Consider the following 55,414-nt stretch of genomic DNA (forward strand, 5'->3'; position numbering starts at 1 on the left):
GTTGATAGGCCGGATATGGAAGCACGGTAACGTGTGGAGTTGACCGGTACTAATAGGCCGAGGGCTTGTCCTCAGTTGCTCGCGTCCACTGTGTTGGTTCTGAAACCACGAACAACCCCATGTGCCACACATGGTGCGGTTGAGTGTTTCATAGTGTTTCGGTGGTCATAGCGTAGGGGAAACGCCCGGTTACATTCCGAACCCGGAAGCTAAGCCTTACAGCGCCGATGGTACTGCAGGGGGGACCCTGTGGGAGAGTAGGACGCCGCCGAACTCCTTTTGAGCTCCGGCTCTCGGGCATACAGCCCGAGGGCCGGAGCTTTTTCGCGTTGATGTAAAGTCATGGAGCATCGTTGACACGCATTCCCACAGGAGGCTCCCGGGTGGAGGTCCAGGAGACACGCGTCCAGACGGACCGTGTCCTCACCATCCCCAACATCCTCAGCATGGCGCGGCTCCTTGGTGTGCCGCTCTTCCTGTGGCTCATTCTCAGGCCCGAGTTCGGCGGCCCGAACAGTGACGGCTGGGCGCTGCTGGTCCTGGCGCTGAGCGGCATCAGCGACTACCTGGACGGGAAGCTGGCCCGACGGTGGAACCAGATCAGCAACCTGGGCCGGCTTCTCGACCCCGCGGCGGACCGGCTCTACATTCTGTCGACCCTGGTCGGTCTCACCTGGCGCGAAATTCTGCCGCTCTGGCTCACCGCCGTACTCCTCGCCCGCGAGCTGGTCCTGCTGGTGATGGTGGGCATCCTCCGGCGCCACGGCTATCCGCCGCCGCAGGTGAACTTCCTGGGCAAGGCCGCCACCTTCAACCTGATGTATGCGTTCCCGTTGCTCCTGCTCAGTGACGGATCCGGCTGGATCGCGTCACTCGCTGCCATTTTCGGATGGGCGTTCGCCGGATGGGGTACAACCCTGTATTGGTGGGCAGGAGTTCTCTACGTGATACAAGTCCGCCGTCTGGTTCGTGCGGACGCCATGGCCGATTGAACTCGCTGATTCGTACGCGCACGGCTGCGCCACGCCTCGCAGGGTAATGCCGCGGGGGGCAATCTCTGCGGGTGACGTCGGCCAGACCGTCGTCTCTTCGAGGAGGACGCTTCCGACATGAAGGCCGTCGTGATGGCCGGAGGCGAAGGCACACGCCTTCGCCCCATGACCTCAAGCATGCCCAAGCCGCTCCTGCCGGTCGCCAACCGGCCGATCATGGAGCACGTGTTGCGGCTGCTCAAGAGGCATGGGCTCAACGAAACCGTGGTGACTGTCCAGTTCCTCGCGTCCCTCGTCAAAAACTACTTCGGTGACGGCGAAGAGCTCGGCATGGAGCTCACCTACGCCAACGAGGAGAAGCCACTCGGCACCGCCGGAAGCGTCAAGAACGCCGAGGAGGCACTGAAGGACGACGCCTTTCTCGTCATTTCCGGTGATGCGCTGACCGACTTCGATCTCACCGAGCTCATCAATTTCCACAAGGAAAAGGGTGCGTTGGTCACGGTCTGTCTGACCCGTGTTCCCAACCCGCTTGAATTCGGTATCACCATCGTCGACGAGGAAGGCAAGGTCGAACGCTTCCTGGAGAAGCCGACCTGGGGTCAGGTCTTCTCCGACACGGTGAACACCGGTATCTACGTCATGGAGCCCGAGGTCTTCGACTACGTCGAGGCCGACGTGTCCGTCGACTGGTCCGGCGACGTCTTCCCGCAGCTGATGAAGGAAGGCAAGCCCGTCTACGGCTACATCGCCGAGGGCTACTGGGAGGACGTCGGCACCCACGAGAGCTATGTGAAGGCCCAGGCCGACGTGCTGGAGGGCAAGGTCGACGTCGACATCGACGGCTTCGAGATCTCGCCCGGCGTGTGGGTGGCCGAGGGAGCCGAGGTGCACCCCGACGCCGACCTGCGCGGGCCCCTGTACATCGGTGACTACGCCAAGGTCGAAGCCGGCGCCGAGATCCGCGAGCACACCGTCGTGGGCTCCAACGTCGTCGTCAAGAGCGGCGCGTTCCTGCACAAGGCCGTCGTCCACGACAACGTGTACGTGGGACCGCACAGCAACCTGCGCGGCTGCGTGGTCGGCAAGAACACCGACATCATGCGCGCGGCCCGCATCGAGGACGGCGCCGTCATCGGCGACGAGTGCCTCATCGGCGAGGAATCGATCGTCCAGGGCAATGTGCGGGTCTACCCGTTCAAGACCATCGAGGCCGGCGCGTTCGTCAACACGTCCGTCATCTGGGAGTCCCGAGGACAGGCGCACCTCTTCGGCGCCCGCGGGGTCTCCGGCATCCTCAACGTCGAGATCACCCCCGAACTGGCCGTGCGGCTCGCCGGGGCCTACGCCACGACCCTCAAGAAGGGGTCCACGGTCACCACGGCCCGCGACCACTCCCGCGGTGCCCGTGCGCTGAAGCGTGCGGTGATCTCCGCGCTGCAGGCGAGCGCCATCGACGTACGGGACCTGGAGAACGTGCCGTTGCCCGTGGCACGGCAGCAGACCGCGCGGGGCAGCGCCGGCGGCATCATGATCCGGACCACGCCCGGCGTGCCGGACTCCGTCGACATCATGTTCTTCGACGGGCAGGGCGCCGACCTGTCCCAGGGCAGTCAGCGCAAGCTGGACCGGGTGTTCGCCCGCCAGGAGTACCGGCGCGCCTTCCCCGGCGAGATCGGGGACCTGCACTTCCCCGCCAGCGTCTTCGACTCGTACACCGGGTCGCTGCTGCGCAACGTCGACATCACCGGCATCGCCGAGTCCGGGCTCAAGGTGGTCGTCGACGCGTCCAACGGCAGCTCCGGCCTCGTGCTGCCGAGCCTGCTCGGGAAGCTGGGCGTGGATTCCCTGACGATCAACCCCGGTCTCGACGAGTCCCGGCCGACCGAGTCCGCCGACATGCGGCGCTCCGGCCTGGTGCGGCTCGGGGAGATCGTGGCGTCGTCCCGGGCCGCGTTCGGCGTGCGGTTCGACCCGGTCGGTGAGCGGCTGTCCCTGGTCGACGAGAAGGGACGCATCATCGAGGACGACCGCGCCCTGCTCGTCATGCTCGACCTCATCGCGGCCGAGCGCCGCAGCGGCCGGGTCGCGCTGCCGGTGACGACCACCAGGATCGCCGAGCAGGTCGCCGCGTACCACGGCACGCAGGTCGAGTGGACGACGACCTCCCCCGACGACCTCACCCGCGTCGGCCGCGAGGAAGGGACGATCTTCGGCGGCGACGGCAAGGGCGGCTTCATCGTCCCGGAGTTCAGCAGTGTCTACGACGGCACGGCCGCCTTCGTCCGGCTCATCGGCCTGGTCGCCCGCACCCAGTTGACGCTCAGCCAGATCGACGCCCGGATCCCGCGGGCGCACGTCATCCGGCGGGACCTCGCCACGCCGTGGGCCGTCAAGGGGCTGGTCATGCGGCGCGTCGTCGAGGAGGCCGGGGACCGCTCCGTCGACACCACCGACGGGGTGCGCGTCGTGGAGGCCGACGGCCGCTGGGTGATGGTGCTGCCCGACCCGGCCGAGGCGGTCACCCACCTGTGGGCGGAAGGCCCCGACGACGCCTCCGCCCAGGCGCTGCTCGACGAATGGTCCGCCGTCGTGGACAGCGCCGGACGCTAGGCGAAGCGGGCCCCCGCCGGGCCCGGCGTCACCGGGCGCCGGCCGGCCGGGGCGGACAACCGGCGGGATGCGTGCGTGCCGGACAAGCCTCCTCAAGGGGGCCTGTCCGGCACCCGGCCAGGGCCGTTCGGAAGTACCGGTCGCGACGTGCGACGATGTCCCGCATGCCGCAGCAACCCCCCGTTCGGAGCACACCGACGCGGCCGCCACGCCCGGACGCGTCCATGTCGTTGCTCACCAACGTCATGGACCACAGCCTCGACGACGGATACGCCGAGGCCGCGGCGCGCAAGAAGGCCGACGGTGAAGGCGGCCTGCCGAAGACCCTCAGGGCGAAGCTGGGGCTCGCCGTGGGACTCGTGCTCGCGGCGCTGGTCGTGACCGTGGGGGCGGCGCAGGCCCGGGTCTCGGCCCCCGTCGTGGCCAAGGAACGCGAGGAACTGATCGACCGGATCGCCGCCGAGACCGACGCCGCCGACGCGCTCGAGGACCGGGTCGACGAACTGCGCGCGGACGTGGACGCCCGTCGGCAGGAAGCGCTCCGGGACAGCGGCGGCGACCGCTCCCACCTGGTGGGCCTCCTCGCCGGCTCCGTCCCGGTGCACGGCCCCGGTGTCCGGCTCGTCGTGAACGACGCCAAGGACGCCGGCACGGGCGGCGACGGTGACCCGCGGGGGGCCTCGGGTTTCTCCGACACCGGCCGGGTCCGCGACCGAGACATGCAGCGCGTGATCAACGGACTGTGGGAGTCCGGCGCCGAGGCGATCTCCATCAACGGCCAGCGGCTGACCGCCCTGTCGGCGATCCGGGCCGCCGGAGACGCGATACTGGTCGACAACAAGCCGCTGGTGCCGCCGTACACGGTGCTCGCGGTGGGGGACGGACCGGCGCTGAGCGACCGGTTCCAGAACAGCGCCGACGGGCTGTATCTGCACGCCCTGCAGGAGAACTACGGCATCCGGACCGCCCTCTCCACGGCGGATGACCTCCGGCTGCCCGCAGCACCGAGAGTGATCGTACGAACGGCACAGCCGATAACCGGGAAGGGCACATCGTGATCGCCGTACTGGGCCTCGTCGTGGGAGTCGTGGCCGGCCTGTTGGTCCGGCCCGAGGTCCCGGCGGTCGTCGAACCGTATCTGCCGATCGCCGTGGTGGCGGCGCTCGACGCCGTCTTCGGCGGACTGCGGGCCATGCTCGACGGCATCTTCGACGACAAGGTCTTCGTGGTGTCGTTCCTGTCCAACGTGGTCGTCGCCGCGCTGATCGTCTTCCTCGGCGACAAGCTGGGCGTGGGCGCCCAGCTCTCCACCGGAGTCGTGGTCGTCCTCGGCATCCGCATCTTCTCCAACGCCGCCGCGATCCGCCGGCACGTCTTCCGGGCGTGAGGCCGATGAACGAGCGCGAGCGGGACCACGAGAACGACGACCGGAACGACGGCCGCACCGAGCCCCGCGAACAGCCGGACGGCGCTTCGGCGCGCCCCGGCCAGGGGCCCGCCCCCGCCGACCGGCCCGCCGCGCCCGAGACGCCCGGCGGGGAACGGGCGGCCACCTCGACCGACGGTGGACGCGAGGAGCCCGCCGCCGAGCGGACGACCAGCCTCCGCAAGGAGTTGCCGGAGGAAGTGCCGGGGAGCGCGTCCGGAGCCGGCCAGGACGCCGACGCGGCGCCGGCGGCGCCGGGCCTGACCGGGCGGCAGCGGCTGGTCAAGGGACTGTGGCCGCCGCGGCTGACCCGGGCGCAGCTGATCGTCGCCCTGCTGCTGTTCGGCCTCGGCTTCGGCCTGGCCGTCCAGGTCGCCTCCAACAGCGACGGCGACAGCGCACTGCGCGGCGCGCGCCAGGAGGACCTCGTGCGCATCCTCGATGAACTCGACGACCGCACACAGCGTCTTGAGGACGAGAAGGCGGGGCTGGAGGAGCAGCGCGACGAGTTGGAGAACAGTTCCGACCAGGCCGAGGAGGCCCGTCGGCAGACGGCCGAGAAGGAACGGCAACTCGGCATCCTGGCGGGCACCGTGGCCGCCCAGGGCCCCGGCATCACGATGACCGTCGAGGACACGAAGGGGGCGGTCGAGGCGGACATGCTGCTCGACGCCATCCAGGAGCTGCGCGCCGCGGGCGCGGAGGCGATCCAGGTGAACGGCATGCGGGTGGTGGCCAAGACCTATCTGACGGAATCCGGCAACGGGGTCGCGGTGGACGGGAACAAGATCACCGCACCCTATCGTTTCAAGGTCATCGGCAAGCCGCAGGACCTCGAGCCGGCCCTCAACATTCCTGGAGGCGTGGTGCAGACTCTCGAGAAGGAACAGGCCACCGTGACCGTGGAGAGGTCGACCAAGATCGTCGTGGATGCCTTGCGGGCGGCGAAGCGGCCTGACTACGCTCGGTCGTCCTCCCGGTGAAGCGGGGGTGCATGCGGCCCGTCCGGCGAGGGCATGAGGTTGCGGGGGGTCGGCGCACCGATTGGGCGGTGCGTGGTGGAAACTGTCTGGTGGATACGGACGTTGTGAGGATGTCCGGGTCGGCCAGTGTGTTCAGTCAGGGTTCGTCCTGCCCCACGGGCGGGTCTGTTTCGGTCAAGGGGAATCGCCCGTGAAGTTGTTTGCGAAGTTGTTCGGCAAGAGCGCGCGAGAGGACAACGCCAACGCGACCTCTCGCCATCGCGCGCAGCCTGACGAGGAGGGCCGCCGTCCGCTGTTCCGGGACCAGGTGGGTGCTCCGGGCGAGGACGTCGGGGGAGGTCAGGGCGCGCCGTCGGTTGACCCTGCGCAGCAGGGCGGCATAGGTTTCGGACAACCGTCAACCTCAGGTACGGGTGGAGACTTTTCCCGCCCGTACGCGTCCGAAGCCCCCGGTGGGCAGCCGCGGCAGGAGGATCCGTCCATGTCGGCCCTGGTGTGTACGAGGTGCGGTAACCGCAATGCGGAGAACAGCCGCTTCTGTTCCAACTGCGGCGCGCCGCTGAGGCCCGGGGTCACGCCCGAGCGCCCGTCCGAGACGACGTCCACGATCTCGATCTCGGGTCTGGAGGCGTACGACGCGGAGGCGACCGGGCAGACGCAGATGCCGATGCTGTCGCCCGAGGCGCAGGCGGCGGTCGACGCGCTGCCGGCGGGCTCGGCGCTGCTGGTGGTGCGCCGCGGTCCGAATTCCGGCAGCCGCTTCCTGCTCGACGGCGACCTGACGACGGCCGGGCGTCATCCGCAGAGCGACATCTTCCTCGACGACGTGACGGTCTCCCGGCGCCATGTGGAGTTCCGCCGGGGCCAGGACGGTTCGTTCACGGTGGCCGACGTCGGCAGCCTCAACGGCACGTACGTCAACCGCGAGCGGATCGACCAGGTCGCCCTGTCCAACGGGGACGAAGTGCAGATCGGCAAGTACCGGCTGGTCTTCTACGCGAACCAGCGGGGCTACTGAGTCCCCGGGCCGCGGCCCGGGGACCGAGGGAAGGTCCATGCCTCACTCACCGAGCGGCGGTGCCGGACACGGCGCCGCCGCCGCGGACACCGGACTGATGAGCATCGGCGCGGTGCTGAACGTGCTGCGCGAGGAGTTCCCCGAGGTCACCATCTCCAAGATCCGCTTCCTGGAGGCGGAGGGGCTGATCGAGCCGCAGCGCACCCCGTCGGGGTACCGCAAGTTCAGCGCGGGTGACGTCGAGCGCCTGGGCCATGTGCTGCGCATGCAGCGCGACCACTACCTGCCGCTGAAGGTGATCCGGGAGCATCTGGATGCGGTGGAGGCGGGCAGGGCCGCCCCGCTGCCGGTCCTGGGCCGGCCGCGGGACGGGGAGAGCGCCGAGCCGGCGGTGGCCGACGCGCCGACGGCGGCCCGGATCGGCCGGGCACAGCTGCTGGCGGCGGCGGGGGTCGACGAGCGGCAGTTCGCGGAGTGGGAGTCGTACGGGCTCCTCAGCCCCGTGGAGGAGGGCGTCTACGACGCGGAGGCGGTCACCGTCGCCGGGCTGATCTGCGAGCTGGGCCGGTTCGGGATCGAGCCACGCCATCTGAGGGCGATGAAGGCGGCCGCCGACCGGGAGGCCGGGCTGGTGGACCAGGTCGTCGCCCCGCTCCGGCGCCACCGCAATCCGCAGACCAGGGCGCATGCCGAGGCCCGCACGAAGGAACTGGCGGGGCTCACGGTGAAGCTGCACGCCGCGCTGGTCCATCTGGCGCTCGGGGTGCGTGTCCCTTAGGCTGCGCCGCTCGCGGGGCCGGATCGCTCACCCGTTCCCGGCCCGACTACCCAAACATCCCGGGCACGGCCTAGGGTTGCTGTGTGAACGAGCTCGATGTCGTAGGTGTCCGGGTCGAAATGCCCTCCAACCAACCGATCGTGCTGCTGCGTGAAGTGGGAGGGGACCGTTACCTCCCCATCTGGATCGGACCGGGGGAGGCGACGGCCATCGCCTTTGCCCAGCAGGGCATGGCTCCCGCGCGGCCGCTGACCCACGACCTGTTCAAGGACGTGCTGGAGGCCGTCGGACAGGAGCTCACGGAAGTGCGCATCACCGATCTGCGGGAAGGTGTCTTCTACGCCGAGCTGGTCTTCGCCAGTGGTGTGGAGGTCAGCGCCCGGCCGTCCGACGCGATAGCGCTGGCCCTGCGCACGGGGACGCCGATCTACGGCAGTGACACGGTGCTCGACGACGCGGGTATCGCCATCCCGGACGAGCAGGAGGACGAGGTGGAGAAGTTCCGCGAGTTCCTCGACCAGATCTCGCCGGAGGACTTCGGCACCAGCAGTCAGTGAGGCCCCCGCCGGGTGCCAGGTGCCGCTCGGGAGCGTCACACGCCTCGTGCGGAAAGCATTCGGCTAGCCTTTCCCCGCGACGGGGCACGGGAAACCACTCTTAGGGTGATTATCACTCGGCGTGCCGAGTGTGGCGATCGTTGACGCACCCTTGGTGACTGCCTACCGTCGAGGAGGCAGGTCAAGGACGGAGGTCGGCGTGAGAAGCAGCGGCGACGGTACGGCTGGGGGTGCCCCCGAACTGGGGGCGAGCGGCCCGTACCCTCCCATGAGCTCTCGGCTCCGCTCGGGCGGGGTGTACCCCCCTCACGGCAGTGCGGCCGATCACGCTCGACATCTGACGGCCGCCGCGACGGGCAGCGGAGGGGCGACGTCCATGGCGTCCGACCAGATCGGCTACCGGGGTCCCACCGCCTGCGCGGCGGCGGGGATCACCTATCGCCAGCTGGACTACTGGGCCCGCACGGGGCTGGTGGAACCGAGTGTGCGGCCCGCCCACGGGTCGGGCAGCCAGCGGCTGTACAGCTTCCGCGACGTCGTCGTGCTGAAGATCGTGAAGCGCTTCCTCGACACCGGTGTGTCCCTGCAGAACATCCGCACCGCCGTCCAGCACCTGCGTGAGCGAGGCTTCAGCGACCTGGAACGCATGACGCTGATGAGCGACGGAGCCACGGTCTACGAGTGCACCTCGCCCGACGAGGTCCACGCGCTGCTCCAGGGCGGCCAGGGCATCTTCGGCATCGCCGTCGGCGTGGTCTGGCGGGACGTCGAGGGCGCGCTGTCCCAGCTGCACGGCGAGCGCGTCGACACCGGGGAGACGCTGGTCGGGCACAACCCCACCGACGAGCTGGCCCGGCGGCGCAACCGGGCCGTCTGAGACCGGTACGGGAGCCGACGCCGCGGGGCCGGTGCCCGCTCCGGTCCGGTCGCCCGGCGGGGCGGGTCCGGGCAGGTCGCTGTCAGTGGCGTAGGGCAGCATCGAAGGCGTGAGATCCGCGCCCACCATCCTGCATCTCGACATGGATGCCTTCTACGCCTCGGTGGAGCAGGCGTCCAAGCCGAGCCTGCGCGGGAAGGCCGTCGTGGTGGGCGGGCTCGGGCCGCGCGGGGTGGTCGCCACCGCCTCCTACGAGGCCCGGGTGTTCGGCGTGCATTCCGCGATGCCCATGGCCCAGGCCCGCCGGCTCGCCCCGCACGCCGCCTACCTCGTGCCGCGCTTCGCCTTCTACCGATCGCTCAGCGAGCAGGTGATGGGCCTGCTCAAAGCGCTGTCCCCGCTCGTGGAGCCGCTGAGCCTCGACGAGGCGTTCGTGGACCTGGAGGCCGCCGGGGCCGCGTGGGACGAACCGTCGGCGCGCCGCGTCGGTGCCCGGCTGCGCGCGGACATCCGGGAGGTCACCGGGCTCACCGGGTCGGTGGGGCTGGCGGCCTCCAAGATGCTCGCCAAGATCGCCTCCGAGCGGGCCAAGCCGGACGGCCTGGTGGTCATCGAACCGGGCACCGAGCGGGCCCTGCTGGGTCCCCTGTCGGTGCGCACCCTGCCCGGCGTCGGCCCGGCCACCGGTGACCACCTGCGGCGCGCCGGCATCCACACGGTCCAGGAACTCGCCGAGGCGGGCGAGGACGAGCTGGTCCGGCTGGTGGGCAAGGCACACGGTCACGCCCTGTACGCCATGGCGCTGGCGCACGACGACCGGCCCGTGGTGGCCGAGCGCGAGGCGAAGTCGGTGTCGGTGGAGGACACCTACGACGTCGACATCCACGACCGCGTCCGGGTCGGGACGGAGGTGCGGCGGCTCGCCGACCGGTGCGTGCGCAGGCTGCGGAGCGCGGGCCTGTCGGGGCGCACCATCGTGCTGAAGGTGCGGCGCTACGACTTCTCCACGCTCACCCGCTCCGAGACCCTCCGCGGGCCCACGGACGACCCGGCGGTGGTGCGGGAGGCCGCAGCCCGGCTGCTGGACTCCGTCGACACCACGGGCGGCGTGCGGCTGCTCGGCGTCGGCGTCACGGGGCTGGCCGCTTACACGCAGGAGGACCTGTTCGCTCAGGCTGCCGGGGAGCGGGAGGAGCCGTCGCCCGAGGAGCCCGGCACGACGCCCGCCCCCGAGGACCGGCACCCGCCGGAGCGGCGCTGGCCCGCCGGACACGACGTGTGGCACACGGAGTTCGGGCACGGGTGGGTGCAGGGGAGCGGGCTGGGCCGGGTCACGGTGCGTTTCGAGACGCCCGGTTCGCAGCCGGGCCGGGTGCGGACCTTCCGCACCGACGACCCGGGTCTCCGGCCGGCGGACCCGCTCCCGCTGGTGCGGAGAGAGGACGACGGGGACGACGGGACCCCACCGGCCGCGGACGGCACCGGCTGAGAGCGCCACGGTGCCGTCAGGCCGGGACCGGGGTCAGGCCGGTTCGTCCTGGCCCGCCAGCTTGCCGAAGTCCCGGTCCGGCAGGGCCGGGGGAGCGGCGACGTCGAGGCCGTAGTGGTGGTAGAGCTGGAGTTCCTGCTCGGGAGACAGGTGCCGGCCGACGCCGAAGTCGGGGGCGTCCTTGATCAGGGCGCGCTCGAAGGGGACGTGGAGGGCGCCGTCCACGAGTTCGCTGGGCTCCAGGGGGACGAAGGCGTCGCGGCCGAACAGGCCGGTGCGTATCGCCGCCCACTCGGGGACACCCGTGGCGTCGTCGAGATACACCTCGTCGATGGTTCCGATCCGGTGTCCGTCGCGGTCGAACGCCTTGCGGCCGATCAGGTGGCGCGGGTCGATGTCGGTTCGCACGGGCCCTCCACTGGTCGCACTCATCCGTAAGCACTACACAACGGCACAATCGGTCCAGCGGCCACTCGAAGGCCCGTGCGGTGTCCCCGCTGGTACGCTGGCTTTCGGCTGCTGACCCCGTGCGGGAGAGTCCTCCGGGCACCATCGGAGGCGCCGAAGGAGCAAATCCTCCCCGGAATCTCTCAGGCCCACGTACCGCACGGGTGAGGTCACTCTGGAAAGCAGGGCGGGTGTCGACGGCTTCCGCTCTCACCGACGGTGAAAGCCGGGGCGTCTTCGGACGATCCGGTGAAGCTCTCAGGTCGAGATGACAGAGGGGGAGGCCGTCCGGGTACCCGTGCCGTGGTGCCCCACGAAGGTCGTCAGACCAGGAGGCCTCCGCAATGACCGCCCATCGCACTCCGCTGTCAGAGCTCGAGCAGGGGACACCCTTCGAGCAGCGCCACATCGGACCTGACCACGAGGCGCGCGCCAAGATGCTCGCCCAGGTCGGTTACGGCTCCCTCGACGAGCTCACGTCCGCCGCCGTCCCGGATGTCATCAAGAACACCGACGCGCTCGACCTGCCGGACGCCCGCAGTGAGGCCGAGGTGCTCGCCGAACTGCGCTCCCTGGCCGGACGCAACCAGGTGCTCGACTCCATGATCGGGCTCGGCTACTACGGGACGTTCACCCCGCCCGTCATCCTGCGCAACGTCCTGGAGAACCCCGCCTGGTACACGGCGTACACGCCCTACCAGCCGGAGATCTCCCAGGGCCGCCTCGAAGCGCTGCTGAACTTCCAGACCACCGTCGCCGAGCTGACCGGGCTGCCGACCGCCGGCGCCTCGCTGCTCGACGAGGGCACCGCCGCGGCCGAGGCGATGGCCCTGTCGCGGCGCATGGGCAAGAACAAGAAGGGCTTGTTCCTGGTCGACGCGGACGCGCTGCCGCAGACCGTCGCCGTGATCCGGACCCGCGCCGAACCGGCCGGTGTCGAGGTCGTCGTCGCCGACCTGAGCGACGGCATCCCCGCCGAGATCGCCGAGCGCGAGATCAACGGCGTGCTGCTCCAGTACCCGGGCGCCTCCGGTGCCGTCCGCGACCTCAAGCCGGTCATCGACCGGGCACACGAGCTCGGCGCCCTGGTCACGGTGGCCGCCGACCTCCTCGCGCTGACCCTGCTGACGTCGCCCGGAGAGCTCGGCGCGGACATCGCGGTCGGCACCACCCAGCGCTTCGGCGTGCCGATGGGCTTCGGCGGGCCGCACGCCGGCTACATGGCCGTCCAGGAGAAGATGGCCCGCAGCCTGCCCGGACGCCTCGTCGGCGTCTCCGTCGACGTCGACGGCAACCAGGCCTACCGGCTCGCGCTGCAGACCCGTGAGCAGCACATCCGCCGCGAGAAGGCCACCAGCAACATCTGCACGGCCCAGGTGCTGCTCGCCGTCATGGCCGGCATGTACGCCGTCTACCACGGTCCGGAGGGCCTGCGCACCATCGCGCGGCGCACCCACCGGTACGCCGTGATCCTCGCCGAGGGCCTGCGGGCCGGCGGGGTCGAGATCGTGCACGACTCCTACTTCGACACCGTGACCGCGCGGGTCCCCGGCCGGGCCGGCGAGGTCGTCGCCGCCGGCCGGGACAACGGCGTCAACCTGCGGCTCGTCGACGCCGACCACGTCTCGGCCGCCTGCGACGAGACCACCACCCGGGCGCAGCTGACGGCCGTGTGGCGGGCCTTCGGCGTCGACGGCGACGTCGAGGCGCTGGATGCCGCCGCGCGGGACACGCTGCCGGACGCGCTGCTGCGCTCCGACGAGTTCCTGACCCACCCGGTCTTCCACCAGCACCGCTCCGAGACGGCCATGCTGCGCTACCTGCGCCGGCTCGCCGACCGCGACTACGCGCTGGACCGCGGCATGATCCCGCTGGGCTCCTGCACCATGAAGCTCAACGCGACCACCGAGATGGAGCCGATCACCTGGCCCGAGTTCGGCGGGCTGCACCCCTTCGCGCCCGCCGAGCAGGCCGCCGGATACCTCACGCTCATCCGTGAGCTGGAGGACCGGCTCGCCGAGGTCACCGGCTACGACAAGGTGTCCCTCCAGCCCAACGCCGGTTCCCAGGGCGAGCTGGCCGGACTCCTCGCGGTGCGCGGCTACCACCGCGCCAACGGCGACGAGCAGCGCACGGTCTGCCTCATCCCGTCCTCCGCGCACGGCACCAACGCGGCCAGCGCGGTCATGGCAGGCATGAAGGTCGTCGTCGTCAGGACCGCCGACGACGGCGAGGTCGACGTCGAGGACCTGCGCGCCAAGATCGAGCAGTACCGCGACCAGCTCGCCGTGCTGATGATCACCTACCCGTCGACGCACGGCGTGTTCGAGGAGCACGTCGCCGACATCTGCGCCGCGGTGCACGAGGCCGGCGGCCAGGTCTACGTGGACGGCGCCAACCTCAACGCCCTGGTCGGTCTGGCCAAGCCGGGCCACTTCGGCGGCGACGTCTCCCATCTGAACCTGCACAAGACGTTCTGCATCCCGCACGGCGGCGGTGGCCCCGGCGTCGGCCCGGTCGGCGTCCGCGCCCACCTGGCCCCCTACCTGCCGAACCACCCGCTGCAGCCCGAAGCGGGGCCGGAGACCGGGGTCGGCCCGATCTCGGCGGCGCCCTGGGGCTCGGCGGGCATCCTGCCCATCTCCTGGGCGTACGTCCGGCTCATGGGCGGCGAGGGCCTGAAGCGGGCCACGCAGGTGGCGGTCCTCAGCGCCAACTACATCGCCAAGCGCCTGGAACCGCACTACCCGGTGCTCTACACCGGTCCCGGCGGGCTGGTGGCGCACGAATGCATCATCGACCTGCGCCCGCTGACCAAGGCGACCGGCGTCAGCGTCGACGACGTGGCCAAGCGGCTGATCGACTACGGCTTCCACGCGCCGACGATGTCCTTCCCGGTGGCCGGGACGCTGATGATCGAGCCGACCGAGTCCGAGGACTTGGCCGAACTGGACCGGTTCTGCGAGACGATGATCGCCATCCGTGCGGAGATCGAGAAGGTCGGGTCGGGCGAGTGGCCCGCCGAGGACAACCCGCTGCGCAACGCCCCGCACACCGCCGCCGCGCTCGGCGGGGAGTGGGACCACGCGTACAGCCGCGAGGAGGCGGTCTTCCCGGTCGGCGTCAGCGCCGCGGACAAGTACTGGCCGCCGGTGCGGCGCATCGACCAGGCCTTCGGCGACCGCAACCTGGTGTGCTCCTGCCCGCCGCTGGACGCGTACGAGGACTGACGTCCTTCGGGGAGCACCGTCCCGTGGGCCCGGCGTGGCACGGGGGACGATGGTGTCGGGGCAGGTGAGCGCCCGGCCGGGGAATGCCCGGCCGGGCGCTCACGCGTCTGCGGGCCTCAGGGGGTAAGGAGGCTGTCAGGCGGTGCCGAGGGTGCCGATGGACGGTTCCAGCAGGTCGAAGGCGCGGGCCGCCTCCGGCGCGACCGTCGCCTCGATCTCCTGGGCGGGCAGCCCGGCGAGGGTGAGCTGCTGGATGCGCCGGAACAGCAGACGGTGAACCGTGCCCAGGAGACCGGCGGCCGTGCGGATCATGATGTCGTCGGCCGGCAGCTGCTCGGCCGCCGCGAGTGCCTCGGCCAGTGCCTCCTCCCGGCGGTCGTGCAGGCCGCGCAGACAGGCGGTGAGGGTGGCGCTGTCGGCCACCATCCGCGCGAACTCCGGGCCGGTGAAGCCGCTCACCGGATCATGGGCGGCGAGCGCCTCGGTGAACGCGCGGCGCAGCGCGCCCAGGGCGGACTCGCCGGGCCTGCGCGCGGCCACCGACGAGGCCAGGGCTGCGACGAAGGCGTCCTGGTGGTCGAGCGCCAGGTCCTCCTTGCGGGCGAAGTAGTTGGTGACCGTCTTCTTCGACACCCGCGCGGCGTCGGCGATCTCCGCGATCGTCGTGGCGTCGAAGCCCTGCCGGAGGAAGAGACGGGTGGCCTGATCGGAGATGTGCTGACGCGTCTCCTGCTTCTTGACTTCGCGCAGGCCGCCCCCGGACCCTGCCGACGCGCTGTCGTGGTGACTGCTCATGGATGAATCTTACCCCCGTAGTATTTTTTTGTTGACACTCCTCATCGGTCGAGTATAATTTTACGACCGACGTAAGAGCGACCAGTCCTACGGGGGACCCCATGACCGACCCTTCCGTCCTGCACCCGCTGCCGGAACACGAGCGCGTCGTGTTCCTCAGGCCGCTGATCACCTCACCGTCGATCGAGGTCGGCGAGTTCACCTACTACGACGACCCCGATGCGGCGACCGAGTTCGAGCGGCGCAACGTCCTCTACGCCTACGGTCCGGAGAAGCTGGTCATCGGCCGGTTCTGCGCCGTGGCGTCCGGCACCCGCTTCCTGATGGCCGGGGCGGAGCACCCGACGATGGGGGTGTCCACCTTCCCGTTCACCATGTTCGGCGGGGAGTGGACCGACCGGACCCTCGATCTGGTCACCTCCATGCCCAGCCGCGGTGACACGGTCGTCGGCAACGACGTCTGGTTCGGCTACGGCGCCACCGTCATGCCGGGCGTGCGCATCGGCGACGGCGCCATCATCGCCGCCGGAGCCGTCGTCACGGCCGACGTGCCGCCGTACACCGTGGTCGGCGGCAACCCGGCCCGCCCGATCCGGCAGCGGTACAGCGACGCGGACGTGGCCCTCCTGCTGGAAGCGGCCTGGTGGGACTGGCCCGTCGACGTGGTCACCCGCCATGTGCGCACGATCATGGCCGGCACACCGGCGGAGATCAGCGCGATCGCCGCCCGCGAGACCGGCGGCCGCGGCCACGCCCCCGGCACGTCATGACCACCCCGGCGAACGCCACCACCGCCCCTCCCCGCCCGGAACTCCCCGCAAGGAGCATGCATTGACCGACACCCCGACCACCGCCGCCGGCCCGCTCGCCCCGCTGCCGCCGCTGTCCGCCCAGGCCGACCGCCTGATCGAACTCGGCCTGCACACGCACGGGGGCCTGCCGGCGGAAGAGGTCCGCTCCTTCGCCGAACGGCACTCATCGGCGGGCCGGGACACCCTGCTGGCCCTTCACCCCGACCGTGCCCCCGCCTCGGTCCTCGCACCGTCGCTGCGCCACGCCGGCAAGCCCGGCTTCGTCGTCACGGACATGCAGGACGTCGACCGTTTCACGCCCCAGGGCATCGATCTGCCCGACGCCCCCCTCTACACGGTCACCGGCATCGACCGGGGTGATCACCTGGCCAACTGGAGCCCGGAGGAGGCCCTGCCCGCGCTCACCGGGGACGGCCGCACCCCGCTGCTGCTCAGCGAGGGCATCCACTGGGTGCTCCAGCAGCCCGAGGCCCTGGAACGCAACCGGTGCTTCATGACGATCGGCTCCCGGCTGCGCAAGCCGAACGGGACGTTCGACGCCCGCACGCCCGCCCTCTGGATCAGCAACGGCACCGGCCGCGACGGCCGGGACCGGCGCGACGCCCCCAAGGTCGGCTGGTGCTGGTGGGGCAACCGGCACACCTGGCTCGGCTTTGCCTCGACGACGGGCCGCGCGATGTGACGGCCCGCCCCCGCACCTGCGGGGCAGGGGGCTACGCCGGGTAGGCGTGGGTCTGGGCCGCCTTGACGGCCGCCCAGACCGGGGCGCCCGGGCGCAGGTCGAGCTCGGCGGCGGCCACCGTGGTGAGGTCGGCGGCCAGGGACAGCTCACCGGTCAGTTCGGCACGGATCTGGTCTCCGTGGGTCTCCAGGCCGGCCACCTCGCAGCGCCACAGGTTCCGGGCACTGGTACCCCCCGGCCGCGCCCCGTACAGCGTGACCGCGCCGGGCGGGAACGCCACGAAGGCCGGCCCGGTCAGGTGCTCGCTGGTGGTGATGGCGGGCCCCCCGGGGATCCGGACGGTGTGGCCGTCTGCCCGGCCGCGGTAGAGATTCAGGCCGACCAGCTGGGCGATGTACTCGGTGCGCGGGTGGCGGGCGATGTCCGTGGGCGTGCCCTCCTGGACGGTGCGTCCCTCCTCCACGACGACGAGCCGGTCGGCCAGCACCATCGCGTCCAGCGGATCGTGTGTGACCAGCACGGCGACGGCCTCGAAGGCGGCCAGGTGCCGCCGCAGCTCCGCCCGGACCTCGAGCCGCGTGCGGGCGTCCAACGCGGCCAGCGGCTCGTCCAGGAGCAGCAGCCGGGGGCGGGTGGCGAGGGCGCGGGCCAGGGCCACGCGCTGGGCCTGGCCGCCGGAGAGCCGGCGGGGCTTGGCGTCCGCGTGGGATGCCAGCCCCATGCGGTCCAGCCACTCCGCGGCCACCGCCCGGGCCTCCGCCTTGCCGGCGCCCCGGCAGCGCGGCCCGAAGGCCACGTTGTCGAGGGCGGTCAGGTGCGGGAAGAGCAGGTAGTCCTGGAACACCACGCCGACCGGGCGGTCCTCGGGCGGCGCGTCGTGCAGCTCCCGTCCGTCCAGCAGCAGGTGACCGTCCGTGAGGGGGGCCAGGCCCGCGAGGGCGCGCAACGCGGTGGACTTGCCCGCACCGTTCGGCCCGAGCAGCGCGATCACGTCCCCGGGCGCGGCGCGCAACGGCACGTCCAGCCGGAAGGAACCCCGGTCCACGACCAGCCGGGCGTCGAGTCCGTCGACGGGGGCACGGCCGGCCGGGGGGTGTGCCCCGGCGGGGGCGGTCTCGGCGCTGGGCGTCCCGGACCGCTCCGGCATCTTCGCGGGCACCATGTCAGACCGCCCTCATCCACCGGTCGCGCAGCGCGGCCAGCACGGCGACGGACACGGCCAGCAGGACCAGGCTCAGGGCGATCGCCGCCGCCGGGTCGTTCTGCAGGGCGAGGTACACGGCGAGCGGCATGGTCTGGGTGCGGCCGGGGAAGTTCCCGGCGAAGGTGATCGTGGCACCGAACTCCCCGAGGGCCCTCGCCCAGGCCAGCACGGCACCGGCCGCGATGCCGGGGAGGATCAGCGGCAGCGTGACCCGGCGGAAGGCCGTGAACCGGGAGCCGCCCAGGGTGGCGGCCGCCTCCTCGAACCGGGGGTCGGCGGCCCGCAGCGTGCCCTCCACACTGATGACGAGGAAAGGCATCGCCACGAAGGTCTCGGCGACGACGACGCCCGCGGTGGAGAACGGCAGGGTGATGCCGAACCAGGCGTCCAGCCACTGGCCGACGACCCCGTTGCGGCCGAGTGCGAGCAGCAGGGCGACACCGCCCACCACCGGAGGCAGCACCAGGGGGAGGGTGACCAGCGCCCTCACCAGTCCGCGGCCGGGGAAGTCGGTACGGGCGAGCAGCCAGGCCAGGGGGACGCCGAGCAGCAGACTCAGCGCGGTCGCCGCCGTGGCGCAGACCAGGGACAGGCGCAGCGCCTGCCACACCTCGGGGCTGCTCAGCTGCCCGGGCAGCTCGCTCCAGGGGGCCCGCAGGAGCAGGGCGAGGAGGGGGACCAGCAGGAACGCGAGCCCCAGCACGGCGGGCACGAGCAGCGGGAGCGGAACGCCCCGCCCGGGAGGGCGCCGCCGGCTGCCCCGGGGGCGGCCGGGTCCGGCCGGCAGTGCCCCCTTCGCGGCGGGCGGCGACTCACGGGGCCCGGTCATGGCTTCAGGAACCCGGCACCGTCCAGCACCCGCCGGCCCTCGGCCGACCTCACCAGCGTGAGGAACGCCTTCGCGGCCGTCGGGTTGGGCGCGTGCTCCAGCAGGGCGATCGGGTAGTCGTTGTCGGCCTCGGCCGCCTCGGGGAACTCCACGCCCTCCACCCTGTCACCCGCCGCCCGCACGTCCGTGCGGTACACGACGGCGGCGTCGGCCTCCTTGAGCTCGACCTTCGTCAGGGCGCTCTTGACGTCCTGCTCGTAGGAGGCCGGGGTGAGGCCGACGCCCGCGGCCCTCAGCGCCTTGCGGGCGGCGGCACCGCACGGGACGCTGCGGTCGCACAGGACGACCTTCAGGCCGGGCCGGGTCAGGTCGCGGAGGGAGGCGATGCCCCGCGGGTTGCCCGGCAGGGTGGCGATCTCCAGGCGGTTGCGGGCGAACGTGGCGGGGTGGTCCGCGGTGTCCCCGTGGTCCGTGACGATCTTCATGGTTGTCGCGCTGGCGGCGGCGAAGACGTCCGCCGGGGCGCCGTTGGTGATGCCGGCGGCGAGGCTGTCGCTTCCGCCGAAGTTGAACGCGACCTCGGTGCCGGGATGCGCCTTCTCGAAGCGACGGCCGAGCGTCGTGAAGCTCTCCTTCAGTGAGGCGGCCGCGAAGACGGTGACCGTGCCGGTGGGGGGGCCCGCGTCGGTCCCCGGCTCGGCCGGGCCGGTCGCGCACGCGCCGGTCAGCAGCAGGAGTGCGGCGGTCCCGGCACCGACGGCGGTGCTCCGGGCGCGGGGCGTCCGTCCGGCCGGGGCCCGCCGGGGCGGGTGTGCGGTACGACGGGACATCCCGGATCTGCTCCCTCGATCGGGTCGGGAGGGCGGGACGACAGAACCGAGGCCCTCTCCCGGTCCGCATCATTGTGCCGCAGATGCGAGGCGTAACGCATCTGTCTCATCGCATGAGCGAGGCGGTGTGCCGATCCGGCTGGTGTGCGTTCGTCCGAGCGTGCGAGCCCCGCGTCAGGTGCGGTCGATGTGGACATTTGTCGACTTCACGCGCGCGGTGGCCTCCATGCCGACCTCCAGTCCCAGGTCCTCGACCGCCTCGCGGGTGAGCAGCGAGACGAGCCGGTGTGGCCCGGCCTGGATCTCGACCTGGGCGGCGACGTCGCCGAGCTTGATCGCGGTGACGATGCCGGGGAAGGCGTTGCGGGCCGAGGTGTACGGGGTGTCCTCCTCGGCCGGGGCGGCCCGGGCGAGTTCCACCGAGAAGGCGGCCAGGTCCCGGCCGTCGATGAGCCGGCGTCCGCCCTGGTCGCGATGGGTGGTGATCCGCCCCGCGTCGGCCCAGCGGCGGGCGGTGTCGGGGCTCACGCCGAGCAGTCGTGCTGCCTGGCCGATGGTGTAGGACTGCATGCCGGTCACCCTAGAGCGGAGCGGCCAGCGGTGCGGCCGGCCCCGCCTGTCCGCCGGGGACGGCCGCACGGGCCGGTCAGGCCGTGGTCATGACCTGGTCGGCGGCCCGGGCGCGCTGCGGCGCGATGGCGCTGCCGTCGGGCAGCAGTTCCCCGGTGTCCTCGAAGAGCACGACACCGTTGCACAGCAGGCTCCATCCCTGTTCCGGGTGGTGCGCCGCGAGGCGGGCCGATTCCCGGTCGGCGGAGTCGGCTGAGGGACACGGTGGCTGGTGCTGGCACATGGGTGAGGTCTCTCGCTCTGTGATGTCCTGTGGCATGACTGGTGGTGCAGTTGCGCGGCGTGAAGCGTCGTTCATGGCCGCCCCCCGTTGTGATAAGTCGGTCGGAAACCAGTGTTGCCTCAAGGGCGTCGATCCGCAGGGATTTCGCGGCACCGCCCCTCTTGGCTTGAGGACGCGTCACCCGCGCGGACGGTTCATCCCAACTGCACTGTCCCTTCGGGTGGTTCGAGGGGGCCGGATCGGGCTAGTCCGCCCGGGAGGGCCGCTCCGCGCGTGATCGGTGCGCAGGCGGGCAAGACGCGGGTGGTGCCGTTCAACGGCGCGTACCCCGCCGCATCCGGAAGCGTTCGGGGCGACGGGGTACGCGCGGAGACGGGCGACGGCTTTCGCGCGGCGGGCGCGAACGGGACACGGCCCGGGTGTCAGGCCGGGGAGCCGAGCAGCGGGGTCGGCGTCGCCCGGTGGGTCAGCACCGGCAGCAGGTCGGCCGCCCGGTGGGCGCGGTGTGCCGCGATCCCGGGCGGCGCCGGGGCCAGGGGCACGAGCAGGTCGGTCGCCGCCGGGTGGCCGGCGGCGGCGTCCGCGCCGCGGTCGCCGTGCAGCCACAGCGTCAGCATGTACAGCTCCGGCACGGACAGCAGCCGCGGCTGGTACGGCTCCGCCATCGCCTCGGCCTGGTGCAGCGCCAGTTCGGTGGAGGTGACGTAGGGCCCCTCGAAGAAGCGGGAGAACGTCCAGCCGTCGGGGGTGAGCACGGTGTCCGCGGCGGCGACCGCGTGCTCGCCCGAGCGGATCAGGAAGCGCCAGCCGGCCAGGCGCGTCGCGGACCCGCCCCCGGCGGTGATCCCGTCCAGGACGTGCACGGGCAGGGGCAGCTCGGCCGAGAGGGGGCGTGGGGCGCCGAGGAGGGAGGGGGTGCGGGCTTCCCGCACCGCGGTGGGGGAGGAAAGCGCGGTCAGGACCGAACGCAGTGCGGGCGCGGGAGCCGCAGGGACATGCAGGGGCATGGTGGGTCGCCTCTCATTCGCGGGCACGGTGGCACGAGGGCGGGGGGTGGCGGGGCGGGGCGGACGGCGCTGTCAGCTCGCGAAAGCCGGAGAGTCGGCGACCGGGTCCGAGTCCGCGAGGTGGGGGTGAGACTGCCGGACGTCACCTCGACGGCTGGATCACTCGACCGTGGCGCCAGCTCTCCGTCTTGTTCACGGAGTTTATACGAAACGTGTTAGGACTATGTTTCGTCTAGCTGTTTCGGGCCCGGGGAACAAGGGTACTTCCGGTCGATGAAATGCGGTAATCATCCTGGTTCCGCGTGAGGTGCGGGGCGGTGACCTGGGCGAATGAGCGGGGCGCGGTCGGCCCAATTCGATCGGCGTTTTTCACGATTTCTCAATGAGTGCGTGACGCCTGTTGCGCTTCATGCCCCGTGAATGTGCCACTGGTCACAATCCAACAGCGTAGCGGGTGCCGGGCCGTTCCGGGACGTTATCGATCGCATCGGCTGGGCATCCTCCACTGTGCACCGGGACCCCGGCGGCCGGTCTTCGGCCCGCCGCCCATCCGAGGAGGGACGTTCGATGGGGGAAAAGGTCGTGGCGGGTCAGTTCGACCTGTCCGATCGCCAGCTCTACCGCGACAAGCTGCGCAGGTGTCTGACGGGCTTGGAGCGGCTGCTGGCGGAGAAGCGGTTCGACCGCCCCAAGAACCTCATGGGGGTCGAGATCGAATTGAACCTCGCGGGTGCCGACGGCATGCCGAGAATGCTGAATGCGCAAGTCCTCGAACGGATCGCCAGCCGTGACTTCCAAACAGAACTCGCCATGTTCAACCTGGAAGTGAACATCGCCCCCCACCGGGTCGACGGCCGGGTTTTCGACCGGCTCGCGGAAGAACTGCGCACCTCCCTCGCGTACGCCGACCGGAAAGCCGCCGAAGTGGACGCCGGCATTGTGATGATCGGCATTCTTCCCACGCTCGACCGCGACGACCTGGTGTCCTCGAACCTGTCCGCCGTCGACCGCTACACCCTGCTCAACGACCAGATCGTGGCCGCCCGCGGGGAGGACTTCACCCTCGACATCGAGGGAGTGGAGCACCTCACGTGCACCTCGAAGTCCATCGCCCCCGAGGCGGCCTGCACCTCCGTGCAGCTGCATCTGCAGGTCACCCCGGACCGGTTCGCCGATGTGTGGAACGCGGCCCAGGCCGTGGCCGCCGCGCAGATCGCCGTCGGGGCCAACTCGCCGTTCCTGTTCGGCCGGGAGCTGTGGCGCGAGTCCCGGCCCCCGCTGTTCCAGCAGTCCACCGACACCCGGCCGCCCGAACTCCAGGCCCAGGGCGTACGCCCGCGCACCTGGTTCGGCGAGCGCTGGGTGACCTCGGCGTACGACCTCTTCGAGGAGAACCTGCGGTACTACCCGGCCCTGCTGCCGATCTGCGACGACGAGGACCCGCTGGAGGTGCTCGACCGAGGCGGCGTGCCCTCGCTGGCCGAGCTGGTCCTGCACAACGGCACCGTCTACCGCTGGAACCGCCCGGTCTACGGCATCGCCGACGGCGTCCCGCACCTGCGGGTGGAGAACCGGGTGCTGCCGGCCGGGCCGACCGTCATCGACGTGGTCGCCAACGCCGCCTTCTACTACGGGGTTGTCCGCGCCCTCGCCGAGGAGAGCCGCCCGGTGTGGACCCGGCTGCCCTTCGAGGCCGCCGCCGCCAACTTCGAGGCGGCCTGCAAGTACGGGATCGACGCCCGCCTCACCTGGCCCCGGCGCGGCCGCTACGGCAGTACGGCCGAGGTCGACGCGGTCGCCCTGGTGCGCGACGAGCTGCTGCCGCTGGCCGAGGCGGGGCTCGACGCGTGGGGCATCGAACCCGCCGACCGCGACCTGTACCTGGGAGTGATCGAGGAGCGGTGCCGGCGCCGGACGAACGGCGCGAGCTGGCAGGCCGCCACCTTCCACCGGGCCCTGGACGCCGGACTCGGCCGGGAGGCCGCGCTGGCAGCCACCACCCGCCGCTACCGCCGGCTCATGGTGCAGGGCGACCCGGTGCACAGCTGGCCCGTCGGGCTGCCCGAACCGGTCCCGGCCGGCTGACCGCGGCCGACAGCACCGGCAGACGGACGGGCCCGCCCCCGGCCGCCGCCCCGCACACCGACCGGCATACTGATCCGGACCGGTCGGTGATGGGGAGGCAGGCGTGCAGGCGGAGGCGGGCCAGGGGAGCGTTTCCCCTCCTCGGCGGGAGGTCCCCCGCAGAACTCTCCGCGACGAGACGCTTCTGGTGCTGGCGCTCTCCCTCGGCGCGAGCGCGGTCTCCGCGCTGATCAGCTTCGTCGGCTCGGTCACCAGGCCCGGAGGGCTCAAGGACCAGGCCGCCACCCTCAACGCCTCGGCCGCGCCCGGCCGCCCCTGGCTGGACCTCGCCTGGCAGCTCTTCGGGATCAGCACGGCACTCGTACCGGTCGCCCTGGTCGCGCACTTCCTGCTGCGTGAGGGCGCGAGCATGCGCAGCCTGGGCTTCGACCGCACCCGTCCCTGGTCCGACCTCGGGCGCGGTGCCGCCGTCGCCGCCGTCATCGGCAGTACCGGCATCGCCTTCTACCTCGCCGCGCGCGGCCTCGGCTTCAACCTCACCGTGGTGCCCGAGGCGCTGCCGGACGTGTGGTGGAAGTTCCCGGTGCTGATCCTCTCGGCGCTGGAGAACTCCGTGGTCGAGGAGGTCATCGTCCTCGCCTATCTGCTGCGCCGGCTCGACCAGCTGGGCTGGGGACCGGGCGCGGCGCTGGCGGCGAGTGCGGTGCTGCGCGGGTCCTACCACCTCTACCAGGGCATCGGCGGCTTCATCGGCAACATGGTGATGGGCGTGGTCTTCGTCCTCCTGTACCGCAGGTGGGGCCGGGTCGGGCCGCTGGTGGTCGCCCACACCCTGCTCGACATCGGCGCGTTCGTCGGCTACGCCCTGCTGGCCGGGAAGGTCGGCTGGCTGCCGACCGCCTGAGCGGGCGGGCGCGGCCCGTGTCCCCCGCGCCCGCCCGGTGGGTCATGTGCCGGGGAGCCGGAGCAGCTCGCCCTCGATGACCGTCACCGCACGCCCGCTGAGCAGGGTGCGCGCGCCGCGCACCTCGGTGCGGATCCGGCCGGGACGGCCCGAGGCCTGGAGTCCGGTGAGGACGGTGCGGCCGAGGCGCTCGGACCAGTACGGCGCGAGCGCGGTGTGGGCGCTGCCGGTGACCGGGTCCTCGTCGACGCCGACGTTCGGGAAGAAGCAGCGCGAGACGAAGTCGTAGCCGCGGGACGGGCCGGCCGCCCGGGCGGTGGCGATGATGCCGCGCCCGGAGTGGGCGGCGAGGGCCCGCAGGTCGGGCCGCAGGGCGTGCACCGTGTCCTCGTCGGCCACCTCGACGAGCAGGTCCCCGACGTCCGGGCCGGTGTCGAAGGCCGTAAGCGCCGCGGTGCCGAGCGCATCGTCGAGCCCCGGCGGGACCTCGACCGCGGTGAGCGGGGCCGTGGGGAAGTCCAGGGTGAGGGAGCCGTCCCCGTCGGCCTCGGCGCGCAGCACGCCGCTGCGGGTGGCGAAGCGCACCGGGCCCCGGTGCGTGCCGGTGGAGTGCAGCACGTGGGCGGTGGCCAGCGTGGCGTGCCCGCACATCGCGACCTCGGCGACCGGCGTGAACCAGCGCAGCGCCCAGTCCGCCCCGCCGCCCGGCGGGAGGGGGTGCGCGAAGGCGGTCTCGGCGTGGTTGACCTCGCGGGCGACGTCCTGCATCCAGGCGTCGTCGGGAAAGGCGTCCAGGAGCAGCACTCCGGCCGGATTGCCGGCGAAGGGCCGGTCGGTGAAGGCGTCGACGATTCGGATCCGCATGGCTCGACGGTAGGGCCTGTGCGGGAACGCCCGGGCCGGGCTCCCGTCGGGGTGTGCCCGGCCGGTGCGGCGGTTCGGTGCTTCCGCCCGGTGCGGCCGTCCCTTGTCCGCCCGGTGTGTCCGGCAAAGAGGGTTGTCGATGGAGTGTCAGCGATATATCGTTGAAGCATCGCGACAGATCAACGATGGAATGGAGAGTGGTTGCCATGCGCACCCACGGACACGAACACCGGTACGGTCACTGCGGCCCGCAGGGCGGCGGGGGTGACTTCGAGCGGCTCCGCGCCGCCTTCGGACCCTTCGGCCCGGGCGGTCCCGGTGGCGGCGGGCCGGGCTTCGGCCCGGGCTTCGGACACGGCCCCTGGGGCGGACGAGGCCGCGGCGGGCCGAGGGGAAGGGCACGGCGCGGCGATGTGCGCGCCTCGATCCTCGCCCTGCTGAAGGAACGGCCGATGCACGGCTACGAGATGATCCAGGAGATCGCCGAGCGCAGCGGCGGGGCGTGGAAGCCCAGCCCCGGCTCCGTGTACCCCACCCTGCAACTGCTGGAGGACGAGGGGCTGATCGCCAGTGAGTCGGACGGCGGCAAGAAGCTGTTCGCGCTCACCGACGAGGGCCGGACGGCCGTCGAGGAGGGACCCGAGGCTCCCTGGGAGGAGGCCTCGCGCGGGGTCGACTGGGAGGCGCTGGGTGAGATCCGGCAGGCCGGCTTCGGGCTGATGGAGGCCTTCGGGCAGGTCTGGAAGACGGGCAGCAAGGAGCAGCGGGACAAGGCGCTCGCCGTCATCAACGAGGCCCGCAAGAAGCTGTACCTGATCCTGGCCGACGAGGACTGAGCCCCCGGGGCGGCGGTCCCGGCGCGTCACGCGGCGCCCCACGGCAGTACGCGGGGCGCCGTCGCGCTGTCCGGGCTGCGGTGGCGGGAACGTAGCCGTGGCGTGCACAATCCGCACGGCTGACGTGGCGTCAGGAATCGGTCCGGCCGACCCGGCGTATGACCGCCGCGTCGAACACGTCCCAGGCGCGGGGGAAGGGCCCCTCGTCGTGGCAGTGCCACGCCTCCCAGAACAGATCGGCGGGCAGGGCGTCGCCGGGGGCGTACACCCGGTAGACGTACTGCCTGCCGTCCGCCGCAGGCAGCGCCACCAGCCAGCACCCGCTCTCCATGTCCGTGGGGGACGAGCGGGCGGGTCCGCGCGGTTGCCTCCGGGGCGTGGGTCAAGGCGGCGCGCGCCCCCGGGGCGGGAACGGCCGGATCTCCTTCCCAGGGATGAGGTCCGAGGGCCGGAGTCCGCTTGTCGTGGGACGCCAGGATGCTCCCCGCCGGGGATGCCCTCCGCCCGCCCGGATGATGGGGTGTTGGCGTGCAACCCCGTATCCCCCGGCAGACGCCCCACGACCCCGCGGAGCAGGGCCTGCGCCGAGCGGACCACGACGCCGGACTGAGCGCGGACCTGGCGGCGGTGGTCGCCGGTGCCCGCCGCCGCGCCCTCAGGGACGGGGACCGCCAGATCGACACCGCCCACCTGCTGCACTCGCTCCTGGAGTCGGACGCCGAGGTGAGCGCGGTCTTCGGCGAGGGCCCGGGCAGCGCCCGGCTGCTCGGCTATCTCGTCCAGCGCAGCATCGGCTACGGCCTGCGCTGGCAGAGCGCGGTGGAGGACTCCGGCGCCGTCCAGGTCGTCGACGGCTCCGCCGCCGGCCTCTCGCCGCTGGCCGCCGCCTGCATGGGGCGGGCGCGTGAGCGTGCCGCACGGCACGGCGGACCCGCGCGCGGACCGGACCTCCTCGCGGCGATCGTGGACGACCCGCAGGCCCGCGCCGTCGAGGTGCTCGAGCGGGCCGGGATCGACGTGCCCGGGCTGACCGCCCGCATCGGGGCGAGCCCGGCCGGCTCCGGGGGAGCCCGCGCGGGCGGCGCGGGCCACGCCGACCGGACGTTCGGGGACCGGGGCCACTGAGGCGCCGCACCGGCCGGCCGGGCCGTCCAGTCGATGAGACAGGTCCCAACAGAGGTGACGCTCCTGTCGTCGCCTGACATCATGAGGCGGTGCAAACGTCTGTCAGCGTGCCCGGGGGCCGCGGAAAGGGTGTCGGACTCGGTCTGGCGCTGCTCTCCGCGGTGGCCTTCGGAGGATCCGGTGTCGCGGCCAAGCCCCTGATCGAGGCGGGCCTCGATCCCCTCCACGTGGTGTGGCTCCGGGTGGCCGGCGCCGCCCTCGTCATGGCCCCCCTGGCCGTCCGCCACCGGGGCCTGCTGCGCCGCCACCCCGCCCTGCTCGCCGGATTCGGCCTGCTCGCCGTGGCCGGTGTCCAGGCCTGCTACTTCGCCGCCATCTCGCGCATCCCGGTCGGGGTCGCGCTGCTGGTGGAGTACCTGGCGCCCGCGCTCGTCCTCGGCTGGGTGCGGTTCGTGCAGCGACGGCCGGTCACCCGGGCCGCGGCGGTCGGCGTGGTGCTGGCGGTCGGCGGACTGGCCTGCGTCGTCGAGGTGTGGGCGGGACTCGGCTTCGACGCCCTGGGGCTGCTGCTCGCGCTCGGCGCCGCCTGCTGCCAGGTCGGCTACTTCGTCCTGTCCGACCAGGGCAGCGACGCCGGTGACGAGGCCCCCGACCCGCTCGGGGTGATCGCCTTCGGGCTGCTCATCGGCGCCGCTGTGCTCACCGTCATCTCCCGGCCCTGGTCCATGGACTGGTCCGTGCTCGCGGGCACCGCGCAGATGGACGGCACCCCCGTCGCCGCGGGCCTGCTGGTGGGCTGGGTCGTGCTGATCGCGACGGTGCTCGCCTACGGCACGGGCGTGCTCGCCGTACGCCGGCTGTCGCCGCAGGTCGCGGGGGTGGTCGCCTGCCTGGAGGCGGTCATCGCCACCGTCCTGGCCTGGTTCCTGCTCGGCGAACACCTCTCTGCGCCCCAGATCATCGGCGGTGCGGTGGTGCTGGCCGGCGCCTTCATCGCCCAGTCCTCGGCCCCCGCCAAGGGGTCCGACCGGCCCGTGGCCCGGGGCGGCCCGGACCGGGAGTTGTCCTCGCCCGGAACGGCCGCCTAAGGTGCTGATCATGCATGCTCGCGCACTCGTTCTTCCGCCTCCGGCCGCCTGAGGCGGGCCCTCCGGTACATCCGCCCGGCCGGTCGCCGGGCGTGACGGTGCTGCCCGCAGACGAAGTCCGCGGATCGAGCCGCCCCGGCCCCGGCCGGGACCGCCGGATCCCTTCCTGAACTTCCGCACCCACGCCGACGAGCGGGGTGCGCGTATCTGCGGAGAGAACACGTGTCGAACGCCGTCTCCGGCCTGCCCGTCGGGCGTGGCCTGCTCTACCTGATCGTCGCCGGTGCCGCCTGGGGCACGGCGGGCGCCGCCGCGTCGCTGGTCTACCGGACCAGCGACATGGGGCCCGTCGCCCTGTCCTTCTGGCGCTGCGCGCTCGGGCTGGTGCTGCTGTACGCGGCCCGGCTGCTGTCGCGGCGCCCGCGCGGCACCACCACCGAGCCGCTGCGCCGCCGGCTGCTGCGCGCCGGAGCCACCGGGACCGGCCTCGCCGTCTTCCAGACCGCCTACTTCGCGGCCGTCTCCGCGACCGGCCTGGCCGTGGCCACCGTCGTCACCCTCGGCGCGGGGCCGGTGCTCATCGCCCTCGGGGCCCGGCTGACCCTCGGGGAGCGGCTCGGTCGGGGCGGCCTGGCCGCCGTCGCCGGGGCGCTCGCCGGGCTGGTGGTGCTGGTCCTCGGCGGCGGGGACGCGACCGTCGACACCTGGGGCGTGGCGCTCGCCCTGCTGTCCGCGGCCGGCTACTCGACGATGACGCTGCTCACCCGCTGGTGGGGGCGCGACGGTGCCACGGACGCCTCCGGCACGACCATGGGGGCGTTCGCCGTCACCAGCCTGGTCCTGCTGCCGCTCGCCGCCGTCGAGGGACTGCTGCCGCACACCGACCGGCCGGGCGCACTGCTGCTCCTGGTCCTCTACGTCGCGTCCGTGCCGACGGCGCTCGCCTACGGCCTCTACTTCGCCGGTGCGGCCGTGGTCCGCTCGGCCACGGTCTCCGTGATCATGCTGCTGGAGCCGGTGAGCGCGGCCGTCCTGGCCGTCGCCCTGCTCGGTGAACGGCTGACCGCGGCCACCCTGGTCGGCACCCTGCTGATGCTGGGCTCGGTCGCCGGGCTCGCGGCGGGCGAGGCCCGCGCCGCCCGGGCCGGCCGGCCGGAACCGGAGGCCGTACCGGTGTGACGCGGCGGGGCGGGCCGGGCGGGGGAGCGGACCGGCCCGTACACCGCCGGCGCCGGCCGCGGGGAGCGGGACCGCCCCGCTCACCGGTGCACGGGTGTCCCGGGCGCCGTCCCGGAGGGCCCCCTGTGGGCAGGGGCGGATCAGCGTGCCGGGGACGCCAGGTAGGCGGGCGGGACGGTGCCGGGGCCGGGTCGGGAGCGGACCGGCCCGTCCACCGCCCGGGGCGCGCGCAGGCGGGGGGCGGGATCGCCCGGTTCACGCGTGCACGACGTGCGTGCGGGCTCCCGTGCCCCGGGCGCCGTCCCGGAGGGCCCCGTGGGCAGGGGCGGATCAGCGTGCCGGGGACGCCAGGTAGGCGGGCAGGGCGGTGCCTGGGGCCAGGTCCGGGTCGGGGATCGGGGTGCCGTAGGTCCGGTGCAGGGGCAGGACGCCGGCCCAGTGCGGGAGGGCGAGGTCCTCGGGCTCGTCGTTGACGCCACCGGTGCGGACCTTGGCGGAGACCTCGTCCAGGTCGATGCGGATCACGGCGGTGGCGGCGAGCTCCTTCTTGTCGGCCGGGCGGCAGTCGGCGGCCCGGCCCGGCACCGCCTGCTCGACGAGGGAGTCCAGGGCCCGGCCCTTCTCCTCGGGGTCGGTCACATCGTGGGCGAGGCCGTGCACCACCACGGAGCGGTAGTTGACGGAGTGGTGGAAGGCGGAGCGGGCCAGCACCAGGCCGTCGACGTGGGTGACGGTCAGGCACACGGGCAGGCCGGAGCCGGCGCGGCCCGTGTCGCGCAGCGGCCGTGAGCCGGTCGAGCCGTGCACGTAGAGGCACTCGCCGACGCGGCTGTAGAGGGTGGGCAGGACCACCGGTGCGCCGTCGCGGACGAAACCGAGGTGGCAGACACAGCCCTCGTCGAGTATCGCGTGCACCGACTCCTTGTCGTAGGAGGCGCGTTGGGCGGCGCGGGTCGGGACGGTGCGTCCGGTGGGCGCGTACGACGGCGGTGGCTGCTGCGGCGGGGTCCCCGGCATGGCGTTCTCCATTGCACTAGTGCATAATTGGCTTTGTGCTAGGAGAATATCGGATCACAGGGAGTCGTGCGGCGGAGATTTCCGCCAGCATCGAGCGCGGGGTGGGCGAGGGGGCGCTGCGCCCCGGTCAGCCGCTTCCTCCCCTCCGGGAACTGGCGGAGCGGCTCGGGGTGAACCCGAACACCGTCGCCGCGGCCTACCGGACGCTGCGGGAGCGCGGGGTCATCGAGACCGCGGGCCGGCGCGGGAGCCGGGTGCGGTCCAAACCGGCCACCACCGTGCGCGACCTCATCCGGGTGGAGGTGCCGGAGGGCGTGCGCGACCTCTCCGAGGGCAATCCCGACCCCGCCCTGCTGCCCCCGCTCGCCGGGGTGCTCGCCGCCGCGGCCGCGCAGGGCGACCGCGACCCGGTGCTCTACGGCAGTGACCCGGTCGCCCCCGAACTGGCCCGGCCGGCCCGGGCGGGCCTCGACGCCGACGGCGTCCCGGACGGGCCCCTCGCCGTCACCTCCGGCGCGCTGGACGGCATCGAACGCGTGCTGGCGGCCCACCTCAGACCCGGGGACGCGGTCGCCGTGGAGGACCCCGGCTGGGGGAGCCTGCTGGACCTCGTTCCCGCGCTCGGGCTGCGGACGCGGCCGGTCGGGGTCGACGACGAGGGCCCGCTCCCGGACGACGTGCGGCGCGCCCTCGCGAGTGGCGCGCGGGCCCTCGTCGTCACGGCCCGGGCGCAGAATCCGACCGGTGCCGCGGTGAGCGAGGCCCGTGCGCGGGCGCTGCGGTCCGTGCTCGCCGGCCACCCGGGGACCGTGCTGATCGAGGACGACCACGGGCACCACATCGTCGACCTCCCGCTGCATCCGCTCGCCGGAGCCACCCCCACCTGGGCGTTCGTGCGGTCGGCGGCGAAGGCGTACGGCCCCGACCTGCGGCTCGCCGTGCTCACCGGTGACCCGGTCACCCTCGACCGGGTGCGGGGACGGCAGCGGCTGGGCCCCGGCTGGGTGCCCCTGCTCCTGCAGCGCGCGGTCGCGCGGCTGTGGGCCGGCGGCGCGGTCGACCCGGGCGCCGTCGCCGCGGCCTACGGGCGGCGGCGCGACGCGCTGATCGGGGCGCTGGCCCGGCGGGGGATCGAGGCCCACGGGCGCAGCGGGATGAATGTGTGGGTGCCCGTACCCGACGAGACCGGCGCGGTGGCCCGTCTGCTGCACGCGGGCTGGGCGGTGGCGCCCGGCGCCCGCTTCCGGTCCGACGCGCCACCGGGCATCCGCATCACCGTCTCCACCCTCGCCGCCGACGAGGCCGAACCGGTCGCGGAGGCCGTCGCGGCGGCGCTCGGACCTCCCGCGGGGGCGGCCCGGACGTACGTCTAGCGCCGTCCGGGCGGGTACCGGGCCCCGGAGGGTGCCTACCGTGTCCGGCGCGGCCTCACCTGGGTGAGTGCCGCGCCCGCCAGGACGATCACCGCGCCGACCGGTACCGACCAGGTCAGCCGCTCGCCGAGGATCGTGATGCCGGCCGCCGCCGCGATGACCGGGATGAAGTACGTCACCATCTGGCCGGTCGTCGGGCCGACCTCGGCGACCAGGCCGTACTGGACGAGCATGGCGATGCCGGTGCCCAGCGTGCCCAGCGCGGCGATCGCCAGCAGCGGCACGACCGCGAGGCCGTCCGGCGCGGACGTGAACAGGGGCGTCACGACGGCGAGTTGCACGGTGGCCAGGAGGAGTTGTCCGCCCGTCAGCGACAGGTGGGAGTGGGGGTTGCCGGCCAGGGTGCGCCGGACGTAGATCCAGCCGACCGGATAGCTCAGCGAGGCCAGCAGCGCCATGGACGTCCCCCGCGCGTCCAGGCCCTCGAACCCCTGCCACGCGCCCAGCACCGTCAGCACCCCCACGAAGCCCACCGCGAGCCCCGCCAGCCGCACCCGGGACGGCCGGTCCTCGGAGAGGGCGACGAGCGACAGGGCCATGCCCCACAGCGGCGAGGTCGCGTTGCAGATGCCCGCCAGCGTGGACGGGATGGTCAGCTCGGCGAACGCGAACAGGGAGAACGGCAGGGCGTTGAGCAGGAAACCGGCCACCGCGAGGTGTCCCCAGGTGCGCAGACCGCGCGGCAGGCCCTCGCGCCGCATCGCCATCACCGCCGCCAGCACGGCCGTCCCGAAGACGAGCCGGCCGAGCGTGACCTGGAAGGGGGCGTAGCCCTCGGTGCCGACCTTGATGAGGAGGAAACTGAATCCCCAGATCAGGGACAGGGCGCCGAACCGGATGCGCCAGTCGAGCCGACGGCGGGGCCGGCCGGGCGTCCGGGGGGCGGGGACCGGGGTGGTGGTCGAGGTGCTGCTGCTCATGGACGCAACAATGCGGGAGCGCCATCTCGTAGCACAATCGAGAATTCGCACGCGGTATCTCGTAGCATCACTTACATGTTGAACCTGGAGCGCCTGCGCACCCTCGACGCCCTCGCCCGGCACGGCTCGGTCAGCGGCGCCGCGGCGGGGCTGCACATCACCACCTCCGCCGTCTCGCAGCAGATGGCCAAGCTGGAGCGCGAGGCCGGGCAGCGGCTCCTCGCCAAGAACGGCCGCGGAGTGCGTCTCACCGACGCGGGCCGGCTGCTCGCCGAGCACGCCGCGCGCATCCTCTCCCAGGTCGAGCTCGCCCAGGCCGACCTGGAGGCGCAGCGCGGTCAGGTCGCCGGTGAGCTGCGGGTGTCCGCTTTCCCCACTGCGGCGCGGGGCCTGTTCCCCACCGCGCTGGCCGCCCTGCGGGAGCAGCACCCCGCACTGCGCGTGCGCTCCCGCGAGCTGGAGCCCGAGAAGGCCATCTCCGGCGTGGTCCGCGGTGACCTGGACCTGGCGGTGGTGCTCGACTGGTACAACAAGCCGATGCCGCTGCCGGACGGCCTGGTGAAGGCACCCGTCCTCGACGACGCCGCCGATGTCGCCCTGCCCGCCGGGCACCGGCTGGCCGGCCGGGACGAGGTGGACCTCGCGGAGCTCGCCGACGACGAGTGGATCACTTGGGGCGAGGGCGAGTTCTGCCACGAGTGGCTGATGTTCACCCTGCGCTCCCGGGGCATCGAGCCGATCGTCGGCCACCGCGCGGCGGAGAGCCACACCCAGCTCGCGCTGGTCGCGGCCGGTCTCGGCGTGTGCATCGCCCCGCTCCTCGGCCGCAATCCGCTGCCCGACGGCGTCGTCACCGTCCCCCTGCGGCAGCGGGTCCGACGGCACGTGTACGTCGTCTGGCGCGCGGACGCCGACCGCCGCCCGTCGATCCGGGCGGCGGTGCGCGAGCTGCGGGCGGCGGGGCAGCGGGCCGGCGGAGCGGGCGCGCGGGACTGACGGGCGGCGCGCGCCGGTGACCGGTGGACGTGGTGCCGGCCGCGGGCCGCGCCGGCTACCGGGCGGCCCCCAGCTTCCTGAAGTCCCAGGACACGACCTTCTCCGGAGTCAGCCGCACCCAGGCGTGCCGGCCGTCGTGCGGCATCTCCTCCAGACCGAAGTTCTTCCGGGCGAACAGTGTCTCGGGGACGTCCAGTTCGGCGTGCAGCTCGCCGATGCGGGGCGCCTCGCCCACGAAGTCGACGCGGCCGGACAGCTCCGCGCCGCGCAACTCGTCGTACTCCTCGCCGGTGTCCACCACGATCGCCACCCGCGGATCACGGCGCAGCTGCGCCCAGCGCTTGCTGCGCACCACCGAGTACAGCCAGATCGAGACACCGTCCCAGGCGAACCAGAGCGTGCTCACATGCGGTGCGCCGTCGGCCGACACCGTGGCCACCCGGCAGGTGCGCTGGGTGGTGAGGAAATCGTCCAGCTCGCCGGGCGTCATCATGATCTTCCGGCCCCGGCGTTGTGTGGCGGACATACGGCCCCCTCTTTCTCTCACGTCGTGTCAGAGGAGATCCTCTGACATCACGTCAGAAAAGGATGAGTCGTCTTCCCCCCGCACGCAACGGTGACTACCCTCACCCGCCCAGCCGCCGACGACCAGGGGGAACCGTGCCGTCGTACGCAGCGCTCGGCGACCTGCTCGAACCCGCCACCACCGTCCTGCTCACCGTCGAATGCCAGGAGGGCGTCGTCGGAGAGAAGGGCGCCCTGCCCGAACTCGCCGCCGAGGTCCGCTCCTCCGGCGCCCTCGCCCGGATCGCCGAGCTCGTCGACGCCGCCCGCGCGAGCGGCATCCAGATCGTCCACGCCGTGGCCGAACGCCGGCCGGACGGCCGGGGCGCCAACCGCAACGCCCGGTTGTTCCGTGCCGCCGAACGCCTCCCGGTGCGCCAGCTGACCGGCAGTGCCGCCGTCCGGGTGGCCGCCCCCGTCCAGGTGGCCGACGAGGACCTCGTCGTCCGCCGGCTGCACGGCCTGTCCCCGATCCAGGGCACCGACGTCGACGCGCTGCTGCGCAACCTCGGCTGCCGCACGCTGATCGTGACCGGCGTGTCGGCGAACGTGGCCGTCCCCAACGCCGTGTTCGACGCGGTCAACCGCGGCTACACCGTCGTCCTGCCCACCGACGCCGTCGCGGGCGTGCCGGCCGACTACACCCGCGCGATGATCCGGCACACCCTGTCCCTGGTCGCCACCCTGGCGACCACGGACGAGGTGCTCACGGCGATCGCCCGGCGCCGGCCCGCGGCCGCACCCCGGCCGCTCAGGCCAGGGTGATCGAGTCCCCGTCGACGGTGATCGGCACGGACGGCAGCGGCTCGGGCGCCGGGCCGCCCTGCACACTGCCGTCGGTGATGGAGAAGTTGCTGTCGTGGCAGGGGCAGTTGATGACCCCGTCCGAGACGCTCTGCACGGCGCATCCCCGGTGGGTGCAGGTCGCCGAGAACGCCTTGAACTCACCGGCCGACGGCTGGGTGACCACGACCTTGCGGTCGGCGAACACCTTGCCGCCGCCCTCGGGGATCTCCGCGGTCGTGGTGAGCGCGCCGCCGGCGCCCCCGCCCTTGCCGCCGTCCCCCGCGCCGCCGTCCGCCGAACCACCGGCGGAGGCACCGGAGTCGGCGGCCGGCGAGGTGTCGTCGGAGCCCTCGCACGCGGTGAGCGCCGCGGCGAGGCCCGCCGCGGTGACCGTCGCCACCACGGCCCGGCGCCCCGGTCCCGTCGGGGCGTCCTCGTGCTCGGGCGCGGCCGGGGGAGTGGTGGAGGGCTTGAGCGATGCGCTGGTCATGCAGTGTGTCCCTTCCGGGGAGGATGATCCGGTCAGAGGTACGGTCAGCGGGCCCACGCTGTTCAGCGCTGCCAGCTTGACCTCCCGGGGGTCGGACGGACGTAAGCCACAGCTGTCGTTTCCCTGTCGGCCTCCGCGCGGGGCGGGCGCGGAGATCGCGTAGCCTGACGAGGTGCTGACCGACGTCACCGCCACCCGCTACATCACCCCCCTGCGCGAAGGCGGTTCCCTGCCCGGCCTGATCGAGGCCGACGATCTCGGCACCTACGTGCTGAAGTTCACCGGCGCGGGACAGGGCGGCAAGACGCTGGTCGCCGAGGTGCTGTGCGGGGAACTGGCCCGCCGGCTGGGGTTCCGGGTGCCGCGGCTGGTGACGGCCGAGGTCGATCCGGTGCTCGCCCTGGCGGAGCCCGACCAGGAGGTGCAGGCGCTGCTCAGGTCCAGCGGCGGCACCAACCTGGGCATGGAGTTCCTCTCCGGCGCCCTCGGCTTCGATCCGTCGGCCTTCGACGTGGACCCCCGGGAGGCGGGGCGGGTCATCTGGTTCGACGCGCTGGTGAACAACGTCGACCGCTCCTGGCGCAACCCGAACCTCCTGCGGTGGCACGGCGAACTCTGGCTCATCGACCACGGCGCGACCCTGATCTGGCACCACAACTGGCCCGGCGCCGAAGCCTCCGCGGCCCGCCCCTACGACGCCTCCGAGCACGCCCTGCGCACCTTCGCACCCGACGTCGCGGCCGCCGCCGCCGACCTCGCGCCGCTGGTCACCGAGGATCTGCTCGCCGAGGTCACCGCCGCGATCCCGGATGTCTGGCTGGACGGCGAGCCCGGTTTCGCCGCACCGGACGACCTCCGGCGGGCCTACGCGCGCCCCCTGCTCGCCCGGGCGGCCGACGTGCACCGGCGGGTCACCGGCATCGAGGAGGTCCGGTGAACGGCCGCCACGTGTACGAGTACGCCCTGCTGCGGGTGGTGCCGCGCGTCGAACGCGGTGAATGCGTCAACGCCGGGGTGCTGGTGTACTGCCGGCCCCTGTCGTTCGTCGGGGCCCGCACCCACCTGGACGAGGCCCGGCTGCTGGCCCTGGACCCCGACGCCGACCTGGCGGGGGTGCGGGCCGCGCTGCGCGCTGTTGAGAAGGTGTGCGCGGGCGGGGACGCGGCGGGACAGGCCGCGCGGGACGACGCCGGACGCCGCTTCCGCTGGCTGATCGCCCCCCGCTCCACCGTCGTGCAGCCCGGCCCGGTGCACACCGGCCTCACCGCCGATCCGGCGGACGAGGCGGACCGGCTGCTCGACCTGCTGGTGCGTCCGCCCGGGTTCAGGCGCGACGGCGCCTGAGCAGGTAGCCGCCGACGGCGAGGGCGCCCGCCACGAACGCCGCGCCGATGCCCGCCTCCAGGCCGCTCGGGCCGCTGTCGGACGAGCCGCCCAGTCCGCCCCGCACCCCGCGCGACGCTGCGGCGGCCGGCGACGTCGACGTCGCGACGACGGAGGGCGTGAGGGTGGGCACGGGGGTGGGCACGGTGGTGGGAGTCGTGGAGCCGGTGGGGGACACGGACGGGGCGGCCGTCGTCGGCCGGGGGGAACTGGTCGAGGAGGCCGTTTCGTCGGCGCGCCGGGGGAGGGCCTCGCAGGCGATGCCGTCGTCGGGGCCCTGGTCCTCGTCGAGACGATGCGGGTCGCGGGGGTTCGAGTCGAACAGTGCCTGCGCGTCCTCCTGATGGGTGAAGTCGCGGCAGTCCAGGTCCTGGGCGTGCGCGGCGGAGGACTGCGGCAGGACCGCGGCGAGCGCGATCAGGGTGCCTATGGCACCGGTGCGACGGCGCATGGAAGCGCCTCCTTTCCGGCCACGGATGGCCCGGCCTCCGACGCTAGGCGCGCCCCGCTCCCCGGGCGCGCAGCCGTGGGCCGATCGGGTGCCGGGCGCGGACGGCGGCCCGGACGCGGGCCGGGGGCGCCTGCCTCCGGGGGCGCGGGGGTGGGGCGCTGCCGCGGGGGGTAATGGATCACACAGTCCGGGTGTGCCGTTGACACCGCGTGCCAGGGCTTCTAGCGTCACGTCTGCTGAAGGTACTAAGCGGTCGCTCACTTGCTGGGCCGGGCCGCTGGAGCCGCACCCCAAGGGCGAGGAGAAGCAGCAATGTCCACCACTGAGCAGCGGGTCGCGGTCGTCACCGGTGCCGCGCGCGGCATCGGCGCCGCCACCGCCGTACGACTGGCCGCCGAGGGCCGCGCCGTCGCCGTGATCGACCTCGACGAGGCCGCCTGCAAGGACACCGTCGAGAAGATCACCGCCGCGGGTGGGAAGGCCGTCGCCGTCGGCTGCGACGTCTCCGACGAGGCGCAGGTCGAGGCCGCCGTCGCGCGGATCGCCGAGGAGCTCGGCGCCCCCACCATCCTGGTCAACAACGCGGGCGTGCTGCGCGACAACCTGCTGTTCAAGATGAGCGTCTCCGACTGGGACACGGTCATGAACGTGCACCTGCGCGGTGCCTTCCTGATGTCGAAGGCCTGTCAGAAGCACATGGTGGACGCGGGCTTCGGCCGCATCGTCAACCTGTCGTCCTCCTCCGCCCTCGGCAACCGCGGTCAGGTCAACTACTCCGCCGCCAAGGCCGGCCTCCAGGGCTTCACCAAGACCCTCGCCAAGGAGCTCGGCAAGTTCGGCGTCACCGCCAACGCCGTCGCCCCCGGCTTCATCGCCACCGAGATGACCAAGGCCACCGCCGACCGCGTCGGCATGGGCTTCGAGGACTTCAAGGCCGCCGCCGCCACCCAGATCCCCGTCGCCCGGGTCGGCGAGCCCGACGACATCGCCAACGCCATCGCCTTCTTCACCGGCGAGGCGGCCGGCTTCGTCTCCGGCCAGGTGCTGTACGTGGCCGGCGGGCCGCTCGACTAGGACATCGGGAGCACAGGACATGACCGCAGTGGAACTCTCGGGCAAGGTCGCCCTGATCACCGGTGCCAGCCGCGGCATCGGCTACGGCGTAGCCGAGGCGCTGATCGCACGCGGCGACCGGGTGTGCATCACCGGCCGCAACGAGGACGCCCTCAAGGAGGCCGTCGAGGCGCTGGGCGCCGACCGGGCCATGTACGTGGCCGGCAAGGCGCACGACGAGAGCCACCAGGCCACCGTCGTCGAGCGCACCATGGAGACCTTCGGCCGGGTCGACTACCTGGTCAACAACGCCGGGACCAACCCGGTGTTCGGGCCGATCGCCGACCTCGACCTGAACGTGGCCCGCAAGGTCTTCGAGACCAACGTGGTCTCCGCGCTCGGCTTCGCCCAGCGCACCTGGCACGCCTGGCAGAAGGACAACGGCGGCGCGATCGTGAACATCGCGTCCGTCGCCGGCCTGGCGCCCTCGCCGTTCATCGGCGCGTACGGGGTCAGCAAGGCCGCGCTGATCAACCTGACCGTGCAGCTCGCCCACGAGTTCGCGCCGAAGGTACGGGTCAACGCCATCGCCCCGGCCGTGGTGAAGACCAAGTTCGCGCAGGCGCTGTACGAGGGACGGGAGGCGGAGGCCGCCGCCGGCTACCCGCTGGGCCGCCTCGGGATGCCCTCCGACATCGGCGGCGCCGCCGCGTTCCTCACCTCGGAGCAGTCGGACTGGGTCACCGGCCAGACCCTCGTGGTCGACGGCGGCATCTTCCTCAACGCCGGCGTGGCCTGACCGCCACCCCGCACCGCCCGGCGGGGGCACCGCTTCCGCACCGGGGCACCACGACGGTCCGGGCACGGGCGTCCCTTGACGAAAGGGGCGCCCGTGTCGGCGTTCCGGGGCTTGTGGGGGGATATGACAACGTAGTCGGTTGCGGCTCGATCTCAACTGTCGTCCGGGGGAGGGCCACCCGGCGGAACACTGCGGTATCGTCTGCCGACCCTTGGTACGGCAGATCGAGGAGCGTGCGCGTGTTCAACCGGAACCGAGGCCTGCGGCGGATGGCGGCCATCGCGTCCATATCGTCGTTGGTCGCCGGATGTGGCATCTTGTCCTCCGATACCCCGGATGACGAGGGGCCAATCGTCGTGGGGACGACCAGTGCACCCAGCACGCTGGATCCTGCCGCTTCCTGGGACAGCTCCTGGGAGCTCTTCCGCAACATCTACCAGACCCTGCTGAGCTACCCGGTCGGCGCGACGACGCCCCAGCCGGACGCCGCCGAGAGCTGCGCGTTCTCCGACGACTCCAACCAGGTCTTCCGCTGCGAACTGCGCGAGGGGCTGAAGTTCTCCGACGGCTCCACGCTCGACGCCAAGGCGGTCAAGTACTCCATCGACCGCATCCGCAAGATCAACGTCAACGGCGGTCCGGCGGGTCTGCTCGGCAGCCTCGACCGGGTGCAGGCGCCCAGCGAGCGCGAGGTGGTCTTCCACCTCAACAAGCCCGACGCGACCTTCCCGTTCGTGCTGGCCACGCCCGCCATGTCGATCGTCGCCCCGGACGCCTACCCGGCCGACGCCCTGCGCAAGGACGGCGGCATCGTCGGCTCCGGGCCGTACGGGCTGAGCTCCTACGACGAGGGCAAGAAGGCCGAGCTCGTCCGCAACGACCGGTACAAGGGGTTCGCCAAGCCGCGGAACGAGGCCGTGACGGTCCGCTACTTCCAGGACTCCCAGACCATGGTCCAGGCGCTGCGCGGCAAGGAGGTCGACATCACCTACCGCGGCCTGGCCGCCGACGACATCATCGACCTCCAGAGCCGGACCAGCTCGGAGGAGGAGATCCAGCTCGTCGAGGGCACCGGGACCGACATCAGCTACCTGGTGTTCAACCCCAAGGACCCGTGGGCCGGAAAGAAGGAGGTGCGCCAGGCCATCGCGCAGGTCATCGACCGCGGGGCCATCGCGCACAAGATCTACAAGGACACCGTCGACCCGCTGTACTCCATGGTCCCCAAGGGTCTCACCGGCCACACCACCGGCTTCTTCGACGACTACGGCGAGCCCAGCGTGGCCAAGGCCAAGGAGATCCTCACCGATGCGGGCATCACCCAGAAGGTGCCGCTGACCTTCTGGTACACCACGGACCGCTACGGCTCCGCGACGGCGCTGGAGTTCAAGGAGCTCGAACGGCAGCTGGAGGCGTCCAAGCTGTTCGACATCACGCTCAAGAGCCGCCCCTGGAAGACCTACGTCACCGGCTACCAGAAGGGCGAGTACCCGGTCTTCGGCCGTGGCTGGTTCCCCGACTTCCCGGACGCGGACAACTTCATCGCCCCGTTCGTCGGCAAGCAGAACGCGCTCGGCACGCCCTACGAGGCGACCGAGATCACCAACGTCCTGCTGCCGCGCTCCCGCCGGGAGAGCGACCGCGGCAACGTGGTGCGCGAGTTCGAGGAGGCCCAGCAGATCCTCGTGGAGGACGCACGGCTGCTCCCGCTGTGGCAGGGCCGGCAGTACGTCGCGGGCAGCCGGGACATCTCGGGCGGCGAGCGGGCCCTGGACCCCTCGACGATCATGATGATGTGGGAGCTGTCCCGCAAGACCAGCTGGTGACGGGCCGGGCAGCGGTGGGCGGGGCCGGTTGTCAGTGCTCGCCGGTAGGTTCTCCTACCGGCAAGTGACCGCAATCGTGAGGACGTTGACGTGACCGACATCGCCATGCTGCCCGAGTCCTGGCGCGGGGTTCTGGGTGACGAGCTGCAGCAGCCCTACTTCAAGGAGCTGGTGGAGTTCGTCGAGGAGGAGCGGGCGAGGGGGCCCGTCTACCCGCCCCGCGAGGAGGTCTTCGCGGCGCTGGACGCGACGCCCTACGACAAGGTCAAGGTCCTCGTCCTCGGCCAGGACCCGTACCACGGCGAGGGCCAGGGGCACGGCCTGTGCTTCTCGGTCCGGCCGGGCGTGCGGACCCCGCCGTCGCTGCGCAACATCTACAAGGAGATGCACGCGGAGCTGGGCACGCCCGTCCCGGACAACGGCTATCTGATGCCGTGGGCCGAGCAGGGCGTGCTGCTGCTCAACGCGGTGCTCACGGTGCGCGCCGGCGAGGCGAACTCGCACAAGGGCCGGGGCTGGGAGAAGTTCACCGACGCGGTCATCCGCGCGGTGGCGGACCGGCCCGACCCGGCGGTCTTCGTGCTGTGGGGCAACTACGCGCAGAAGAAGCTGCCCTTGATCGACGAGACCCGCCACGTGGTGGTCAAGGGCGCGCACCCCTCGCCGCTGTCGGCGAAGAAGTTCTTCGGCTCCCGCCCGTTCACGCAGATCAACCAGGCCCTCGCCGCCCAGGGCCACGCGCCGGTCGACTGGACCATCCCCGACCTCGGCTGACGCCCCGCACCGGGTGCGGCGGGGCCCCGTCCGCCCGCACCCGGAGGACGCCCCGGTGCGTCCCGGGGCGCGCCGTCCGCCGTCGCCGTCTCCTGCGGCTAGCGTCGTGGGGACAGCCGGCGAGCGGGTGCGGAGGACGCGGTGGCGAAACGACAGGGCCGGGCGGCGCCGGACGCCGTGCTGACACGGATCGGGCAGGTCGTGATGCTGCACCACGCGGGGGACCGGGAGGAGGCCCGCCGGCGCCTCCTGGGCCTGTGGACGGAGATCGGCGAGCACGGCGATCCGCTGCACCGCTGCACCCTGGCGCACTACCTGGCCGACACCCAGGACGACCCTGAGGACGAACTCGCCTGGGACCTGCGGGCCCTCACGGCCGCCGAGGAGGCCCGCGGCGACCGGCCGGGCGGCTTCGTCGACGCGCCCGGGGTGCGCGCCCTCTACCCGGCCCTGCACCTGAGCCTGGCCACCGACTACGCCGGGCTGGGCCGCCCCGACGCCGCCCGCACCCATCTGAGCCGGGCCAGGGGCGCGGCCCGCGCGCTGGCCGACGACACCTACGGTGAGGGCGTCCGGGCCGCGATCCGCCGGCTGGAGATCCGGCTGGGGGAGAGCGACCGCCCGCCCGGGGGCGGGTGGGGGCCGCCCGGGCAACGGCAGTAGGGCCGAGCGGGCCCTCGCGGCTGCCCGGCCGGGGCTCTCACGGCTGTGCGGTCCCGGCGCGCTGCCCGGGCAGGGCGAGCTCCCCCCCCCGGCCCGGGCCGCGCTCGCGCTCCCGGCGCCGGCGCGTCCGCGCGGGATCGCGTCGGGGTCTTACCGGCCGTACACCTCGCGGCGGATGGCCGCGTGGGGGTTGTCCGGGTTCCACTGGCCGTTGTCCTGCCGAGGGCGGAGGCGCTGGTGCCCTCGCCGGTGGCCGGTCCCGGTCGGGCGGCCTGTTCGGCGGCCCCGGGCGCGATGTCCGGCCCGGGCCGCGCTCGCGCTCCCGGCGCCGGCGCGTCCGCGCGGGATCGCGCCGTGGCTTCACCGGCCGTACACCTCGCGGCAGATCGCCGCCTGGGGGCTGCCCTGGTCCCAGCGGCCGTACGTCCTGCCGAGCGCGCAGACGTCGGTGCCCTCGCCGAGGGCCGGTCCCGGCCGGGCGGGCGGTTGGGCGGCGCCGGGCGGGCGGCCGTCGTCCGGGGGCGCCGGACGCCCCGGGCGGGCGGTCGAGCCGTGGCCCGGCGGGGGCAGGGGGCGCTCCGGTGCCGGGGCCGGGGGAGCGGCGCGGGACGGGGGAGCGGCGGACGGCCGCGCGGGGCGGGACGGTCCGATCATCTCCAGGGCCTCCCGGGCGGGCGCCTGCACGACCGGTGTGCGGATCACCCCGTCCGGGCGCGGCGCCGGCGCCCCCGACGGGGCGGCCGGCGGTCCGGGGGCGGCGGGCGGCGGGACCGTGACACAGCCCGCGAGGGCCGACACCGCCACGGTCAGCAGCAGGGTCGCTGTCGTCGTCGTTCGATGCACCCGGGCCACTCTGCTGGCTCCGGGCGCCTCCCGGACGGCGGATGCCCCTCGGATGCCCCGCACGGGTGATCTCCGCCCCCTTCCGGGCGCCGCGCGGGGGCCGGGGGTGACGTCACTCGCCGGTCGCGCCGTCCAGGGCCTCGCGGATCAGGTCGGCGTGGCCGTTGTGCCGCGCGTACTCCTCGATCATGTGCGTGTAGAGCCAGCGCAGGTTGTAGCGCTCGCCGGTGCGGGCGTGTGTGCCCTTCGACAGGTCGTCCAGCGCGAACCCGGCCGCGTTGCGCCGCGCAGCCTCGATCTCCTCCTGCCAGGTCGCGTACGCCTCGGCCCAGGTGTTCGCCGGGGTGAGGTGGAACTCGCCGTCCGGGGCGGCCTCGCTGTAGTGGATCGGGCCGGCGTCCTCACCCGCCAGCACCCGGCGGAACCAGCCGCGTTCCACGTCGGCCATGTGCCGGACGAGCCCCAGCAGGGTCAGCTCGGAGGGGGACACCGACGCGGTGCGCAGCTGCGCGTCGGTCAGGCCCTCGCACTTCCAGGCCAGGGTGCGGCGGTGGTAGTCGAGCCAGCCTTCCAGCATGGCGCGTTCGTCGGCGTCGGTGGCGGGTTCACGTCGCTCGGTCGTCATGACCGCATCCTTGCCGATCCCGTGCCCGGCCCACTACGCGTTTTCAGCCACCGAGCATGCCCCGCAGCACTTCCCGCAGGCTCGCGCGGAGTTCCTCGGGGCCCGGCGTCCTCGAACCGAACGACCCGGCCACGCAGGAGAGCATCATCCCGTCCGCCCAGGCGATCAGCGACAGCGCGTGCCGGTCGGGTTCCGTGGAGCCCAGGTCCGTGACGAGGGCGGTGAGCAGCTCATGGAACCGGGCGCCGGTGGCGTCGAAGTAGGCGCGCAGTGCGGGGCGCCGGGTCGCCTCCAGGGCGAGTTCGTAGCGGGCCACGGTGAGTTCGCGGTGGCGGGTCAGCGCGCGGTGAGTGGCCAGGGCGAGCGCCTCCACCACCGCGGGGGCGCCCCGGCGGGGGTCCGGCAGCGCGTCCAGGGCGAGGACCCGGGCCTCCCGCTCGGCGAGCCGGCGCACCGTCAGCTCCAGCAGCGCCTCCCGGGTGCGCGCCACGTTCGACGTGGAGCCCTGCGGGAGTCCGGCCGCCTCGTCGACTGCCCGGTGGGTCAGCCCGCGCATCCCCCGCTCGGCGAGCAGGGCCAGGGCGGCGTCGGCGACGAGGTCGGCGCGGGCGGCGCCTGCGGTGCTCACGGACATGAGCACAACCTACCCGGCTCACTACTCCTGTAGTACATTGGAGACCAGGAGCACTACAGATGTAGTCGCGCCGGGAGGAGCAGCCATGCCACAGGTGAAGCGGGCCGTCGTGATCGGCGGCGGGATCGGCGGCCTGACCGCCGCGTCCGCCCTGCACCGGCGCGGGATCCGGGTGACGGTGCTGGAGCGGGCCGCGTCGCTCGCACCGGTCGGCGCGGCCATCTCCCTGGCGCCCAACGCCCTGCGCGCCCTGGACGTCATCGGCCTCGGGGACACCGTCCGCGCCCTGTCCGCCTTCCAGGGCGACGGGGGCGTCCGCGCGCCGGACGGCCGGTGGCTCGCCCGGACCAGTGCCGCCGCGGCGAGCGAACGCTTCGGCGGGCCGCTGGTCCTCGTCGCCCGCGCCACCCTCGTCGGCCACCTGGCCGAGACCCTTCCGCCGGACGCCGTCCGCACGGCCGCCACCGCCCGCATCCTCGACCCCGGGGACCCGGCCGACCCCGCCCGGCCGGCCCGGGTGGGCACCCCCGACGGAGAACTGACGGCGGACCTCGTGGTGGCCGCCGACGGCGTCCGCTCGGGCGTGCGGAGCACGCTCTTCCCCGCCCACCCCGAGCCCGTCTACGCCGGATTCACCACCTGGCGGGTGCTCATCCCGCTACCGGGCGCCGAGTTCTCCTCGCACGAAACCTGGGGCCGGGGCCGCATCTGGGGCACCCACCCGCTCCGGGACGGCCGGGTCTACGCGTACGCCGCCGCCCGGACCCCCGCGGGCGGGAGGGCGCCCGACGACGAGAAGGCCGAACTGCTGCGCCTCTACGGCGACTGGCACGACCCGGTCCCCGCCGTCCTGGCCGCCGCCCGGCCCGAGGACGTCCTGCGGCACGACGTGCACCACCTCGCCGAGCCGCTGCCCGCCCTCCACCGCGGCCGGGTCGCGCTGATCGGCGACGCCGCGCACGCCATGCCGCCCAACCTCGGCCAGGGCGGCAACCAGGCCGTCGAGGACGCCGTCGTCCTCGCCCACCACGCCGGTGACCCGGCCGCCTACACGGCCGCCCGGCTGCCCCGCACCACCGCCGTCGCCCGCCAGGCCGTCCGGGCGGCCCGGCTGAACCTGATGACCAACCGGGCCGGCATCGCGGTGCGCGACCACGCCCTGGCCGTGCTCGCGAAGGCCGCGCCGGGCCTCGCCCTGCGCACCTTCGACGGCATCGCCGACTGGCGCCCGCCGCAGCAGCCGTATGCTTCCCCGCAGACCACGGCAGGCAACGGCTAGAGGAGAACACCCCGTGAAGGTCGGCTGCATCGGACTCGGCGACATCGCGCAGAAGGCCTACCTTCCGGTGCTGGGCGCACTGCCCGGCGTCGACCTCCACCTGCAGACCCGTACGCCCGCCACCCTCACGCGGGTCGCGGACGGCCTCCACCTGCCCGCGGAGCGGCGCCACGCCGACCTGGACTCCCTCCTCGCCCAGGACCTCGGCGCGGCCTTCGTGCACGCGCCGACCGCGGTCCACCCGGAGATCGTGACCCGGCTGCTGGAGGCGGGCGTACCGACGTACGTCGACAAGCCCCTCGCTTACGAACTCGCCGACTCCGCACGGCTCGTGGAGCTCGCCGAGGACCGCGCGGTGAGCCTCGCCGTCGGCTTCAACCGGCGTTTCGCCCCCGGATACGCGCAGTGTGCCGAGCACCCGCGGGACCTCATCCTGATGCAGAAGAACCGCGTCGGACTGCCGGAGGACCCGCGCACGATGATCCTCGACGACTTCATCCACGTCGCCGACACCCTGCGCTTCCTCGTGCCCGGCCCCGTCGACGACGTGACCGTGCGCGCCCGCACCGAGGGCGGACTGCTGCACCACGTCGTCCTCCAGCTCGCCGGGGACGGCTTCACCGCGCTCGGGGTGATGAACCGGCTCAGCGGTTCGGCCGAGGAGATCCTCGAGGTGTCCGGGCAGGACGCCAAGCGCCAGGTCCTCAACCTGGCGGAGGTCGTCGACCACAAGGGCCAGCCGACCGTCCGGCGGCGCGGGGACTGGGTGCCGGTGGCCCGGCAGCGCGGCATCGAGCAGGCCGTGCTCGCCTTCCTGGACGCGGTGCGCGCCGGACGGGTGCTCAGCGCCCGGGACGCGTTGGAGACCCATGAGCTGTGCGAGCGTGTGGTGCGCGCGGTGAGCGGGACCGCCGCCTGAACCGGAGCACCTCCGCGGCGCACCAGGCCGCGACGGTCACCAGCGCCGCCTGCGGCACCCGGTCGCCGAAGCGCACGTAGGGGGTCGTGCCGTGCGCCAGCGGCACGTCGTACACATGGGCGGCGGAGGTGTCCGTGCCCAGCCACGGCCCCCTTTGCCCGCCGTCCGGCCCGTACACGGCGGACACGCCCGTGAGGGTCGCGTGCACCATCGGGCGGCCCGTCTCCGCGGCCCGCAGCGCGGCGATCGAGGCGTGCTGCCCGGGCGCCCAGCTCTGCTGGAACGTCGAGGTCGAGGACTGGGCGAGCAGCACGTCCGCGCCGTCCTCCGCGAGCGTCCGGCTCATGTCCGGGAACGCGGTCTCGAAGCACACCATGGGCCCGATCCGCAGCCCGCCGCCCGCGTCCATCACCACCTGCCGCGTGCCGCGCATGCGGTCCTCCCCGGCGGCCTTGCCCACCGAGGTCGCCCACCCCAGCAGCGAGCGCGCCGGGATGTACTCCCCGAACGGCACCAGCCGCATCTTGTCGTACCGGTCCCCGGTCAGCCCTGCCGGGCCGACCAGCACCGAGCTCTTGAAGATGCCGGGCCGGTCGGACCGCCGCGCGTCCACATTGACCAGCAGTTCGGCACCCGTTTCCCGGGACAGCGCGGCGAGCCGCCGGGCGAGGTCGGGGCGGGCGCCGAGGTCGAAGCCCACACTGCTCTCCCCCCACACGACCAGATCGACGTCCCGGCCGGCCAGCTCACGGGTGAGCCGTTCCTCGCGGTCGAACCTGCGGTCCGCGCTCGCCGGACCGGCGACCACCCCCGGCTGGACGACCGCGATCCGCACCCGCTCGTCGGTCTGCGGGCGCGGGGACCACACCCACGCCGCGGTCCCCGCGGCGGCCACCGCCACCACGGCGGCCACGGCGGGCAGCCGCGCCCGCCGCACCGCGACCAGCACCGCCACGGCCACGTTCACGGCCACCAGCAGGAGGCTGAGCAGCCAGACCCCGCCCACCGAGGCCAGCCGGAGGGCCGCCCCCACCTGCCACTGGCTCGCCCCGAGCACCCCCCAGGGGCCGCCGAGCGCGTGCCAGGAGCGGATCAGCTCGATCACGAGCCAGGCCGCCGGCAGCACCGCGAGGGCGGCCACCACACGGCCCCGGGGCGGCGCCCCGCCCAGCAGCCTGCGCACCAGCCACCCCCAGGGCGCCCACAGCGCCCCGAGCAGCGCGGCGATGACGAACGTGAACACGTGCAGGTTCGGCAGCAGCCAGTGGTGCATGGCGAACATGAACCCGAAGCCGCCGCACCACCCGTCGAACGCGGCCCGGCGGCCCGTCGGCGCGCCGCGCGCCAGCAGGATCCACGGCACCAGGGCGAGGTAGGCGAACCACCACAGGGACGGGGCGGGGAAGGCCAGGACCGGCAGGGCCCCGACGACCACGGCAGTGGCCGAGCGGTACCACGGGGAGGCGAGCCAGTGGCCGAGCGTCTTCATAGGCGCCTCCCTACCCCCTGAGGACCCAAGTGTGCGCCCCGGGGACGGTCCCGGTCGGCGCGGGGCGCGTTCAGTTGATCACATCGGCCGTCCGGCGGCCGGGAAGGCGCCGCCACTTCTCCCGCACGACCACCTCGGTCAGCCGCCAGCCGTCCTCCGTGCGCACCATCGCGAAGGCGTACCGGCCGCCGCACACGAAGTCCGGGGACGCCGCCCCCTCGCCGTCCCCGCCATCGCCGCCCATCGGGTTGAGGTAGTCGGCCTGGACGTGGGCCGTGTCACCGGTGTCCTGCTCCCGGACGCCGAACCGCACCCGGCGGTTGACGATCAGATGCTGGCGCATCGGGAACACCGCCAGGGACCGGGCCAGCCAGTCGGCGACCGCCGCCGCGTCGCCCTCGACGCCGCCGGCCGAGCGGTAGTCCGCCCGCCCGTCCGGCACGAACAGTCCTCGGTATCCTTCCCAGTCGCCGTCGTCCACGGCCACCGCGTACTCGGTGACGAGTGCGTCGACGGCCAGCCGGTCCCTCACGGTCGCGAGCTCCACACGCTGGGTCATCGGCTCAGTGTTGGCCATGGGACGTGGGGTGCCAAGAGGCCGCCCCCACATTCACCGGCACCGGCCGGCGGAACGCCCCGCCGGGCACCGGCCTCCGCCGTGCGCCGGCCGGCGCCCTCACGGGCCTCGGTGAGGTGAGCGGGGTGAGGTTTTGCAGCCGGGCCGGCATCCGGTAGCACCGCGCCTCGTTGCCGGACGTCTGCTCCGCCATCGCCCTGGCCGCCTCCCGCACGGCCTTCGGATGCGCCCCGTGCCCGGTGCTGTGGTACGTCGCCGTGAGCCGCCGCAGGTGCGTCCGGGCCGCGCCCAGCTCCCCCTCCAGGGCCGCGGCATGCGCCCGGGGTCGTCCGGCAGCGACGGCTGCAGACAGGCTCCCAGCACGCGCAGGGAGAGGTAGTGCCGGCGCTGCGACAGGCACTGCCGGTCCCTGTGCCCGCCCCACCGACGGGACGGGGACCGGGGCGCGCTCCGTGTGGTGGAACCCTGTCGGGGACCCGGCCCGCCGGTCTGCCAGTCTGGTGATCTCGCACAGGGCGTCACCGGGAGGCAGCCACATGAAACGACTCGTCACCGTGGTCACCGGCGGCAGCCGGGGGATCGGCGCCGCCACCTGTCTGCGGCTCGCGGCCGAGGGACACGACGTGGTGGTGGGCTTCGTACGCGACGCCGGCGCCGCCGAGGCGATGGCGGAGGGGGTACGGTCGGCCGGCGCGCGTGCCGTCACGGTACGGGGCGACACCTCCGCCGAGGCGGACGTCGAGCGGCTCTTCGAGGTGGCCGAGAAGGAACTCGGCCCGGTGACCGGGCTGGTGAACAACGCGGCGGTGACCGGACCGCTGGGCCGCTTCGCCGACGTCGGCACGGACACCCTGCGGCGCGTCGTCGACGTCAATCTGATGGGCACGCTGCTCTGTGCACGGCGCGCCGCGCAGCTGATGACGCCCCGCGGTGAGGGGGTCATCGTGAACATCTCGTCGGGAGCGGCCACGCTCGGCAGCCCGAACGAGTACGTCCACTACGCGGCGACCAAGGCCGCCGTGGACGCCCTGACGCTGGGCCTGGCCAAGGAGCTCGGCCCGGACGGGATCCGGGTCAACGCGGTGGCGCCGGGAGTGATCGACACGGAGATGCACGCCGCGATGGGCGCCCCGGACCGGGCCCGGCAGGCGGGCGCCGCGGTCCCGCTGCGCCGCGCCGGACGGGCCGAGGAGATCGCCGCGGCCGTGGCCTGGCTGATGTCACCGGACGCCTCGTACACGACGGGGACCGTGCTGCGGGTGGCGGGCGGACGCTGACGGCACCCGCAGGATCCATGCGGCGAAGGGGCGGCCCCGGGGGTCAGGCCGCCTTGACGACCCCGCCCCGGATCGCGGCCGCCCACTCGACCACCAGCAACTCGTACTCCGCACGCTCCGTGGCCGACAGGGACCCGCCCGCGCGCAGCCACAGCGCGCGGATCTGCTCGTTGACATCGGCGGCGGACCGCACGGAACCAGGGGTGACGGAATCGGGGGACATACGGACAGCCTAGGCCCAGGCGCTGACTCTGCGCTACCGGACGGCTACGCGCGCCGCGGGGTACCCGTGCTCACCCCGCGGGACCGGCAGGACCCGCGGGTGTGCCGCTCCACGCCGGCGTCACGTCACGCGGAGGACCGCTCGGCCCGGGCCTCGGCCGCTGCGGCCGTCCTGGCGGCCCGTTCGATCCTCGCGCGCTGGGCGGCACGGGCTTCCTCGTCGATCCGCTGCTCGTGTTCGGGGCGCAGCCCGGTCCGGCCGTCGAGGCCCTCGCGCAGGATGTCGGCGTGCCCGGCATGCCGGTTCGTCTCACCGAGGACGTGGATCATGACGGCGAACAGGCTGGTGTCGGCGTGGGGCGCCGGCCACCACGGCACGTGGCCGCGGGAGTCGAGGGAGAGTTCGTCGATCGTCGCGTCGGAGTGGGCCCAGGTGCGCCGGTAGAACCCGGTGATCTGCTCGACGGTCTCGTCCTCGGCCGCCCACTGGTCGCTGCCGTCGGAGTCCTGCCACCGGGGCAGCGGCTCCGGGGACGGCCGGCCGAAGACCTCGCCGAAGTACCTGGCCTCGACGGTGGCCACGTGCTTGACCAGGCCGACGAGGTTGGTCCCGGTCGCCGTCAGGGGGCGGCGGGCATCGTGGGCGGACAGGCCGTCGAGCTTCCAGAGCAGCGCCTGGCGGTCCCGCCGCAGTCTTCCGTGCAGGTGGTCCTTCGCGTATCCGTCGATCATGCGGCACGAGCCTGCCAGGGGCCGCCCGCGGCCTCAACCTCCCGCCCGGGGCGGCGCCCGGCTCAGTGGGCCGCCTCGCCCGCCCCCGGACTCAGCACACCCGCGCCGACCAGCACGATGATGACGACGCCGAGGGCGATCCGGTACCAGACGAACGGCATGAAGCTACGGGTGGAAATGAACTTCATGAACCATGCGATCACGGCGTAGCCGGTCGCGAACGCGATGACCGTGGCGAAGGCGGTCGGGCCCCACGAGACATGGCCGCCCTCGCCGGCGTCCTTCAGCTCGAACAGGCCGGACGCCAGGACCGCCGGGATGGCGAGGAGGAAGGAGTAGCGCGCCGCGGCCTCGCGCCGGTAGCCCATGAACAGGCCGCCGCTGATGGTGGCGCCGGAACGGGACACGCCCGGGACGAGCGCCATCGCCTGGCAGAGGCCGTAGATCAGGCCGTCCCGGACGGTCAGGTCCGTGAGTTCCTTGGGCTGCTTGGCGGCGCGGTGCCGGCCGCCGCGCTCGGCGCGGGCCGCCAGCCGGTCGGCGACACCGAGGACGATGCCCATGCCGATCAGCATCGTGGCGGTGATCCGCAGGTCGCGGAACGGCCCCTCGATCTGGTCCTTGAGCGTGACGCCGAGGACGCCGATGGGGATGGAGCCCACGATGACGAGCCAGCCCATGCGCGCGTCGGGGTCGCGGCGCAGCTCCCGGTCGGTGAGGGAGCGCGTCCAGGCGGACAGGATGCGGCCGATGTCCTTGCGGAAGTAGATGAGCACCGCGGCCTCGGTGCCGATCTGGGTGATCGCGGTGAACGCCGCGCCGGGGTCCTCCCAGCCGGAGAACGCGGCCGTCAGGCGCAGATGCGCGCTGGAGGAGACGGGGAGGAACTCGGTCAGCCCCTGGACGAGTCCGAGGATGAGGGATTCAAACCAAGACATGAGGTAGCGGAGTCCAAGTGCCGAACGGGGGAAACGGGCGAAGTACGGCACGCGGGACCGCGGGTGCGGTGATCGATGACCGGGCGCGCCGCGGGAAGCGTAGCGCCCCGAAATGAACACTTGGTGCAGGGAGGTCACGGCCCTGTCCCGGCCGGATCGGCGCGGGCGGGGGAGGGGCCGGCCCGCGGACGGAGTACCGGCTATGCCCCGCAGACCCCGTGCGAGACGGCCGGACTCGCCGACGCCGTGCTTCCGGCACAGGTCTGACGTGGCGCCGGCCCCGTCGCTCTCAGCGGCCGCGCAGCTGACGCCGCTTGCGCCACGCCACCACCGCGCCCACCAGCCCCGGTACGGCGATGCAGGCGAGCGCGATCAGGAAGGCGGGCGACGTCGGCGTCGAGGCACGGGCGCCCGCGACCGCGTAGGCGGCGGTGTTCGGGATCGAACCGAGCGCCGTCGCCAGCAGGAACGGCAGCAGACCCATCCGCGACACGGCGGCGCAGTAGTTGGCGGCGGCGAACGGCACGCCCGGGAACAGCCGGGTCGCCAGCATCGAGCGGAAACCGTGCCGGCTGAGCTGCCGGTCGGCGGCCTTCAGCCACCGTCCCCGCAGCAGCGGACGCAGCGCGTCCTGGCCGAGCGCGCGCCCCAGACAGAACGCCAGCCCCGCCCCGAGCACCGTGCCGCCGAGCGCCGCGCCCAGGCCGAGCTGGCTGCCGAACAGCGCGCCCGCCCCGAGGTTGAGCAGCGGGCGCGGGACGAACGCCACCGTGCACACCCCGTACGCCACCGCGTACAGCACCACGGCCGCCGCCCCGCCGAGCCGGGACGGGAAGCCGTCGGTCAGCAGCCGCTGCGGCTCGAACAGCACCATCACCGATGCCGCCGACAGCAGCAGCACCACCAGCAGGGACAGCCGGGACCAGGGCGACAACAGGGCTCTCGCGCAGCGGGCCGCCGGGCCCGGCGCGGGTGCGGCGGGCGCCGCGGGCAGGGAGACCGCGAGCGCGAGATCAGGGGTGCCGACGGCCCGGGGAGAGGCCGTGGCCGTGCCGCCAGAGCGGGTGGAGGCATCGAGCATCCGGCGACAGTAACCGACGCGCCGGGGTGATCGCCGTAGTGTGCGTCTCATGAACCCCGCCACAGCCGGCGCCGCGGGCGCCCCCCGGAAGGTTCCGGCCAGTCCGCTCGCCGACACCGTCCTGGACCGGCTCACCGCCGTCTACCCGACGGCGGCCGACCCGCAGCGGGCCGTGGGGATGCGCGCCTACATGAAGGACGTCGCGCCGTTCCTCGGCCTGTCCACCCCGGTCCGCCGGGCCCTGTCCCGCACCGTGGTCGAGGGCCTGCCCCTCCCCACCGAGGCAGACTGCACGGCGATCGCCCTGCGCTGCTGGGACCTGCCCGAGCGCGAGTACCGGTACTTCGCGGTGGACTACCTGCGCCGCCACGTGCGGCACTGCTCCTCCGGCTTCCTGCCCGTGGCCCGGCACCTGCTCACCACGGTTCCGTGGTGGGACACCGTCGACCTGCTCGCCGCCCACGTCGTCGGCGCGCTGGTCGCCGCCGACCGGGACCTCGCGGCGGAGATGGACGCCTGGAGCGGCGACGACGACCTGTGGCTGGTGCGGACCGCGCTGCTGCACCAACTGCGGTACAAGGAACGCACCGACACCGACCGGCTCTTCGGCTACTGCGTGCGCCGGTCGGGCCATCCCGACTTCTTCGTCCGCAAGGCCATCGGCTGGTGCCTGCGCGAATACGCCAAGACCGACCCGGACGCGGTCCGCGCCTTCGTGGCCCGCGAGCGGGACCGGCTCGCACCCCTGTCGGTACGGGAGGCACTGAAGAACATCGGCGCCTGAGCCCGCCCGCACGGCAGCGGAACCGCCGACGGCTCCCCGCCCGCCGCGTCCGCGCGGGAAAACCGTTCGACGCGGGACCCCCGCGTCCGCAAGGATCGTCGTCATGTTCCGGTACGCCTTCCACCTCGCCGCATCCGCCGCCGCGGATGCCCCGAAGGCTGCCGTCGATGCTCTCCTGGCCGCCGCCGACGGCGCCCGAAGCTGACCCTCCCCGGATCGACCGGCGGACCCCGCAGGGGGAGGGTCGGCCGGTTCCTCCCGGGGTCCCCGTCCCGCCGCGCGCCGCTTCGCCGCGCCGGGGCCGTCACGCACCACCACTGAGAGACATCGAGGTACCGCCATGTCCAAGACGGCGTACGTCCGCACCAAACCGCACCTGAACATCGGCACGATGGGCCACGTCGACCACGGCAAGACCACCCTGACCGCCGCCATCACCAAGGTCCTCGCCGAGCGCGGCAGCGGCAGCGGCGCCTTCGTGCCCTTCGAGCGCATCGACCGGGCGCCCGAGGAGGCCGCGCGGGGCATCACCATCAACATCGCGCACGTCGAGTACGAGACCGACACCCGGCACTACGCGCACGTCGACATGCCCGGCCACGCCGACTACGTGAAGAACATGGTCACCGGCGCCGCCCAGCTCGACGGGGCGATCCTCGTGGTCTCCGCCCTCGACGGGATCATGCCGCAGACCGCCGAACACGTGCTGCTGGCCCGTCAGGTGGGCGTCGACCACATCGTCGTCGCCCTCAACAAGGCCGACGCGGGCGACGAGGAGCTCACCGACCTCGTGGAGCTGGAGGTCCGGGAACTGCTCTCCGCGCACGGCTACGGCGGGGACGCGGCGCCGGTCGTCCGGGTCTCCGGGCTCAGGGCCCTGGAGGGCGACCCGCGCTGGACGGCGTCGATCGACGCGCTGCTGGACGCGGTGGACACCTACGTGCCCATGCCCGAGCGGTACGTCGACGCGCCCTTCCTGCTGCCGGTGGAGAACGTGCTCACGATCACCGGCCGGGGCACCGTCGTCACGGGTGCCGTCGAGCGCGGCACGATCCGCGTCGGCGACCGGGTGGAGGTCCTCGGCGCCGGCGTCGAGACGGTCGTGACCGGTCTGGAGACCTTCGGCAGGCCGATGTCCGAGGCGCAGGCCGGGGACAACGTGGCGCTGCTGCTGCGCGGTGTCCCCCGCGACGCGGTGCGCCGCGGCCACGTGGTCGCGGCGCCGGGCAGCGTGGTGCCCAGCCGGCGGTTCACCGCGCAGGTGTACGTGCTGTCCACCCGCGAGGGCGGGCGCAGCACTCCGGTGTCCACCGGCTACCGGCCGCAGTTCTACATCCGCACCGCGGACGTCGTCGG

At 73.2% G+C, this 55,414-nt stretch carries 58 protein-coding genes, 2 rRNA genes and 1 riboswitch (1 of these 61 cut by a window edge); of the genes, 36 read left to right on the plus strand and 24 right to left on the minus strand.

Annotated features, from left to right (window positions below):
* The 12 genes from ACIRPP_RS00005 to ACIRPP_RS00060 form a co-directional block, all read left to right on the plus strand.
* Positions 1-73: ribosomal RNA gene (locus ACIRPP_RS00005) — 23S ribosomal RNA — on the plus strand; the annotation flags it as partial.
* Positions 74-157: 84 nt separating this feature from the next.
* Positions 158-274 (plus strand): 5S ribosomal RNA (gene rrf, locus ACIRPP_RS00010).
* A gap of 109 nt (positions 275-383) precedes the next feature.
* Positions 384-992: a CDP-alcohol phosphatidyltransferase family protein gene (locus tag ACIRPP_RS00015; protein WP_192233920.1), complete on the plus strand. Its 609-nt coding sequence runs from the start codon at positions 384-386 to the stop codon at positions 990-992.
* 117 nt (positions 993-1,109) lie between these two features.
* Complete coding sequence (locus ACIRPP_RS00020) at positions 1,110-3,605, plus strand: mannose-1-phosphate guanyltransferase (protein WP_164332415.1); 2,496 nt, start codon at positions 1,110-1,112, stop codon at positions 3,603-3,605.
* 224 nt (positions 3,606-3,829) lie between these two features.
* Complete coding sequence (locus ACIRPP_RS00025; RefSeq protein WP_403636544.1) at positions 3,830-4,663, plus strand: DUF881 domain-containing protein; 834 nt, start codon at positions 3,830-3,832, stop codon at positions 4,661-4,663.
* A complete protein-coding gene (locus ACIRPP_RS00030) occupies positions 4,660-4,992 on the plus strand; it encodes a small basic family protein (protein ID WP_003988855.1) in 333 nt (110 codons plus the stop codon). Before ACIRPP_RS00025 ends, ACIRPP_RS00030 begins: the two co-directional genes overlap by 4 nt.
* Positions 4,993-4,997: 5 nt before the next feature.
* Entirely contained in the window at positions 4,998-6,014 is a 1,017-nt protein-coding gene (locus ACIRPP_RS00035; RefSeq protein WP_403636546.1) for a DUF881 domain-containing protein, read from the plus strand.
* Between the two features lie 61 nt (positions 6,015-6,075).
* Positions 6,076-7,032 (plus strand): FHA domain-containing protein, encoded by a 957-nt coding sequence (locus tag ACIRPP_RS00040; protein WP_403636548.1) that lies wholly within the window; start codon positions 6,076-6,078, stop codon positions 7,030-7,032.
* Positions 7,033-7,069: 37 nt separating this feature from the next.
* Positions 7,070-7,810, plus strand: a complete 741-nt coding sequence (locus ACIRPP_RS00045) for a MerR family transcriptional regulator (protein ID WP_403636549.1) — start codon at positions 7,070-7,072, stop codon at positions 7,808-7,810.
* Between the two features lie 83 nt (positions 7,811-7,893).
* Positions 7,894-8,367, plus strand: coding sequence for a bifunctional nuclease family protein (locus ACIRPP_RS00050; RefSeq protein ID WP_026253112.1), 474 nt, complete (start codon positions 7,894-7,896; stop codon positions 8,365-8,367).
* Positions 8,368-8,566: 199 nt separating this feature from the next.
* Complete coding sequence (locus ACIRPP_RS00055; protein ID WP_403636551.1) at positions 8,567-9,244, plus strand: MerR family transcriptional regulator; 678 nt, start codon at positions 8,567-8,569, stop codon at positions 9,242-9,244.
* Positions 9,245-9,353: 109 nt separating this feature from the next.
* Positions 9,354-10,733, plus strand: a complete 1,380-nt coding sequence (locus ACIRPP_RS00060) for a DNA polymerase IV (protein ID WP_403636553.1) — start codon at positions 9,354-9,356, stop codon at positions 10,731-10,733.
* Between the two features lie 33 nt (positions 10,734-10,766).
* Here the strand turns inward: ACIRPP_RS00060 and ACIRPP_RS00065 are convergent, their stop codons facing one another.
* Positions 10,767-11,141: a PRC-barrel domain-containing protein gene (locus ACIRPP_RS00065; RefSeq protein ID WP_403636555.1), complete on the minus strand. Its 375-nt coding sequence runs from the start codon at positions 11,139-11,141 to the stop codon at positions 10,767-10,769.
* 112 nt (positions 11,142-11,253) lie between these two features.
* Positions 11,254-11,349: riboswitch (glycine riboswitch) on the plus strand.
* A 175-nt stretch (positions 11,350-11,524) separates the two neighbouring features.
* On the opposite strand from ACIRPP_RS00065, the gene gcvP reads away from it, so the two are divergent.
* Entirely contained in the window at positions 11,525-14,410 is a 2,886-nt protein-coding gene (gene gcvP / locus ACIRPP_RS00070; RefSeq protein WP_403636557.1) for an aminomethyl-transferring glycine dehydrogenase, read from the plus strand.
* 135 nt (positions 14,411-14,545) lie between these two features.
* On the opposite strand, the gene ACIRPP_RS00075 is transcribed toward gcvP, so the two are convergent.
* On the minus strand, positions 14,546-15,205 hold the full coding sequence (locus ACIRPP_RS00075; protein ID WP_403636559.1) for a TetR/AcrR family transcriptional regulator: 660 nt from the start codon (positions 15,203-15,205) through the stop codon (positions 14,546-14,548).
* 101 nt (positions 15,206-15,306) lie between these two features.
* Here ACIRPP_RS00075 and ACIRPP_RS00080 point away from each other — a divergent pair, with 101 nt between their 5' ends.
* The gene (locus tag ACIRPP_RS00080) at positions 15,307-15,975 is read left to right on the plus strand and encodes a CatB-related O-acetyltransferase (RefSeq protein ID WP_403636561.1); all 669 of its coding nucleotides are present in this window, start codon (positions 15,307-15,309) and stop codon (positions 15,973-15,975) included.
* 61 nt (positions 15,976-16,036) lie between these two features.
* Positions 16,037-16,699 (plus strand): DUF5701 family protein, encoded by a 663-nt coding sequence (locus ACIRPP_RS00085; RefSeq protein WP_403636562.1) that lies wholly within the window; start codon positions 16,037-16,039, stop codon positions 16,697-16,699.
* A gap of 31 nt (positions 16,700-16,730) precedes the next feature.
* Here the strand turns inward: ACIRPP_RS00085 and ACIRPP_RS00090 are convergent, their stop codons facing one another.
* The 6 genes from ACIRPP_RS00090 to ACIRPP_RS00115 form a co-directional block, all read right to left on the minus strand.
* Positions 16,731-17,861, minus strand: coding sequence for an ABC transporter ATP-binding protein (locus tag ACIRPP_RS00090; protein WP_403636563.1), 1,131 nt, complete (start codon positions 17,859-17,861; stop codon positions 16,731-16,733).
* Position 17,862: 1 nt separating this feature from the next.
* Positions 17,863-18,732 carry an ABC transporter permease gene (locus ACIRPP_RS00095; protein WP_403636565.1) on the minus strand — a complete coding sequence of 290 codons (870 nt, stop codon included), beginning with the start codon at positions 18,730-18,732 and terminating at the stop codon, positions 17,863-17,865.
* Positions 18,729-19,562 (minus strand): molybdate ABC transporter substrate-binding protein, encoded by an 834-nt coding sequence (gene modA / locus ACIRPP_RS00100; protein ID WP_403636567.1) that lies wholly within the window; start codon positions 19,560-19,562, stop codon positions 18,729-18,731. The genes ACIRPP_RS00095 and modA overlap by 4 nt, the downstream gene beginning before the upstream one ends.
* 174 nt (positions 19,563-19,736) lie before the next feature.
* Positions 19,737-20,132: a molybdopterin-binding protein gene (locus tag ACIRPP_RS00105; protein WP_403636568.1), complete on the minus strand. Its 396-nt coding sequence runs from the start codon at positions 20,130-20,132 to the stop codon at positions 19,737-19,739.
* 76 nt (positions 20,133-20,208) lie between these two features.
* Positions 20,209-20,415: a DUF5999 family protein gene (locus tag ACIRPP_RS00110; protein ID WP_403636569.1), complete on the minus strand. Its 207-nt coding sequence runs from the start codon at positions 20,413-20,415 to the stop codon at positions 20,209-20,211.
* Positions 20,416-20,837: 422 nt separating this feature from the next.
* Entirely contained in the window at positions 20,838-21,422 is a 585-nt protein-coding gene (locus ACIRPP_RS00115) for a hypothetical protein (RefSeq protein ID WP_403636571.1), read from the minus strand.
* A 567-nt stretch (positions 21,423-21,989) separates the two neighbouring features.
* On the opposite strand from ACIRPP_RS00115, the gene ACIRPP_RS00120 reads away from it, so the two are divergent.
* Both ACIRPP_RS00120 and ACIRPP_RS00125 read left to right on the plus strand, forming a co-directional pair.
* The gene (locus ACIRPP_RS00120) at positions 21,990-23,507 is read left to right on the plus strand and encodes a glutamate-cysteine ligase family protein (protein WP_403636572.1); all 1,518 of its coding nucleotides are present in this window, start codon (positions 21,990-21,992) and stop codon (positions 23,505-23,507) included.
* 103 nt (positions 23,508-23,610) lie between these two features.
* Positions 23,611-24,411 (plus strand): type II CAAX endopeptidase family protein, encoded by an 801-nt coding sequence (locus tag ACIRPP_RS00125; protein ID WP_164338640.1) that lies wholly within the window; start codon positions 23,611-23,613, stop codon positions 24,409-24,411.
* 42 nt (positions 24,412-24,453) lie between these two features.
* On the opposite strand, the gene ACIRPP_RS00130 is transcribed toward ACIRPP_RS00125, so the two are convergent.
* Positions 24,454-25,275 carry a PhzF family phenazine biosynthesis protein gene (locus ACIRPP_RS00130; protein ID WP_403636574.1) on the minus strand — a complete coding sequence of 274 codons (822 nt, stop codon included), beginning with the start codon at positions 25,273-25,275 and terminating at the stop codon, positions 24,454-24,456.
* 206 nt (positions 25,276-25,481) lie between these two features.
* On the opposite strand from ACIRPP_RS00130, the gene ACIRPP_RS00135 reads away from it, so the two are divergent.
* Positions 25,482-26,111, plus strand: a complete 630-nt coding sequence (locus ACIRPP_RS00135; RefSeq protein WP_403636576.1) for a PadR family transcriptional regulator — start codon at positions 25,482-25,484, stop codon at positions 26,109-26,111.
* A 130-nt stretch (positions 26,112-26,241) separates the two neighbouring features.
* Here the strand turns inward: ACIRPP_RS00135 and ACIRPP_RS00140 are convergent, their stop codons facing one another.
* Complete coding sequence (locus ACIRPP_RS00140; RefSeq protein WP_403636578.1) at positions 26,242-26,442, minus strand: hypothetical protein; 201 nt, start codon at positions 26,440-26,442, stop codon at positions 26,242-26,244.
* 197 nt (positions 26,443-26,639) lie between these two features.
* Here ACIRPP_RS00140 and ACIRPP_RS00145 point away from each other — a divergent pair, with 197 nt between their 5' ends.
* From ACIRPP_RS00145 to ACIRPP_RS00155, 3 genes are all read left to right on the plus strand, one after another.
* A complete protein-coding gene (locus tag ACIRPP_RS00145; RefSeq protein WP_403636580.1) occupies positions 26,640-27,236 on the plus strand; it encodes a Clp protease N-terminal domain-containing protein in 597 nt (198 codons plus the stop codon).
* A gap of 89 nt (positions 27,237-27,325) precedes the next feature.
* On the plus strand, positions 27,326-28,324 hold the full coding sequence (locus tag ACIRPP_RS00150; protein ID WP_403636581.1) for an EamA family transporter: 999 nt from the start codon (positions 27,326-27,328) through the stop codon (positions 28,322-28,324).
* A gap of 222 nt (positions 28,325-28,546) precedes the next feature.
* Positions 28,547-29,503, plus strand: coding sequence for a DMT family transporter (locus ACIRPP_RS00155; protein ID WP_403636583.1), 957 nt, complete (start codon positions 28,547-28,549; stop codon positions 29,501-29,503).
* Positions 29,504-29,833: 330 nt separating this feature from the next.
* On the opposite strand, the gene ACIRPP_RS00160 is transcribed toward ACIRPP_RS00155, so the two are convergent.
* Positions 29,834-30,532: a pyridoxamine 5'-phosphate oxidase family protein gene (locus ACIRPP_RS00160; protein WP_403636585.1), complete on the minus strand. Its 699-nt coding sequence runs from the start codon at positions 30,530-30,532 to the stop codon at positions 29,834-29,836.
* Between the two features lie 23 nt (positions 30,533-30,555).
* Here ACIRPP_RS00160 and ACIRPP_RS00165 point away from each other — a divergent pair, with 23 nt between their 5' ends.
* Positions 30,556-31,893 (plus strand): aminotransferase class I/II-fold pyridoxal phosphate-dependent enzyme, encoded by a 1,338-nt coding sequence (locus ACIRPP_RS00165; RefSeq protein WP_403636587.1) that lies wholly within the window; start codon positions 30,556-30,558, stop codon positions 31,891-31,893.
* 35 nt (positions 31,894-31,928) lie between these two features.
* On the opposite strand, the gene ACIRPP_RS00170 is transcribed toward ACIRPP_RS00165, so the two are convergent.
* Complete coding sequence (locus ACIRPP_RS00170) at positions 31,929-32,873, minus strand: DMT family transporter (protein WP_403636588.1); 945 nt, start codon at positions 32,871-32,873, stop codon at positions 31,929-31,931.
* Between the two features lie 75 nt (positions 32,874-32,948).
* On the opposite strand from ACIRPP_RS00170, the gene ACIRPP_RS00175 reads away from it, so the two are divergent.
* Positions 32,949-33,869: a LysR family transcriptional regulator gene (locus ACIRPP_RS00175; protein WP_403636590.1), complete on the plus strand. Its 921-nt coding sequence runs from the start codon at positions 32,949-32,951 to the stop codon at positions 33,867-33,869.
* A gap of 55 nt (positions 33,870-33,924) precedes the next feature.
* On the opposite strand, the gene ACIRPP_RS00180 is transcribed toward ACIRPP_RS00175, so the two are convergent.
* Complete coding sequence (locus ACIRPP_RS00180; RefSeq protein ID WP_403636592.1) at positions 33,925-34,395, minus strand: pyridoxamine 5'-phosphate oxidase family protein; 471 nt, start codon at positions 34,393-34,395, stop codon at positions 33,925-33,927.
* Positions 34,396-34,529: 134 nt separating this feature from the next.
* Between ACIRPP_RS00180 and ACIRPP_RS00185 the strand changes: the two genes are divergently transcribed.
* Positions 34,530-35,198 carry a cysteine hydrolase gene (locus ACIRPP_RS00185; RefSeq protein WP_403636593.1) on the plus strand — a complete coding sequence of 223 codons (669 nt, stop codon included), beginning with the start codon at positions 34,530-34,532 and terminating at the stop codon, positions 35,196-35,198.
* Here the strand turns inward: ACIRPP_RS00185 and ACIRPP_RS00190 are convergent.
* The gene (locus tag ACIRPP_RS00190; RefSeq protein ID WP_403636595.1) at positions 35,185-35,709 is read right to left on the minus strand and encodes a Rieske (2Fe-2S) protein; all 525 of its coding nucleotides are present in this window, start codon (positions 35,707-35,709) and stop codon (positions 35,185-35,187) included. The two genes, ACIRPP_RS00185 and ACIRPP_RS00190, sit on opposite strands and share 14 nt — an antisense overlap.
* Before the next feature lie 172 nt (positions 35,710-35,881).
* On the opposite strand from ACIRPP_RS00190, the gene ACIRPP_RS00195 reads away from it, so the two are divergent.
* The gene (locus ACIRPP_RS00195; RefSeq protein WP_403636597.1) at positions 35,882-36,646 is read left to right on the plus strand and encodes a HipA family kinase; all 765 of its coding nucleotides are present in this window, start codon (positions 35,882-35,884) and stop codon (positions 36,644-36,646) included.
* Positions 36,643-37,053: a DUF3037 domain-containing protein gene (locus tag ACIRPP_RS00200; protein WP_403636598.1), complete on the plus strand. Its 411-nt coding sequence runs from the start codon at positions 36,643-36,645 to the stop codon at positions 37,051-37,053. The genes ACIRPP_RS00195 and ACIRPP_RS00200 overlap by 4 nt, the downstream gene beginning before the upstream one ends.
* Here ACIRPP_RS00200 and ACIRPP_RS00205 read toward each other — a convergent pair.
* A complete protein-coding gene (locus tag ACIRPP_RS00205; protein ID WP_403636600.1) occupies positions 37,034-37,543 on the minus strand; it encodes an excalibur calcium-binding protein in 510 nt (169 codons plus the stop codon). The two genes, ACIRPP_RS00200 and ACIRPP_RS00205, sit on opposite strands and share 20 nt — an antisense overlap.
* Before the next feature lie 312 nt (positions 37,544-37,855).
* On the opposite strand from ACIRPP_RS00205, the gene fabG reads away from it, so the two are divergent.
* From fabG to ACIRPP_RS00230, 5 genes are all read left to right on the plus strand, one after another.
* Positions 37,856-38,617 (plus strand): 3-oxoacyl-ACP reductase FabG, encoded by a 762-nt coding sequence (gene fabG / locus ACIRPP_RS00210; protein ID WP_164332701.1) that lies wholly within the window; start codon positions 37,856-37,858, stop codon positions 38,615-38,617.
* A gap of 19 nt (positions 38,618-38,636) precedes the next feature.
* Positions 38,637-39,395 (plus strand): SDR family oxidoreductase, encoded by a 759-nt coding sequence (locus ACIRPP_RS00215; protein WP_403636601.1) that lies wholly within the window; start codon positions 38,637-38,639, stop codon positions 39,393-39,395.
* 239 nt (positions 39,396-39,634) lie between these two features.
* Positions 39,635-41,221 (plus strand): ABC transporter substrate-binding protein, encoded by a 1,587-nt coding sequence (locus ACIRPP_RS00220; RefSeq protein WP_403636603.1) that lies wholly within the window; start codon positions 39,635-39,637, stop codon positions 41,219-41,221.
* A gap of 90 nt (positions 41,222-41,311) precedes the next feature.
* Entirely contained in the window at positions 41,312-41,995 is a 684-nt protein-coding gene (gene ung / locus ACIRPP_RS00225) for a uracil-DNA glycosylase (protein WP_403636605.1), read from the plus strand.
* Positions 41,996-42,136: 141 nt separating this feature from the next.
* Positions 42,137-42,658: a hypothetical protein gene (locus ACIRPP_RS00230; protein WP_403636607.1), complete on the plus strand. Its 522-nt coding sequence runs from the start codon at positions 42,137-42,139 to the stop codon at positions 42,656-42,658.
* 360 nt (positions 42,659-43,018) lie between these two features.
* Here the strand turns inward: ACIRPP_RS00230 and ACIRPP_RS00235 are convergent, their stop codons facing one another.
* From ACIRPP_RS00235 to ACIRPP_RS00245, 3 genes are all read right to left on the minus strand, one after another.
* Positions 43,019-43,501 carry a hypothetical protein gene (locus ACIRPP_RS00235; protein ID WP_403636609.1) on the minus strand — a complete coding sequence of 161 codons (483 nt, stop codon included), beginning with the start codon at positions 43,499-43,501 and terminating at the stop codon, positions 43,019-43,021.
* A gap of 112 nt (positions 43,502-43,613) precedes the next feature.
* Positions 43,614-44,126: a DinB family protein gene (locus tag ACIRPP_RS00240; RefSeq protein ID WP_403636611.1), complete on the minus strand. Its 513-nt coding sequence runs from the start codon at positions 44,124-44,126 to the stop codon at positions 43,614-43,616.
* A 43-nt stretch (positions 44,127-44,169) separates the two neighbouring features.
* Positions 44,170-44,760: a TetR/AcrR family transcriptional regulator gene (locus ACIRPP_RS00245; RefSeq protein WP_403636612.1), complete on the minus strand. Its 591-nt coding sequence runs from the start codon at positions 44,758-44,760 to the stop codon at positions 44,170-44,172.
* Positions 44,761-44,845: 85 nt separating this feature from the next.
* On the opposite strand from ACIRPP_RS00245, the gene ACIRPP_RS00250 reads away from it, so the two are divergent.
* Both ACIRPP_RS00250 and ACIRPP_RS00255 read left to right on the plus strand, forming a co-directional pair.
* On the plus strand, positions 44,846-46,039 hold the full coding sequence (locus tag ACIRPP_RS00250) for an FAD-dependent monooxygenase (RefSeq protein ID WP_403636613.1): 1,194 nt from the start codon (positions 44,846-44,848) through the stop codon (positions 46,037-46,039).
* A 13-nt stretch (positions 46,040-46,052) separates the two neighbouring features.
* A complete protein-coding gene (locus tag ACIRPP_RS00255; protein ID WP_403636615.1) occupies positions 46,053-46,958 on the plus strand; it encodes a Gfo/Idh/MocA family protein in 906 nt (301 codons plus the stop codon).
* Here ACIRPP_RS00255 and lnt read toward each other — a convergent pair.
* Together lnt and ACIRPP_RS00265 are read right to left on the minus strand one after the other, a co-directional pair.
* Positions 46,882-48,447, minus strand: coding sequence for an apolipoprotein N-acyltransferase (gene lnt / locus ACIRPP_RS00260; RefSeq protein ID WP_403636617.1), 1,566 nt, complete (start codon positions 48,445-48,447; stop codon positions 46,882-46,884). The two genes, ACIRPP_RS00255 and lnt, sit on opposite strands and share 77 nt — an antisense overlap.
* A gap of 70 nt (positions 48,448-48,517) precedes the next feature.
* A complete protein-coding gene (locus ACIRPP_RS00265; RefSeq protein WP_403636618.1) occupies positions 48,518-49,006 on the minus strand; it encodes a nuclear transport factor 2 family protein in 489 nt (162 codons plus the stop codon).
* A gap of 554 nt (positions 49,007-49,560) precedes the next feature.
* Here ACIRPP_RS00265 and ACIRPP_RS00270 point away from each other — a divergent pair.
* The gene (locus tag ACIRPP_RS00270; protein ID WP_403636620.1) at positions 49,561-50,301 is read left to right on the plus strand and encodes an SDR family oxidoreductase; all 741 of its coding nucleotides are present in this window, start codon (positions 49,561-49,563) and stop codon (positions 50,299-50,301) included.
* A 43-nt stretch (positions 50,302-50,344) separates the two neighbouring features.
* Here the strand turns inward: ACIRPP_RS00270 and ACIRPP_RS00275 are convergent, their stop codons facing one another.
* From ACIRPP_RS00275 to ACIRPP_RS00290, 4 genes are all read right to left on the minus strand, one after another.
* Entirely contained in the window at positions 50,345-50,524 is a 180-nt protein-coding gene (locus ACIRPP_RS00275; protein ID WP_164334318.1) for a hypothetical protein, read from the minus strand.
* Positions 50,525-50,649: 125 nt separating this feature from the next.
* A complete protein-coding gene (locus tag ACIRPP_RS00280) occupies positions 50,650-51,255 on the minus strand; it encodes a DinB family protein (protein WP_403636622.1) in 606 nt (201 codons plus the stop codon).
* Positions 51,256-51,317: 62 nt separating this feature from the next.
* Positions 51,318-52,193 (minus strand): undecaprenyl-diphosphate phosphatase, encoded by an 876-nt coding sequence (locus ACIRPP_RS00285; protein WP_403636624.1) that lies wholly within the window; start codon positions 52,191-52,193, stop codon positions 51,318-51,320.
* A gap of 289 nt (positions 52,194-52,482) precedes the next feature.
* Positions 52,483-53,274, minus strand: a complete 792-nt coding sequence (locus ACIRPP_RS00290; RefSeq protein WP_403636626.1) for a TVP38/TMEM64 family protein — start codon at positions 53,272-53,274, stop codon at positions 52,483-52,485.
* Between the two features lie 49 nt (positions 53,275-53,323).
* Between ACIRPP_RS00290 and ACIRPP_RS00295 the strand changes: the two genes are divergently transcribed.
* Positions 53,324-54,058, plus strand: a complete 735-nt coding sequence (locus ACIRPP_RS00295) for a DNA alkylation repair protein (RefSeq protein WP_403636628.1) — start codon at positions 53,324-53,326, stop codon at positions 54,056-54,058.
* A 340-nt stretch (positions 54,059-54,398) separates the two neighbouring features.
* Positions 54,399-55,414: the 5' portion of an elongation factor Tu gene (gene tuf, locus ACIRPP_RS00300; protein ID WP_403636629.1), read on the plus strand. It continues 160 nt past the right edge of the window; the window shows 1,016 of its 1,176 coding nt (coding positions 1-1,016); it begins with the start codon at positions 54,399-54,401; its stop codon lies beyond the right edge, outside the window.

The sequence above is a fragment of the Streptomyces sp. NPDC101219 genome, assembly GCF_044767675.1.
In the GTDB taxonomy this organism is placed as follows: domain Bacteria; phylum Actinomycetota; class Actinomycetes; order Streptomycetales; family Streptomycetaceae; genus Streptomyces.

Coding starts and splice junctions, on each gene's coding strand:
- ACIRPP_RS00020 (WP_164332415.1), top strand. CDS start 1,110: ATGAAGGCCGTCGTGATGGCCGGAGGCGAAGGCACACGCCTTCGCCCC.
- ACIRPP_RS00025 (WP_403636544.1), top strand. CDS start 3,830: ATGTCGTTGCTCACCAACGTCATGGACCACAGCCTCGACGACGGATAC.
- ACIRPP_RS00035 (WP_403636546.1), top strand. CDS start 4,998: ATGAACGAGCGCGAGCGGGACCACGAGAACGACGACCGGAACGACGGC.
- ACIRPP_RS00045 (WP_403636549.1), top strand. CDS start 7,070: ATGCCTCACTCACCGAGCGGCGGTGCCGGACACGGCGCCGCCGCCGCG.
- gcvP (WP_403636557.1), top strand. CDS start 11,525: ATGACCGCCCATCGCACTCCGCTGTCAGAGCTCGAGCAGGGGACACCC.
- ACIRPP_RS00075 (WP_403636559.1), bottom strand. CDS start 15,205: ATGAGCAGTCACCACGACAGCGCGTCGGCAGGGTCCGGGGGCGGCCTG.
- ACIRPP_RS00080 (WP_403636561.1), top strand. CDS start 15,307: ATGACCGACCCTTCCGTCCTGCACCCGCTGCCGGAACACGAGCGCGTC.
- ACIRPP_RS00090 (WP_403636563.1), bottom strand. CDS start 17,861: ATGGTGCCCGCGAAGATGCCGGAGCGGTCCGGGACGCCCAGCGCCGAG.
- ACIRPP_RS00095 (WP_403636565.1), bottom strand. CDS start 18,732: ATGACCGGGCCCCGTGAGTCGCCGCCCGCCGCGAAGGGGGCACTGCCG.
- modA (WP_403636567.1), bottom strand. CDS start 19,562: ATGTCCCGTCGTACCGCACACCCGCCCCGGCGGGCCCCGGCCGGACGG.
- ACIRPP_RS00105 (WP_403636568.1), bottom strand. CDS start 20,132: ATGCAGTCCTACACCATCGGCCAGGCAGCACGACTGCTCGGCGTGAGC.
- ACIRPP_RS00110 (WP_403636569.1), bottom strand. CDS start 20,415: ATGTGCCAGCACCAGCCACCGTGTCCCTCAGCCGACTCCGCCGACCGG.
- ACIRPP_RS00115 (WP_403636571.1), bottom strand. CDS start 21,422: ATGCCCCTGCATGTCCCTGCGGCTCCCGCGCCCGCACTGCGTTCGGTC.
- ACIRPP_RS00120 (WP_403636572.1), top strand. CDS start 21,990: ATGGGGGAAAAGGTCGTGGCGGGTCAGTTCGACCTGTCCGATCGCCAG.
- ACIRPP_RS00130 (WP_403636574.1), bottom strand. CDS start 25,275: ATGCGGATCCGAATCGTCGACGCCTTCACCGACCGGCCCTTCGCCGGC.
- ACIRPP_RS00135 (WP_403636576.1), top strand. CDS start 25,482: ATGCGCACCCACGGACACGAACACCGGTACGGTCACTGCGGCCCGCAG.
- ACIRPP_RS00140 (WP_403636578.1), bottom strand. CDS start 26,442: ATGGAGAGCGGGTGCTGGCTGGTGGCGCTGCCTGCGGCGGACGGCAGG.
- ACIRPP_RS00160 (WP_403636585.1), bottom strand. CDS start 30,532: ATGGAGAACGCCATGCCGGGGACCCCGCCGCAGCAGCCACCGCCGTCG.
- ACIRPP_RS00170 (WP_403636588.1), bottom strand. CDS start 32,873: ATGAGCAGCAGCACCTCGACCACCACCCCGGTCCCCGCCCCCCGGACG.
- ACIRPP_RS00175 (WP_403636590.1), top strand. CDS start 32,949: ATGTTGAACCTGGAGCGCCTGCGCACCCTCGACGCCCTCGCCCGGCAC.
- ACIRPP_RS00180 (WP_403636592.1), bottom strand. CDS start 34,395: ATGTCCGCCACACAACGCCGGGGCCGGAAGATCATGATGACGCCCGGC.
- ACIRPP_RS00190 (WP_403636595.1), bottom strand. CDS start 35,709: ATGACCAGCGCATCGCTCAAGCCCTCCACCACTCCCCCGGCCGCGCCC.
- ACIRPP_RS00205 (WP_403636600.1), bottom strand. CDS start 37,543: ATGCGCCGTCGCACCGGTGCCATAGGCACCCTGATCGCGCTCGCCGCG.
- fabG (WP_164332701.1), top strand. CDS start 37,856: ATGTCCACCACTGAGCAGCGGGTCGCGGTCGTCACCGGTGCCGCGCGC.
- ACIRPP_RS00215 (WP_403636601.1), top strand. CDS start 38,637: ATGACCGCAGTGGAACTCTCGGGCAAGGTCGCCCTGATCACCGGTGCC.
- ACIRPP_RS00240 (WP_403636611.1), bottom strand. CDS start 44,126: ATGACGACCGAGCGACGTGAACCCGCCACCGACGCCGACGAACGCGCC.
- ACIRPP_RS00245 (WP_403636612.1), bottom strand. CDS start 44,760: ATGTCCGTGAGCACCGCAGGCGCCGCCCGCGCCGACCTCGTCGCCGAC.
- ACIRPP_RS00250 (WP_403636613.1), top strand. CDS start 44,846: ATGCCACAGGTGAAGCGGGCCGTCGTGATCGGCGGCGGGATCGGCGGC.
- lnt (WP_403636617.1), bottom strand. CDS start 48,447: ATGAAGACGCTCGGCCACTGGCTCGCCTCCCCGTGGTACCGCTCGGCC.
- ACIRPP_RS00265 (WP_403636618.1), bottom strand. CDS start 49,006: ATGACCCAGCGTGTGGAGCTCGCGACCGTGAGGGACCGGCTGGCCGTC.
- ACIRPP_RS00270 (WP_403636620.1), top strand. CDS start 49,561: ATGAAACGACTCGTCACCGTGGTCACCGGCGGCAGCCGGGGGATCGGC.
- ACIRPP_RS00275 (WP_164334318.1), bottom strand. CDS start 50,524: ATGTCCCCCGATTCCGTCACCCCTGGTTCCGTGCGGTCCGCCGCCGAT.
- ACIRPP_RS00280 (WP_403636622.1), bottom strand. CDS start 51,255: ATGATCGACGGATACGCGAAGGACCACCTGCACGGAAGACTGCGGCGG.
- ACIRPP_RS00285 (WP_403636624.1), bottom strand. CDS start 52,193: ATGTCTTGGTTTGAATCCCTCATCCTCGGACTCGTCCAGGGGCTGACC.
- ACIRPP_RS00290 (WP_403636626.1), bottom strand. CDS start 53,274: ATGCTCGATGCCTCCACCCGCTCTGGCGGCACGGCCACGGCCTCTCCC.
- ACIRPP_RS00295 (WP_403636628.1), top strand. CDS start 53,324: ATGAACCCCGCCACAGCCGGCGCCGCGGGCGCCCCCCGGAAGGTTCCG.